Consider the following 56,430-nt stretch of genomic DNA (forward strand, 5'->3'; position numbering starts at 1 on the left):
TTCTCGATCCGGTTGCCGACAAGCTGATGGTGGCAGTTGCCCTGGCGCTGCTGATCGAGCGTTACGACAGCATGTGGCTGACGCTTCCCGCCCTGGTGATCATCGGCCGCGAGATCGTGATTTCCGCTCTGCGCGAATGGATGGCTGAAATGGGCAAGCGGGGCAGCGTGGCAGTATCCTGGCTGGGCAAGGTCAAGACCACCCTGCAGATGCTTGCCCTGCTGCTGCTGCTTGCCTTCTTCCCGGGCACGCCGCTCGCCCAGGTCGGCGTTGTCACGCTCCACGTGGCGGCAATTCTGACGCTTTGGTCGATGGCCCTCTACCTGCGGGCCGCCTGGCCGCACCTCAGCCGTGCCATGTAGTTGCGCTCATCAAGTGATTGACACACACCCATTTATCCGTATACTTCGCTCTCGAGTCGAGCGGGAATAGCTCAGTGGTAGAGCATCGCCTTGCCAAGGCGAGGGTCGGGAGTTCGAATCTCCTTTCCCGCTCCATTTCATGATGAAGAGCGTGTTTTGCTCAAGCCATCATCGAAAACAGAACGAGACAGGCATCAGCCGAGCATCGGCGAAATGACTCTCGATTCTGATCAAGACTCCATGAGGCTGGATGGCAGAGTGGTTATGCAGCGGACTGCAACTCCGTGTACGCCGGTTCGATTCCGACTCCAGCCTCCATTCATTTTTTCCTTCAGCTGCCTGCTCGAAACCTTGCCGCCCGGATGGCGAAATTGGTAGACGCAAGAGACTTAAAATCTCTCGGTGGTAACACCGTGCCGGTTCGAGCCCGGCTCCGGGCACCAGACGCTCCGCTATCCTGCCCTGGCATTCTTTCCTGCAAATTCGCGGTTGAATAACGTGCTGCAGCGAGAACGCGCATGTCCCGTAGCGAACACGACGTACTGGTTATCGGCAGTGGTGTCGCGGGGCTGACGCTTGCCCTGCATGCAGCCACTACCCGCAGAGTCACCCTTGTCTTTCCCGCCGATGACAGCCAGGCAGCCAGCCGCTGGGCGCAGGGCGGCATTGCGGCCGTGCTCTCTCCCAAGGATCATTTCGACGCCCACGTGCAGGATACCCTGGTGGCGGGCGACGGCCTGTGCGATGAGCGCGCCGTGCGCTTCACCGTGGAGCAGGGGCCCGCCGCCATCGAATGGTTGCTCTCGCTTGGCGTGCCCTTTACCCGCGACAGCGACGCCGGCTCCGACTACCCCTATCACCTGACCCGCGAAGGGGGCCATGGCGCCAGGCGCATCATACATGCCGCCGATGCCACCGGGCGCGCCGTGATCAACACATTGATGCAGCATGTAGCGGCGCATCCGGCAATACAGCAGCTCACGGATCTGACCGCCGTCTCGCTGATCGCCGACAGCGCAGGACATTGCCGCGGCGCACGCTGCGTCAACTCGTCGGGCCATCCGGTAGAACTGCTGGCTGCGGACACAGTACTGGCCACAGGCGGCGCCAGCGGCCTCTATCGCCACACCACCAGCCCGAACCCGGCCGGCGGCGAGGGCATGATGATGGCCGCCGAGCTCGGCGCCGAACTGATGAACCTGGAATTCCAGCAGTTTCATCCCACGTGCCTCTACGACCCGGACGGCTCGCCGTTTCTGATCAGCGAGGCGGTACGAGGGGAAGGCGGCCAGCTGTTCAGCACCGATGGGGTGCGCTTCATGCTCGAACGCGACCCTCGCGGCGAACTTGCTCCCCGAGACATCGTCGCCCGCGCCATCGACGCGGAAATGCAGCGCACCGGAGCGCCCCATGTATGGCTGGACGTACGTCATCTAGGCGAAGCGGCCATTCGCCATCACTTTCCGACCATTCATGCGCACTGCCTCAGCAGAGGCCTGGACATTACCCGCCAGCCGATTCCGGTAGTGCCCGCGGCCCACTACAGCTGCGGCGGCGTGGCCGTCGATCTCGATGGCGCCTCAAGTGTGCCGCACCTGTTTGCCATCGGCGAGACCGCCTGCACCGGACTGCATGGCGCTAATCGCATGGCCAGCAATTCACTGCTGGAGTGCCTGGTGTTTGCGCGCAGCTGCGCAGCCCGGCTGGCCGAGCGCCAGGCCACGAGCACGCTCCCGATTCGCCCCTGGCAGCCGGGCGGCCAGCGGGTCGATGAAGCGCAAGTCCAGGCCTGGCGGCTGGCGATGCGCGACATCATGAGCCGCCGCGTGGCCATCGTGCGCAGCGACAGCGGCCTGAGCGCCGCGGCCGCTGAACTCGCACAACTGAGCGATGAAGTCAGCCAAGCCGTGGAGCCGGGCAGCCTGCAGGCTTCCGCCGCGGGGCTGTGGCATTCGCTGCGGCTGGCTCGACTCACCGTGCTGGCAGCACAGTCGCGCAGGGAGTCGCGTGGGCTGCACTACAACCCCGGCTGCCCCCACCACGCCGAGACCCCGGGAAACGATCCGGCACTGCCTAGCCGGCTCCACGCCAGCGCCCTGACCGAACACGGCTAAGCCTGGGCCCATCAGCGCTGCGCCAACAGGTACCTACGCAGGCGGCGCAGCGCATCGGGCGGAGCACTGTCGGGCCACAGCCACAGGGTGCGCCCGTCGATCTGCAGCGCCAGAAGATAGGCGCCGAGGTAGCGACAGCGAAGCGTGACATCGCGCCACGCTGGATCATCCCCAGGAGGCTCAAGCTCACGCCCAGGCCTTCTGCCCGCCCCACCCTCTCGCCAACGCCAGACCAAGGAATCGTTGTCGCCCGGTAGCGCCGCGAGCTCCCCTGCCCTTGCATTACGGTTAAGGTGCCAGCCCAACCACAGCAGCCACACCCCACCCAGCGCCACCAGCCAGGGGCTGGCGAAGCGCAGCAGGGCTGCCACCACGCTCAGCGCCAGCAGCACCTGACAACCCCAGGCCAGCCTAGACGGGACGACGACTATCGTTAGCGGCATTCTCGGCATGCGCCTGGATCAGCTGCACGATACGGTGGAAGTCCGGGTTCGGCGGCGTCTCGCGCCGCATCAGCCAGGCAAACAGATCCTGGTCTTCGCCTTCGATCAGGGCGCGATAGGCCGCCTGGTCCTGTTCATCCAGCTGATCGTAGCAGTGCTCGAGAAAGGGGATCAGCAGCAGGTCCAGCTCCCACATGCCGCGGCGAGAGTGCCAGTAGAGCCGCTTGCGCTGGGCTGCGGCATCGGTGTTAGTCGCTTCGCTCAACGTCGACCTCGATTCGATAGGAAATGAAGCCAGCAGTATACCGAAGCCACCCAGCCTGGGGCAGCGCCACGCGGCCCTTTGCATCCGTTTCCATGACCATGGTCGTAGTGCGTTGTTTTATCTCGATTTGCGCAGTATGCTGGAACAAGAACAAGAATGCCGCCCAGGTCCTTCCGGACCAGGAATCGTCTGGAGAAAGCCGATGACTAAATCTGAATTGATCGAACAGATCGCCATGCGACAGCCGGAGCTTTCGATCAAGGAAGTCGAATCTGCCGTGCGCCTGATCCTTGATGATATCACCGACACGCTTGCCGAGGGCGGACGCGTCGAGATCCGCGGCTTTGGCAGCTTCTCGCTGCACTATCGCGAGCCGCGGGTCGGCCGTAACCCCAAGACCGGCGAACCGGTCGCTCTGGAGGGCAAGTTCGTGCCACACTTCAAGCCCGGCAAGGAACTCCGCGAGCAGGTCAATGCCAGCCGCGCCCTCGGCTACTAACCTTTCCAATCACAAGGGATATCCACATGCGTTGGCTCAAAGGCCTGATCCTGGCCATCATCCTGCTGGCGGTGCTGCTGGTCGGCATTCTCTTCGCCGTCAACAACCAGCAGACGGTACCGCTCAACCTCATCTGGCTGGAACTCCCTGCGGTCTCGCTATCGGTGTGGCTGCTTGCCGCCCTGGTGTGCGGTGTGCTGCTAGGCATGCTGGCGATGACAGGCGTATGGCTGAGGTTGCGTACCCTGCTTTCCCGCGAACAGCGCCTGAACCGACAGCAGCGCAAGGAGCTCGATCGCCTGCGTGTCCAGGAGCTGAAGGAACTGCCTTAAATGCCCGATGCCCTGCTGCTGGCCCTATTGGTGGCTGCCGTCGCCATCGGCTGGTGGCTAGGCCGTCGCGAGCGACGGCGGCATGAGGATCCCGCGCCATCGGCCTCGCTGTCGCGGGATTACTTCGTCGGCTTGAACTATCTCCTCAACGAGCAGCCGGACCGGGCCATCGAAACCTTTGTCGGCGCGCTTGAAGTCAACAGCGAAACCATCGATACGCATATCACCCTGGGCAACCTGTTCCGCGCCCGGGGTGAGGCGGATCGGGCCGTGAAGATCCACCAGAACCTGCTCGCCCGCCCCACGCTGACCGCGGCGCAAAGCGACCAGGTCCAGCTCGAACTCTCCCGCGACTTCCTTCACCTCGGTCTGTTCGACCGGGCCGAACGGCTGCTGCAGCAGGTGGTGCGCGAAACCGGCAGCGACGATACCCGCCTGGCGGCCAAGCGCCTGTTGGCTGACCTTTACGACCGTGAAGGGGAGTGGCAGCACGCCTTCGAGGTGGCCAACCCCGCCCTGATCCGACAGCACGAGGACATTCGCCGCTCGGCGGCACACTGGCTTTGCGAGCTGGCCGACCAGGAGCGGCATTCGGCAAGCCCCGGCCTGGCGCGCAAGCACTTGCGCCAAGCGCTGTCGATCGACCCGCGCTGCGTGCGTGCCAATCTGCTGTTGGCCGCCCTGGCCCAGGACACCGGCCAGTATCGCGAAGCCATCCGCCTGCTGATGCGCATTCCCGACCAGGACCTCGACTTCATGCCGCTCGTGCTCGAGCCGCTGCAGCACGCCTTTCTGATGCTCGACGACGAAGCGGGGCTGGTGGATGCGCTGGAAGCGCTGCTGGAGCGCGCCCATATCACCAGCCTGATCATCAGGCTGGCAGAAATCCGCCGTAAGCGAGAAAGCGTGCAGGCAGCCATGACGCTGGTCAGCGCCCAGCTCAATCGGGCGCCGAGCCTCGGCGCCCTGGACTATCTACTCGACCTTTACCAACACCAGCAGCAGGAGCACGGCACTACGGATGACCGCCTGCAGCTGCTCAAGCAGCACACCCATACACTGCTGGAGGCGCGCCCCCGCCACCGCTGCCAGCGCTGCGGCCATTCGGGGCAGCCGCTGCATTGGCAGTGCCCGCGCTGTCGCAGCTGGGGCACGACCCGTCCGATCACCGGCATCGAGGGGGAATAGCCTCAGCCCTGCTGAAGCTCCTGCTCGATCGCAGTTAACGCCGCCATTGGATCTTGCGCCTGGGTCACCGGGCGCCCCACGACGAGATGGGTGCTGCCGGCGGCCATGGCGGCGCTCGGCGTCATGACCCGGCGCTGGTCGCTCTGCTCGGCATCGCGGGGCCGAATTCCCGGCGTCACCTTGAGAAAGCTTTCGCCGCACAGCTCGGCCAGCCGGGCCGCCTCCTGCGCCGAGCAGACGACTCCGTGCATACCGCTGTCGCGCGCCAGCAGCGCAAGCCGCTCGACGTGGCTCGCCGGGGAAGCCGCAATACCGACCTCGGCCAGGTCCTCAGCTTCCATGCTGGTGAGCACCGTTACCGCGATCAGCTGTGTGGCTAGCCCATGGCGTTCAAGCCGTTCGCGAGCCGCTTCCATCATCCGCCTACCACCGCCGGCATGCACATTGACCATCCACACGCCCTGCTCCGCCGCCGCCTGCACGGCACCGGCCACCGTATTAGGGATGTCGTGGAATTTCAGGTCGAGAAAGATCTCGAACCCACGGCCATGCAGCGCTTCGATGACGTCAGGCCCGCTACGGGTGAACAGCTCCTTGCCCACCTTCACGCGGCATCGACTGGGATCCAGCCTGTCGGCGAGACACAGGGCGGCATCGAGCGAGGGATGATCCAGGGCGATGATCAGCGGCGAATCAGTGGACACGTTGAGCTCCGAAGGCATTGGATTGGGGTGGTGGGAGTATATCAGCCGAACGCACCCCGCCGATGCTGGCCAGCGGCACAACGCGCTTGGCAAACGGCGACCGATCTGCTGGCATGGAGGCAATACCGGCGACAACACACGCCTTGAACCCGACGCCGGCGGGTGTCTTATCCCGTGAGGAAGTTCGTCATGACCCGACTGTCACGCCAGCCCTGCGAGGCCTGCCGCCGCGGCTCACCCACCGTCACGCCAGCCGAAATTCGGTTGTTCAAACCGGAAGTTCCCGAGTGGCAGATCGTGGAGCGCGATGGCATCATGCAGCTTGAGCGAGTGTTTGCCTTTCCCGACTTCAAGCAGGCCTTGGCGTTCACCAATCGCGTTGGCGAGGTGGCCGAGGCCGCCGGGCATCACCCCGCACTGCTGACGGAATGGGGAAAGGTCACCGTCAGGTGGTGGACGCACAAGATCAATGGCTTGCACCGAAACGATTTCATTCTTGCCGCTAGAACCGACGACGAGGTAGCGAAATAAATGTTCGAACATATTGAGCGGGTGCCCGGGGATGCCATCCTCGGCCTGATCGAGGCCTTCAAGAAGGACACCAACCCCCAGAAGGTCGATCTCGGCGTCGGTGTCTACAAGGATGCCCAGGGCAACACGCCGGTGATGCGCGCCGTGAAGGAAGCCGAGGCCCTGCTGCTCAAGAATGAAACCACCAAGACCTACATCGGCTCACATGGCGACCCGCGCTATGCCGAGGTCGTGCTGCCAATGGTGCTGGGCCAGCAGGGTTCTGCCGTGCTCGAGGCGAAGCGTGCCAGCGCCACTCAGGCGCCGGGCGGCACCGGTGCCCTGCGCCTGGCCGCAGACTTCATCAGCGCGCAGCTGCCCGGCAAGGGAATCTGGGTCAGCGACCCCACCTGGCCGAACCACCACGGCATCTTCACCGCGGCCGGTATCAAGCTGAACAAGTACCCCTATGTCGACGCCGAGAACCGCCTCGACTTCAGCGGCATGCTGGCCGCAGTGCAGCAGATCCCGGCCGGCGACGTGATCGTGCTGCACGCCTGCTGCCACAATCCCACCGGCTTCGATCTGGATCGCGATCAGTGGCAGCAGATCCTCGAGGTGGTGCGCGAGCGCAACCTGCTCCCGCTGATCGACTTCGCCTACCAGGGCTTTGGCGAAGGCCTCGAAGAGGACGCCTACGGCGTGCGCCTGATGGCCGAGAATCTCGATGAAGTCATCATCACCAGCTCCTGCTCCAAGAACTTCGGCATCTACTGCGAGCGCACCGGCTGCCTCATTATGGTGGCGAAGAATCAGGAGCAGATGGAAAATGTGCGCTCCCAGGTGGCCATCGTGGCACGTGAGAACTACTCCAACCCGCCGGCCCACGGTGGCGCCATCGTCAGCGAGATCCTGCACTCGGCCGAGCTTGCCGCAATCTGGCGCGAGGAGCTCACCGAGATGCGCGACCGCATCAATACCCTGCGCCGGGACTTCGTCGCCGCACTGAAGCCCTACGGGCTGGATGCGAAGTACGCCTGCGTGGCCGAGCAGCGTGGCATGTTCTCCTACACCGGGCTCGAGCCGCAGCAGGTCGACCGGCTGCGTGACGAATTCGGCATCTACATGGTTCGCTCGGGGCGTGCCAACGTAGCCGGTTTCTCACATGAGAATCTGCCCTACCTGGCCAAGGCCATCGCCGCGGTCAACTGAGTCTTTTCGCGTACCCTCAACGACACCCGGGGCAGCCCGGGTGTCGTTTTATTCTTTCAGCGCACTTGCTACCTCAGCGCGATTCATCCAGCAGCCGTGCGCTTTCGCACTGGCCATTCTGGTGGCGCGGGTCATAGCCCTGAAGCAGGGGTCGCATGCTGCCGATCAGGTAACGATCATCGAAGTCCGCTTCCTCCTTGAGCGCTTTGGCGTCGGGAATCGTGACCTGATGACGGTCACGGTAGAGCAGGCCCTCCTCGCTCAGGGCGGAAAAGGTACGGCTCACATGCACCGGACTCAGCCCGAGCAGGTCGGCAAGCAGTTCCTGGGACAGCGGAAGGTGAAAGCACTGCTCTCCCGTGGCCTCCGTCTGCTGTAGCCGCTGGCAGACCTCGAGCAGGAAATGCGCCAGCTTCTGGCGCGCACTGCGCCGCGCCAGGTTCACCAGGCGCTCGGTGAGCAGCACCTGCTGGCGGCTGGCGATGGCGAACAGGATCGAGGTTAGAGTGAAGGAGTTTTCGAAGATCGACAGTAGGTTCTGATGGGGAAAGAAGCAGGCGACCCCATCCTCAGCCATCCGGACCCCTGCCAGGCGCTGCGAGAAGGCAAATTCCCTCAGCCCGATGATATCACCGGGGAGGTAGACCTCGATGACCTGGCGCGCTCCGTTCTCAAGATGACGGAAGGCGTAGGCCCAGCCCCGCTGGAGGGTACAGAAATCGCTGGCTTCATCGCGATCCTCCCACAGCACGGTGCCTGCCTTCACCGATACCGGCTGGCTCTCCAGCTCTCTCAGCAGCGCCTTTTCCCTGTCCGCCAGCGTCGCATAATAGCCGAAATGGCGGACGATGCAGCTTTCATCGTGTTCCATGGGTGGCACTCCTTTGCGTGGCTCTCATGCATAGCATGCGCCAAGACGGGTTCGAGTCCCAGCCCAAATGGAACAGCGTAGATGGCCTAGCTAAACGGAATAGCCCAAGCGGAATGGCAGCGGTCGCCGCCTAGCGGAACGAATCTGTGGTAGCCTCGCCAGGCGAAGACGCGACAGCTGAGCGTTCCAGCAGCGTGACCAAAAATGATACTGTCTTGTATACAACCCAACAATACACGAGGCTAACCATGGCGGCTTCCCCTGTGCACTATCCCTGGTACAAGAAGGAGGACACTGACGCCTTTTTTGCGCTGTTCCAGAACAACATTGCCAACTTCGTCATCATTGCCATCACCATGCTCGGCATGGGCTTCTCCCCCGCCATCGTCTTTGGCCAGGTGCTCCCCGGCGCGGCGATCGCCGTCATGGTCGGTAACTTTTATTACGCCTGGAGCGCGGCCCGCCTCGCGCACAAGGAGAACCGAGCTGATGTCACGGCACTGTCGTACGGCATTTCCACGCCGGTCATGTTCGTCTTCCTGTTTGGCGTGCTGCTGCCGGCCAAGCAGCTGACCGGTGACGCCGAGCTGGCCTGGAAGATCGCTGTTGCCGCCTGCTTCATCAGCGGCGCGATCGAAGCCGCCATCAGCCTGATCGGGCGCTGGGTGCAGTATCACCTGCCGCGGGCCGCCATGCTGGGCGCCGTCGCCGGCGTGGCACTGACCTTCATCGCCGGCGAGATGCTGTTCAAGACGCTCGAGATGCCGGTGATCGGCCTGCTGGTCCTGGCCATCATCATCGTCGGTCTCGTCGCCCGCGTAGCGATGCCGTTCCGCCTGCCCACTTCACTGTTTGCCATCGTCATCGGTACCGCCATGGCCTACCTGATCGGCGACGCAGGGAGCGAGCGCTTCAGCGACGCCTTCCGCCACCTGGGCTTCTACCCACTGCTGCCCAATATGGCCTGGTTCGAGGGACTGGGACTGCTGTTCACCGGCATGCTCGCCATCCTGACCGTGGTGCTGCCGATCACGCTCTACAACGCCATCGAGACCATGAACAACGTGGAGGCCATGGAAGCCGCCGGCGACAAGTACGACGTGCGAGAATGCCAGGCCGTAGATGGCGCAGGTACCATGATCGGCGCCCTGTTCGGCGGCGTCTTCCCCACCACGGTATACATCGCCACGGTCGGCGCCAAGTGGATGGGCGCCGGGCGCGGCTACAGCCTGCTCAATGGTGCGGTATATGCCCTGGCCACCATGTTCGGCCTGATCGCTGCGCTGGCGGCCATCATCCCCGTCTCGGTCGTGGCGCCGATCCTGGTATTCGTAGGCATGTCGATGGTAGCGACCGCCTTCCAGAGCAACGACACCCGCTACTATCCCGCCGTAGCGCTGGCCATGCTGCCCTACTTCGCCAATTACGTGATGACGCGTTTCAACAACGCGGCAGGCGAGACGGTGCAGGGCATCTCGGCCGGTATCGTTCCGCTCGGCCAAGGCGCCATGTTCATGGCGATCCTGCTTGGCGCCATGACAGTCTCGGTGATCGACCACCAGTTCCGCCGGGCCGCCGCCTTCGCCGGCATAGCCGCCCTGTTTTCCTTCATCGGCCTGATGCACGCGCCCAGACTGTCGTTCAATGCCGCCTGGGACTTCACCCTTGGCTACCTGGTGATGGGTGCGCTGTTCCTCTACTTTGCCTGGCAGCAGCAGAAGCTGGGCGCGCCGCAGAAAGCGTACAGCCCCCCCCCGGGCGACTGAACGCAGCCGTCGGAAAACAAGTGGCCCTGCCAATAGGCAGGGCCACTTGTTTTTGGCCTTGGCCCTGAGGCACCAAAACCATCGGCCAGCGCATCGACTGGCCAGCGGGGGAGCTTACTGGATCGGCTGGCCGCCGCCCTGCTGCTGCTGCATCTGGTCTTGCATCTGCTGCATCTGGCGCTGCTGCTCGGCGATCTGCGCGTCGAGCTGCTGGCGCTGCTCTTCAGTGAAGACCGCTTCCACCTTGGCCTGCAGCAGCACCGTTTCGGCCGTGATCTCGCCGGTCAAGGCACCCAGGCGAGAGGCATCATCGCGAATGGCCGCCTCGTCATAGTTGGGCTCCACATGGCTGCCGAGCCGGACCTGCAGAGCCTGGGCCTCCTGCTCGAGCGGTGCGATGCGAGCCTCGGCATCCCCCATGAGCTCGCGGATCTCCTGCTGCTGATTCTCATCCAGGTCGAGCAGCTCGGCCAGTTGCCCGACCTGATCACCCTGAGGTGGAGCCTGCATCTGCTGAGCTACGGCACCCGTGACGATGCCCAGGGAAGCCAGTGCCGCTATCAAGAACTTCATTACCGTCATTACGTTCTCCATTCGTTTCGACGTACATGTATGGCGCCAATAGGCGCCATCACGTTCCTACCCTGACAGCAGAATACGCCAGGGGTTCGCAATCGCTGCCGGGTTCAGCCTGCCCGCGTGCGCTGGGCCGGCGCCACACCGCCCTGCCGGGCGTCATACTCCCTCTTTATCCTGCCCCGCAGCATGCACCAGGCCACCACACCGGCCAGCCCATTGCCCAGTGCGGCACCCAGCGCCAACCCGAGGAGTCCGCCCCACTGGGTGCCGAGCCAGAGTGCAGGCAGATAGAAGACGAACAGCCTGGCGGCGGAAAGCAGCATGGAGCGCAGCGGCCAGCCCAGCGCGTTGCCAGCGGACACTGTGAGCATGCAGACCCCGAGCCAGGCATAGCTGGGCAGCATGAAGCGAATCAGCGTGGCCAGCTCATGGCGCACTTCCGGATTGCCCGAGAGCAGCAGCGCCACCCAAGGTGCCAGCGCCGCCAGGACCAGGCCAAGCCCCAGCTGCCAGACCAGCACTACCCTCAGTGCCAGGCGCAGCAGCCTGTCGATCTGCTGCCAGTCGCCGGCGCCGTAGCAGCGGCCGAGCCACGGCGGCAGGGACATTGTCATCGCCAGTACCACCATTAGCGATAGCGTTTCCAGCCGGCTTGCCAGGCCCCAGGCCGCCACTGAACTCTCACCCAGGCCGGCGACGATCGATACCGCCAGCATGGCCGCCAGCGGCGGCATGAGCTGGCCCATCATGGCTGGGGCGGCAATGGCCAGGAAGGGGCGCGCCGACTGACGCACCTCTGAGGCAAGCCCCTGGCGGGCCAGCCAGCGCGTGCCCGCCAGACGCCGCCCCACCAGCAGCAGTCCGCCGAAGAAGGCGATAGCCGTGGCCCAGGCAGCGCCTGGCAACCCCAGCCCCGGCAAGGGGCCGAAGCCAAAGATCAGCAGCGGATCGAGCAGCAGGTTCAGCAGGCTGGTGATGACCATCATCTTGCCTGGCAGGCGCGTATCGCCATGCGCACGAAACAGGCTGTAGATGAAATAAAGCACCGCGCCCAGCCATGCCGACAGCAGCTGGGGCGCCCAGTAACCACGGATCAGCTCACGGGCCGAGTCATCCGCGCCAAGTCGCTGGAAGATCGGCATCTGCCAGAACCAGAGCCCCAGCGCCAGCAGCGCGATTCCCAGCGTTCCCGCCATCAGCACCAGCGTGCCGAGCCGGCGGGCACGCTCGGTCTCGCCGGCGCCCAGGGCCCGCGAGATAAGCGCAGCAATGGCGATACCGAGCCCGACCTGAACGCCAATGATCAGAAAGGTCAGCGGAAAGGTGAAAGTCAGTGCTGCCAGCGGCGCCGTACCCAGACGGGCGATGAACGCGCTGTCGACCAGCTGGAAGCCCAGCAGCGCCAATACGCCGATGGCCATCGGCCAGGTCTGGCGCCACAGCGTTACGCCGAGGGAGGGTGAAGAGCCTGTCGATGTCACTCGCAAGACCTGAAAGGAAAAGGAACGATAATGGTATTCGTATAACGCACAACGCCACCGCCGGCAGAACCGGCGGTGGCGCAGGCAGCGTCAGCGATTATTACTGACGAACGCCTTCGAAAGTCACATAGAGCTCCAGCTCATGCATCACTTCAGGGAAATCGCTCATGTCGATGCCGAAATCGGCCAGTGTCAGCATGGTCGAGCCCTCGAAGCCGGCACGGTAGTTGCCCCAGGGATCTTCGCCCTCGCCCATCAGGCGCACGGGCATCTCGATTTCACGGGTCTCGCCCTTCAGGGTTAGGTCGCCGGTGAGCACGCCTTCGTTGTCGCCGGTCGGCTCGAAGCCAGTGGAGACGAAGGTGGCAGTCGGGTACTGGCCGGCGCTGAGGAAATCGTCGCTCAGGAAGTGGCGGTCACGCTCGGCATGGTTGGAGTTGAGGCTGTTGACCTGCACCTCCATCTCGACGCTGGCTGACTCAAGATCATCGGCGTCATAGTGGAAACGACCCTGGAACTCCTCGAAGTTGCCGAGAATGTAGGAATACCCCAAGTGATTGATCTTGAATTGGATGAAGGCATGCTGCCCTTCGGTATCCACAATGTACTCTTCGGCGAGGGCCTGGCCGGCCGTGGCCAGCGCAGCAGCGCTCAGCGCGGTGACGAGTGCGGCTTTCTTGAACATGAGGTCTCTCCTTGGTTACCACCCGCCGGGCGGGCGTTCAATGTCGACGTGCACGTGCCGGAGTCAGCATGCGCGCCAGGGTATCATCACGATTGACGAAATGGTGCTTCAAGGCAGCCAGAACATGACCGGCGGCCAGCAGCATCAGGGCAAGGGCGCTGTACCAGTGAATCTCACCGGCAATGGCGGCCTGGTTAGGCAGATGGCTGATCAAGGCCGGCACCTCGAACCAGTCGAAGACGCTGATGCCACGCCCCCGCGCGGTAGAGATCAGGTAACCGCTCAGCATGACCACCAGCAGCAGGACGTAGAGCAGCACATGGCCCAGGTGGGCCGCCAGCCGCTCAAACCGGCTCCCCCGCGCCTGCGGCGTGGGCTGCCACAGGCGCCAGGCGAGGCGCAGCAGGGTGGCAAACAGCAGCAGAATCCCGATGGAGCGATGCCACCAAGGTGCGCGGTTGTACCAGGGGTCGAAATAGCCGAGCCCGGTCATCCACCAGCCCAATAGGAAAAGACCGACGATGACGAGCGCGCTGAGCCAATGCAGGCTCATGCTGATCAAACCCCACCCCGTTCGGGTATTGCGCCACATTGCCTGGCTCCAGCGATTCGATTGATAGGCAAAGCGTACCGCAGCGCATCATTTGCTTCTGCTGAAAAAAGCCGAACACAGCGTTCGTAAAAATCGCTCGTCGCTGTGACAGCGTAGGCGGTCTGGCGCACGACAGACAGCGGGGCGACACCTGTAGGTGTCGCCCCGCAATTAAGAAAGGCTGCTGGCAAGCGCGAAGATGCCTCAGCCGAGCCGATCGAGCCCGCGTGCAAGGTCGGCGCGAATGTCGTCGAACGCCTCGAGCCCCACCGCGATCCGCACCAGCCCCTCGCGGATACCCGCCGCCTCCTTCTGCGGTTCGGAGAGGCGCCCGTGCGTCGTGGTAGCCGGATGGGTGATGGTGGACTTCACGTCGCCCAGGTTGCCGGTGATGGAGAGCAGACGCGTGGCATCGATCACCGACCAGGCCGCCTCGCGCCCCCCCTTGACCTCAAAGCCTAGCACCGCACCGAACGCCCCCTGCTGCCGCTTGGCCAAGGCATGCTGCGGATGGTCGACCAGGCCACTGTAGTGCACCTTGGCCACCGCCGGATGCGCCTGAAGCCATTCGGCCAGCGCCAGGGCGCTAGCACAGTGGGCGCGCATGCGCAAGCTGAGCGTCTCCAGGCCCTTGGTGAAGATCCAGGCGTTGAAGGGGCTCAGGCAGGGGCCGCAGGTGCGCACCACGCCAAAGACCTCCTCGAGTTCCTTGTGACGGCCCACCACCGCCCCCCCCACAGCGCGACCCTGCCCGTCCAGGTACTTGGTGGCCGAATGGATGACCAGGTCGGCCCCGAGCGCCAGCGGAGTCTGCAGCGCGGGCGTAAGGAAGCAGTTGTCGATGGCCAGCAGCGCGCCGTGGCGCTGGGCGATCTCAGCCAGCGCGGCGATATCGACCAGCTCGGAGAGCGGATTGGAGGGCGTCTCGGCGAACAGCAGCCGCGTCTGCGGCGTGATCGCCGACTCCCAGGCGGCCAGGTCGGCCAGCTCGACATAGCGGGTGGTAATGCCAAGCTTGCCGAAGTACTTGTCGAACAGGCTGATCGTGGAGCCGAACAGCGAGCGTGACGCCACGATCTCGTCGCCGCTCTTCAGCAGGGCGAGCACCGTGGAGAGGATCGCCGCCATGCCGGAGCTGGTCGCCACGCAGCGCTCGCCGCCCTCCAGCGCTGCCAGGCGTCGCTCGAAGGTGTGCACCGTTGGATTGGTGAAGCGAGAGTAGATGTTGCCCGGCTCTTCGCCACCAAACTTGCGCGCCGCTTCCGCGGCGCTGCCATAGACGAAGCTCGAGGTCGGAAAGATCGGCTCGCCGTGCTCCTGCTCATGGGTGCGCTGGTGGCCGGCGCGAATGGCCAGGGTTTCCAGCGCCCACTGCGTGTCATCGGGGGTTTCGTCGTACATCCTGACCACCTCAATCGTCGATGTCGTCATCCTGATTGTGCATGCCCACGAGCGCATGCGCACCGACGCTCTGCTCTTGCTTGGCGGAGTCGTTGCGGGAGGCTTCCAGGGCCGAGAGGTAGCCGGCGTCGATGTCGCCGGTAATGTAGCGGCCATCAAACACGGAGCAGTCGAAGATCTCTAGGTGCGGGTTCACTTCTCGACAGGCTGCCTTGAGGTCCTCCAGGTCCTGGTAGAAGATGCGGTCGGCGCCGATCAGCTCACCCACCTCGGCCTCGCTGCGACCATGGGCAATCAGCTCCGAGGCTGCCGGCATGTCGATGCCGTAGACATTGGGGTAGCGCACCGGGGGAGCCGCCGAGGCGAAGTAGACCTTGTTGGCACCGGCATCGCGCGCCATCTGGATGATCTGCTTGCAGGTGGTGCCGCGCACGATGGAGTCATCCACCAGCAGAACGTTCTTGCCCTTGAACTCGACGCCGATGGCGTTGAGCTTCTGGCGTACCGATTTCTTGCGCTGGGTCTGCCCCGGCATGATGAAGGTACGACCGATGTAGCGGTTCTTCATGAAGCCTTCGCGGTAGGTCACGCCCAGGTGCTGGGCCAGCTCCAGCGCCGAGGTCCGCGAGGTGTCCGGAATGGGGATCACCACGTCGATGTCGTGTTCCGGCCACTCGCTGCGAATGCGGTCGCCCAGCTTGCGCCCCATCTGCATACGGGTACCGTAGACGTAGGCGCCATCGAGAATCGTGTCGGGGCGCGCCAGGTAGACGTGCTCGAAAATACAGGGAGCCAGCAGCGGAGCATCGGCACACTGCTGGGTGTGGAACTCACCCTGCATGTCGACGAAGATCGCTTCACCCGGCGCCAGGTCGCGATGCAGCTCGAAGCCGCCGACGTCCAGGGCCACCGACTCGGAGGCGATCATCACCTCCTGGCCATTGCCTTCGTCGCGGGTGCCGAACACCACCGGGCGGATGCCGTTGGGGTCGCGGAACGCAACCAGGCCGACGCCATTAATGATCGCTACGGCAGCATAGCCACCGCGGCAGCGTCGATGCACGCGGCGTACCGCATCGAAGATGTCGCCGGGCGACAGGTGAAAGCCCTGCTTGCCAAGCTCATGAGCGAAGACGTTGAGCAGCACCTCGGAGTCGGAGCTGGTGTTGATATGGCGCAGGTCCGAGGAGAACAGCTCCTGCTTGAGCTGTTCGGAGTTGGTCAAGTTGCCGTTGTGCGCCAGCGCAATGCCGTAGGGCGAGTTGACGTAGAACGGCTGGGATTCCGCCTCGCTGGACGAACCGGCGGTGGGGTAGCGCACATGGCCAATCCCCAGGTTGCCCTGCAGGCGCGCCATATGGCGGGTGTGGAACACGTCGCGTACCAGACCGTTGCTTTTGCGCAGCAAGAAGCGGCCATCGCTCCAGGTCATCATGCCGGCGGCATCCTGGCCGCGGTGCTGCAGCACCGTCAGCGCATCATAGATCGCCTGATTCACGGTCTGCTTGGCCAGAAGGCCTACGATACCGCACATTCCACCTTACCTCGCTTGCAGGATGCCGGCCGCGGCCGGCGTAAGAAATGCATGGGTCAATTCTGGGGTTCGCCAGGCGCGGCGCCGTTGCCGCGCTCCGGCCAGGACAGGTTGCGCCAGTCCTGTGGGCTGTTGGGCACACGCCCCTCCCAGGCCTCGAGCTGGCTGACCGACCAGTCGCGCAGCTGTTCGAAGGTCGGTCGCAGCTGCGCCTGCTGCCAGGCCTGCAGCTGTCCAAGCGGCGTCAGGCTGATGAGGATGGTGGCCAGCACCAGCACCGCGCCGCCGCGAGCCATCCCGAAGCAGGCCCCGGCCACCCGGTTGAGCAGGCCCATGCCCACCCACTCCACCGCTGCGTGCACCATACGGATCACGATACCGCACAGCAGCACGACGCCAAGAATCACCAGCACGAAGGCCAGCACCAGCCGTCCATCGGGGCTTTCGATCAGCCCGGACAGCATGTCCGCCACCGGCTCGGCGAGCAGGCGGGCAGCCAGCAGCGCGATGATCCAGGCCGCCAGCCCCAGCCCTTCGCGAACGAGTCCACGCATGAACCCCGCCAGGGTCGACACCGCCAGCACGGCGAGGAAGAGCCAGTCGAGCCAGGTCAACATCATCTCGTTCACTCTCTCACCCGCACCAGCAGCCCCTGGAGATTGGCACGCTCCTTGAGCTCGGTCATGGCCCGCTCACCGGCCTCCGACGAAGCATAGGGACCCACATAGACCGTGGTCATGTTGTTGTCCCGCCTGCGGCTGTAGGCCGAGAACCCCTCTTCGCGCAGGCGCGCCTGCAGCCGCTCGGCATTTCCCGCCTCGCCAAAGCTGCCGACCTGCACCGCCCACTCGCCCGACGCTGCCGTGGGCGAAGGCGCGGTGCTAGGCGCCTGGGCGGTTTCGACGCGCTGCGATGCCTGCCGCGCCAGGTCGGCAATGGGGTCGGCCTGGGCCGGCGGCGTCGAGGGCTGGGGCGCCGGCGGTGTGACCACGGCCGGCGCTTGCGCGGCTTGGGCCGGTGCCGACGCGGGCGGTTCCACCACGGGGGGGACCTGCACTTGAGGCTCAGGCTCTGCTACGGGCTCACCAGGCTCGACCGGCGCTTCGACCAAGGTGCTGCCCGGCGTGCGAATCTGACCGAGGCTGGCAGGCGGCTGTGGATCGGGCACGTCGCGACGCTCGACCGGCACCGGCTGCTCGATAGTGAAAACGGGCTGAGGACGTTCGTCGCGCGGCGCCGGTTCGTCAAACAGCATAGGTACAAAGATGATGGCCAGCGCGACCAGTATGACGGCCCCGCTGATCCTCTCGCGCATTCCGTACTTCATCATGCCCTCCTGCCCCTGGCTATGCTGTCTGCTGTTGCCGCCATGTCAGAACGGCCGCAACGGTAAAGAAGGAGCCGCAGACCAGTACACGATCCTCTGCCGCCAGGCGCTCCGACAGCCAAGCGGCGCCCGCCTCGGGCGAATCCGCCTGCCAGGCCACCTGTTCGCCCCTGGCCTGCAGGCGATGCGCCAGGTCTTCGGCGCTGCGGCCGCGCTCGCCGGCCAGGCCTACCGCTACCCAAGCGTCGACAGCCGGCGCCAGCGCCGCTATCACGCCATCGGCATCCTTGTCGGCCAGCATGCCCAGCAGCACCCAGGTACGCCCCGCGCTGGGCAGTGCTGCCAGCCGCTGGGCCAGGTAGGTCGCCGCATGAGGATTGTGGCCCACGTCCAGACACCACTGGCCCAGCCACTGCATGCGGCCCGGCAGCGTGACGCCGCGCAAGGCTCGGCGGCAGCACGCTGGGTCCAGAGCCACGTCGGCGGCGGCCAGCGCCTGCAGCGTGGTGGCGGCATTGTCCAGCGGCAGCCCCGGATCGGGCAAGTCGTCCAGGCTCAGACCACCGCCCGACGCGCTAGTGCCCTGCCAGCGCCAGGTTTCGCTGTCGCCTTGCCAGGTAAAGGCTTCGCCGAGCGCCGAGACGGGTGCCCCCAGCCCTTCGGCCACGCCACGAACGCTTTCAGGCAAGGCTCGGCTGCCAAGGATTGCAGGACGCGAGGAGCGCAATATACCGGCCTTTTCGCGGCCGATACCCTCAAGATCGCTACCAAGGAAGTCGGCGTGATCGAGTGCAATGGTGGTGATGACGGCCACATCGGCATCGATCACGTTGACCGCGTCGAGCCGCCCACCGAGGCCGACCTCGAGCACGGCAAGATCGGGCGACCGTTGCGCAATGGCCCAGAACGCCGCCAGCGTGCCTGCCTCGAAGTAGGTCAGACTGACCACGGGCGCCTGTTGCCTTGCCGTTTCCACGGCCTCGAAGCCGGCCACCAGCGTGGCATCGTCGGCGTCATCGCCGTCCAAGCGCAGGCGTTCGTTGTAGCGCAACAGATGCGGGGAGGTGTAGGCAGCCGTCGAGAGCCCATGCGCCCTGCCCAAGGCCTCGAGCATGGCGACGGTAGAACCCTTACCGTTGGTACCGGCCACGGTGATGATGCGGGACGCCAGGCGCTTTTGCAGCAGGCCCATGCGGCGAGCGACCTCGGCTACTCTGTCGAGGCCGAGGTCGATGCCCACCGGGTGGACCTGTTCCAGATAGCCGAGCCAGGCGTCCAGCGTGCGCGATGACGGGGAAGGCATCACGTAGGATCAGCGCGCCGTGTCGTTGCGATCGGGAGCGTTGGACGGCTGGTGCGCCTCATCGGCATCCGGTGCATCGGGCTCGGCGGCGAGATAGTCGCCCTCCTCGATCCGCTCGGCGCCAGCCTCCTCCATCCGCTCCGCCTCCGGCATTTCCGCTTCCTCCAGCCCCAGAGGCGGCTGGTGGGTCAGCTTGCGCAGCACCGCCCCCAGGCGGTCACGCATCTCGCCGCGCGGTACGATCATGTCCACCGTGCCGTGCTCAAGCAGGAATTCACTGCGCTGGAAGCCCTCTGGCAGCTTCTCGCGCACGGTCTGCTCGATGACGCGCGGACCGGCGAATCCGATCAGTGCATTGGGCTCGGCCACGTTGAGATCGCCGAGCATGGCCAGCGACGCCGAGACGCCGCCGAATACCGGGTCGGTGAGCACCGAGATATAGGGCACGCCGGCCTGGCGCAGGCGCTCCAGCGCCGCCGAGGTCTTGGCCATCTGCATCAGCGAGAACAGCGCTTCCTGCATGCGCGCGCCGCCCGAGGCCGAGAAACAGATGAACGGAATCCGCTCCTCAAGCGCCAGGGTAGCGGCACGAACGAATTTCTCGCCCACCACGGCCCCCATGGAACCGCCCATGAACGAGAACTCGAAGGCCACCACCACCACCGGCAGGCCGTTCAGGCTCCCGCGCATGGCCACCAGGGCATCCTTCTCGCCGGTTTCTTTCTGGGCCGCATTGAGGCGGTCCTTGTACTTCTTGGAATCGCGGAACTTGAGGCGGTCCACCGGCTCGAGGTCGGCCGAGATCTCCTCGCGCCCTTCCTTGTCCAGGAACCAGTCGAGCCGCTTGCGCGCCGTCAGGCGCAGGTGGTGGTCGCACTTGGGGCAGACGTTGTGGTGCTTTTCCAATTCAGGCAGGTAGAGCACCGCCTCACACTTGGGGCACTTGCGCCACAGGCCATCGGGCACGCTCGCCCGTCGGTCCTTGCGCTGAATCCGTCCCATGGAGGGAACGATCTTATCGAGCCAGCTCATGTCAGAAAGACTTCCGTATGCTGTAGCGCCCGGCTGTACCGGGCGTTTGAGTCAGAACCGTGGGCGAAGCTTAACGTGGTGGCAGCGCGTCCAGGGCCTGGCGCATCTCGCCCAGCACCGCCTTGAGCTCGTCGGCAATCACCTCGGGCCGCTCGGCGTTTTCGGCGATACGGCTGACCAGGGCACTGCCGACGATGACGCCATCGGCCACTTTGCCGACCTCGGCCGCCGAGGCCCCGTCGCGGATGCCGAAGCCGACGCACAGCGGCAAGGTGGTCAGCTCACGCAGGGGCGCAAGGTGCTCGGCCACATCTTCGGCATTGAGCGTCGCGGCGCCGGTCACGCCCTTGAGCGCCACGTAGTAGAGATAGCCTTCGCCGTGGGCGCATATTGTAGCGGCCCGCTCCTGCGAAGTGGTAGGGGCGACGAGAAAGATCGAGGCCAGGCCATGGCGTCTGAGCAGCGGGCCGAACTCGTCGGCTTCTTCCGGCGGCATGTCCACGGTCAGCACGCCGTCGACGCCCGCCGAGGCCGCCTGCTCGGCAAAAGCCTCGAAGCCGATGCGCTCGACGGGATTGAGATAGCCCATCAGCACGATGGGCGTCTCGCTGTCTTGGCGGCGGAACTCACGCACCATCTCGAACAGATGGGTCAGGCGTACGTCATGCTTGAGCGCACGCTCGCAGGCCTTCTGGATCACCGGGCCATCGGCCATGGGATCGGAGAACGGCACCCCCAGCTCGAGCACGTCGGCGCCCGCTTCCACCAACGCATGCAGGAAGCCGACGGTGTACTGCGGGGCCGGGTCGCCGGCGGTGAGATAGGGGATCAGCGCGCGTCGGCCCTGGGCCTTGAGCTCGGCGAAACGTTGGTCGATACGATTCATCTTGTCCCCTTAGATCTCGATGCCGTCGAGCTTGGCGACGGTGAGAATATCCTTGTCGCCGCGGCCGGAAAGGTTGACCACGATGTTCTGGTCGGGCCGCAGTGTCGGCGCCAGCTGCTTGGCATAGGCCAGGGCATGGGCGGACTCGAGCGCCGGCATGATGCCCTCGACCCGGGTCAGCTCACGAAACGCCTCGAGCACGGCATCGTCGTTGGCGGCCACGTACTGCACGCGTCCGACATCCTTCCACAGCGCGTGCTCCGGACCCACGCCCGGATAGTCCAGGCCCGCCGAGATGGAGTGGGTATGCGAGACCTGGCCGCCCTCGTCCGACATCAAATAGGTACGGTTGCCGTGCAGCACGCCACGCGGCGCGTTGGAGGTCAGCGGTGCTGCGTGACGGCCGGTATCGACGCCGTCGCCACCGGCCTCGACGCCGTACATGACGACATCGTCGTCTTCGACGAAGGGGTAGAACAGGCCCATGGCATTGGAGCCGCCGCCCACGCAGGCGATCAGCGCATCGGGCAGCTTGCCGAACTCCTCCAGCGACTGGCGGCGCGCCTCGCGGCCAACCACTGCGTTGAAGTCGCGCACCAGCATCGGGTACGGATGCGGGCCGGCCACGGTGCCAATGATATAGAAGGTATCGTCGACGTTGGTGACCCAGTCGCGCAGCGCCTCATTCATGGCGTCCTTGAGCGTGCGGGTGCCCGACTCCACCGGGATCACGTTGGCTCCGAGCAAGCGCATGCGATAGACGTTGAGCTTCTGGCGCTGCACGTCCTCGGCACCCATGTAGACATCGCACTTGAGCCCCAGCCGGGCCGCCACGGTGGCCGTGGCCACACCGTGCTGGCCCGCGCCAGTCTCGGCGATGACGCGCGGCTTGCCGCTCATCTTGGCCAGCAGCGCCTGGCCGATGGTGTTGTTCACCTTGTGCGCGCCAGTGTGGTTGAGGTCCTCGCGCTTGAGCCAGATCCGCGCCCCGCCGAGCTGCTTCGACCATCGCTCCGCATGATAGAGCGGAGAGGGACGGCCTACGTAATGGGCCAGGTCGTAGTCGAATTCGGCCTGAAAGTCCGGATCGTCGCGAAGACGCAGGTAGGTCTTCTCCAGATCGTCCAGGGCGAAGCTCAGGGTCTCCGAGACGAACCGGCCGCCGTAGGGGCCGAAATGGCCGCGGGCATCCGGCAGTCGGGTCAGGTCGCTGAACTTGCTCACTAAAGACACCTCACAGGGTCGCCATAAGGGACAGGGATTGGGTCGGGCTTGAGCAACGTGGCATTCAGCCCAGGCGCTTGCGATCGGCCTGGGTCACTGCCGCAGCGAAGGCCGCCAGGTGGCGGGGGTCCTTGCGGCCCGGTTCGGCTTCGACGCCGCCGGAAACATCCACCGCGAAGGGTGACACGCGCTCGACGGCATCGGCCACGTTGTCCGGGGTCAGCCCACCGGCGAGAATAACAGGTTTTTTCAGGCTTGCGGGGATTCGCGACCAGTCGAAGGTTTCCCCGGTTCCACCCGGCACGCCGGGCCGGTAAGCGTCCAGCAACAGCGCCTGAGCACCCGCGTAGGCTTCGGCGGCAGCGGCCAGGTCGAGGTCGTCGCGCATGCGCAGCGCCTTGATCCAGGGGCGGTCGAAACCGGCACAGAAGTCCGGGGACTCGTCACCGTGGAACTGCAGCAGGTCGAGATGGTGGCAGACGCTGCGGATTTGCTCGGCAGGCTGATCGACGAACAGGCCCACCCGGGTGACGAAGGCGGGCACGTTAGCGACCAGGTCCGCCAGACGCGACACATCGACGTGGCGGCGACTGCCGGGCCAGAGCACGAAGCCCAGCGCGTCGGCACCGACGGATACCGCTTCGATTACATCCTGGGTGTTGGTCAGTCCGCAGAACTTGATGCGCGTACGCGCCTGAGCATGGGGCGTTACATGGCGATCAAACAGGCTCATCGACTACCTCAAAGCGCTCTCCCGCGCCGGGCACGCACGGAAACGTCGTCCTGATTACGCCGTCTGTCGGTCGCTGGCCTCGGTTGCGGCCAGATCGGCCGCAATGGCCCGGTGCACGGCAGGCAGATATTCGTAGCCGCTAGGGTACCATAAGCGCCTGACCGCCACAGAACGCGTGATGCGTGCCACGAGATGAAAACGGCTGGCCTTGAGGTCGTTCTCGACACCCTTCGGCGTCGGCCCAAGCAGGGCACAGTCGGCGTGGGAGCCGAGCGTATTGGCCAGAAAGGCATGACGGATCAGCTGGATCATGGCTTCGCCTGCCGGCACCGGTTCGATTCTCACTCGTGTGCCCTCCCCCGCCTCCGAGCCTGGTAGATAGCGCTGCAACAGGTAGATGCAGGCGACCGGCAGGGAGGTCGAGACAACCCGGCCCACCCTATCGGCCGGCACGCTGAGCTTGGCAAAGGAAGGGTGCACCAGCGGAAAGTTTTCAGCTTCGGCCTTGGCCACGAAACGCGCGATCTGTTCGGGGGTCAGCTTCATCTGAGGAAATCCATGGCGACACATAACCTTGCCGTCCTGCCAGGCCAAGGCTGAGATATCGTCGGCCAGCAGCGGAAACCCCGCCTTCACCAGCGACGTCACCATGGTGCTCTTGCCTCCGGTGCGATCCGCGGCGAACAGCACCGCCTTGTCGCCCTGCCTTACCGCCCCGGCATGCAGCGCCGCCATGCCACAAAGCTCGAGGTAATAAGCCATCACATGCCCAAGCAGGCAGATCTCGACCATGAATTCCAGCTCGGGGTCGTGCAGCTCGCAGCGGATTACGCCGGTGCTCAGCCAGAAATCCGCGATACGCGGGAAGCGCATGACCACACCCGTCGCGGTGGCATACCCTTGCACGCTGCTCTCTCCATGGTGGTTCACCGCCGCGCTCTGGAACAGGCACGCAGCGGCATCGAATTCCTGCACCTGCGGCGACACAACCAGTTGAAAGCGCAAATCGACATCGCTGCCGAGCGGGGCCACCGTCATGGGGGTACGGAAGCGGTATGTCGTTCCAGGCAGAAACCGAAAAGAACATAGCGATAGGGAGGCATGGACGCCACGCTCCTTGCTGAGCAACAGAAGTGGGTAGTTTAACGGTATGACAACAGGCCGCCCTTCTCGAGCTCTGCCACGAAGGCGGCAAGGTCATGGCGCAAGGTAGACGCATCGACATCATAGCGGGCCAGCAGCGCTGACTGGGCACTCTCCAGCGTGCCGTGCGCCAGCACGCAGCGCCACATCTCGGCCGCCGAGCCCTCCAACCGCAGGCAGGCAGCGGAGGCATCCGGCTCGACGGGGAAGCGAGCCAGCGCAATGGCATCGTCGACCTCGCGCCACAGCACCCGCGGCGCTTCCCGAATCGGCCCCAGCCCCTGCTCCATGAGGGTTGTAAGCCCAACCGCCCCACCCTTCGGCTGCTCGCTCAGCCGCTCGGCTTCCTGCCTGCGATTCAAGGAGAGCGATGGCGGTAGCAGATTCCAGCTGGCCCGATAGCAGCCCGCCTCCTTGTCCCAGAACTATGACTGCGGCTCGCACCAGGCGAAGGCGACATACTCCGTGATGCCCAGCCATGCGCCTGCCTCGCCGATGCGCGCCCTGCGCCGCTCGAGCCACTGCGGATAGGACTGGCCAAAGCGCTCCGGCGCCACATCGCGCAGATCCACCGCATTGAGGCAGGCCTCCACCCCGGGTTCGGCACGGGCAATCGCCTCGCACAGCCCGGGCGGGGCAAACAGGGGACAGAAGATCACGGAGTCAAGCCCACGGCTTCTCAGGAACTGGCGAAAACGCACGCCGGACAACGCGCAATCATCGACCACCACCCAGGTTCGCCTTTCGCCGTCATCGAAAAGATCGCCGGGCAGGCCGATCTGCTCGTGTCGCAGTCCAAGGCAATAGGAGAGCATGCCCAGCACGATCCAGCCGCCGCGCGGAATGGCCGTGAAGCGAAACTCGGCAAGCGCATCACGTCCGTAACGCGCCAACAGCTTGGCGGCGAGCCTCTCGGCCGCCTTTTCTGCTTCGGCGTAGTTTACGTAACGGTGATTCTGGATGACATCGGTGAGTTCTGCGGAGAGGTTGCCCAGCAGCATTCTTTGGCGCGGGCTGAAGCGGCCGAATGCCGCCAGCATAGGTGCCGGGTCGGCACGCGCCACAAGGCGCACTTCATCGAATTCGCTCCACAGCGAATTGGCCTCGAGTCCGTGGCAAAGGGTCTCGAGCGCAGCTTTGGCATCAGGTTGACGCGTAAAGGACAATAACGACTCGGTACTCTTGCGGGAACAGACCTGCTTCTCGGCGCCATTGTCGGCATCGAGAAGCAGGAAGGCATCAACCTGAAGTTGCCAGGTCATGACCTTGCTTCAGCGGCTTAGCGATTCAGACCCGGAGGGTTGATGCTGCCACTGTCATTGCCTTCAGCATCGCCGGGCAGCACATCACCACCGGGGCGTGTCTGGCCCACCAGGGTAATGTCTTCCACCGCCCCCCAACGGGTGACCTGCGGTGCGCGATACTCACGACGCTTGCTAGACTGGGTATTAATGTCCATATATCTACCCCCGTCTGTTCAGCTGATCCACTGAACACATGACTTTGAATACGGCCATGAATAACCGTACCGAGCTCTGGCATTTAACCATGCACGCATATGCAGGGTCGCTGCCATTGCTCGCAAACTATCTTTATTACCAGAGGCAGACAATATGGATTAAGTACGAATCGGTGGCATGAAATCCGGCAGGACTTTTGTGCACACTAGTAATGAGACAGACTCATCCCCAGTACCGACGAAGCCAAATTTCAAGCGACAAGGTAGGCCACAGATCGAAGATCGTTTCTTCGCCACGCACGTAGCGTTCGAAGCGCGCGCGCAGGGCCGGTTCGTCGATATAGCCGAGCTCTCCGCAACGGCTGTTGGTAAGCAGATCGAGCACCTTGGCGTGCGCCTTGCGCCGCAGCGCATCGACATAAAGGCCTTCGGGTGACACCTTGCGGATCGATCGAATCGCCTCATCGGACATCACGCCTTTCATCGCACGACGCGCAATGCGTTTCGCCTCCAATACGTTGCCCACAAGGTGCTGCGGGCAGGCTAGGATGAAGTCGACGAGCCGACGGTCGCTCCAGGGATCGGCCAGGCCGACGCCGTGCCGCGAGGTAATCCGCTCGGCATATCCCACGCCGCGAGTCACCAGCGGTGATGTGATATGGATGTAGCGGTCGCGCGCTGCATAGCGTGGCCATGCCTGGGAAGCCGCAAAGCGCGGCTCCACCGCCGGCAGTCCCACCCGATCCAGGAAGCGGGATGACACATGACGTTCGGCATGCCGTGAGGGTGCCGTTGTTGATACCGGGCCACCCGCCGCGCCATACAGGGGGGCATGCGTTCAGCCTGGTAACGGCCCTTCAGCAGGTCGTAGGTCAAGGGACGCAGCAAGAAGCGGCCCACGGCCTGGCGCCGATCCAGCCCTTGGATCCTGGCCAGCCGCGCCAGCACCCGACGCGCCTCGCGCAGATTTCCCCCAAACAGCAGCCCGGGTACGTCCTCGACGCTGCCACCGCAGATCACATCGCCACGGAAGCCGTAGAACATGCTGCTCACCCCATCTTTCAACGCCGCCGACAGCGACATCTCCATGAAGGGCTGGAACATAGAGAAGAAGGGGTCGTCTTCATGCGGCCTGTTGAGCGCATCGTCCACCAGGGGGTAGGTCTGCTCCGCCGGAATCTCCGAGACCGGGATACGGTAGTGGTCGGCCACCTTATAGATGGTCTCGCTCTCGTCGCATTCCGCCAGCGCTTCGGGAAACACCCAGCTGTAGGCACGCATGGAGGGCAGCGACTCGTTTTGCTGGCGTAGCCAGCCCGCCACTGAAGCTACGCTGGTGGAGTCGACGCCACCGCTCAGGCTGACGCCGACGGGATCGCGTGCCCGAAGGCGTGCCCTGACCGAGGTCTTCAGCAGCTCCTGCAGATGGGCGGCGTAGTCTCGCTCGTCACGGTAGCGTAGGCGATGGTGCGGATCGGGCTGCCAGAACAGGCGGCGGCTTACGGCAGCCGAGGCCTCGATCACAACCTCCTCGCCGGGGCGAACCTCCTCGAGGCCGTCGTAGAAGACCTCTCCCTGCGGGGTCTGCATGCAGCACAGGTGCCAGGCTACGGCCCGCTCGTTAAGGCGGCGCGGCACGCCGGAGACGGCGAGGATCTGCTGAATTTCGCTGGCGAAGAGGATGCGCCGCGCTTCCACACGATAATAGAGCGGACGCAATCCCATGGCGTCTCTGGCAAGGCGCAGCTGCCGATGCTTGGCATCCCAAAGGGCATAGGCGAAGTCGCCCAGCAGGCGACCCGGGCCTTGCTCCCGAGCGCCGACCAGCGCCGACAGCATCAGTTCGGAATCGGTGGATCCCTCGGACCGGCCAGAGAGGGCCTCGCATTCGGCCCGATTGTCGAGGCGAGCATCCGCCATGAACAACAGGCCATGCCGCTCGTCGCGAACCAGGTGGCAGGCACCGCTACCGTCAGGCGTGACATCGAGGGAAAGGCAGGCCAACCCAAGCGGGCCGTCGAGGTATCTTTCGATACCATCCGGGCCTCGGTACGCCGCTCGCTCCACCATCCGGTCGAGCTCTTCGCGCTCGACCGGCTTACCATCCAACTGAATGATGCCGCAAATTCCGCTCATGGTAGGCCATCCCTCCTGCCTGACACTGTGCACACGAGAGCGATGGCATCGCCAAGCAGGTTCCCTCCCCGCTTCTTTACGGCGCGATGCCATCTCGTTATCCATGACAAATAAACCACGTCACCGAGACGCACACAAACTAGCAGAAAGAATCGCAATGCCACGTAGGGCTACATAGTGTGGCTTTCAGCGGTTAACGGTAGGTGCAGCCGATTCGGCAGTCGGCCTGCCGCGGCGGAACTCCACCATCGGGCAGTCGGGAAGGGGGCGCTCGCCTGTCCATTCGCCGCGAAAAGCCAGCAGGTTCGGTCCCAAGGGCTCCTGCGGAAGCCCCCAGGCCTCTTCGTAGAGCGAGTCGACGAAATGCAGCCCGCAAGCAGGCGCCGTGACATCGGAAAGTGTCCGGTCCTTCAAGGCCAGCAGGTCGGCCAGGTAGCCATCACCCTGCTCGCCTCGCCCCACCGTGACCAGGGCGCCGACGATATTGCGCACCATGTGATGCAGGAAGGCGTTGCCCTGCACGTCAACCACCACCAGTGGCCCGTGCCGCTGCACCTCGATGAAGTGCAGATGCCGCCAAGGGGTTTTCGACTGGCAGCCGGCCGCACGGAAACTGGAAAAGTCGTGCTCGCCCACCAGCGCCTGAGCGGCGCGATGCATGGCGTCCGCATCCAACGGATCGCGACACCAGGTCACGTTGGCTCGCTCCAGCACCGGCCGGCTCGGCTGATTGAGGATGAGGTAGCGGTAGCGGCGTGCCAGCGCCTTGAACCGTGCATGGAAATCGTCGGGCACCTCGCGTACCCAGCGTACTGCCACGTCACGCGCCAGATTGGCGTTGACGCCGAACACCCAGGCCTTCTGAGAGCGCGGCACGGGCGCATCGAAGTGGACCACCTGGCGAGTGGCATGGACGCCGGAGTCGGTTCGACCGCTGGCGTGTACCGTGATCGGCTGGCTGGCCACCTTGGCAAGGGCGCGCTCCAGTTCTGCCTGGACCGAGGCGGTGTGCTTAAGACGCTGCCAGCCGCAGTAGGCGCTGCCGTCGTATTCCACCCCCATGGCCAGGCGGCCAAGCAAGGGGCGGCGATCATCAAGAAGTCGAAACAGGGTCATGCCATCATCAAAGCCGATAGAGTGTGATCAGCGCCTGAGCTTCGTCACGCAGGCGTGCGTCCTTGGCCCCGGCAAGCAAGCGCTGCAACAGCGTTCGAGCGCGCGCCATTTCGCCACTCTCCAGCAGGCGCCGTGCGTCGGCGAGGTCGGCCCAGGGAGAGGGCTCGGCAGGGGCCGCGCCATTATCCCGGTCAAGCGGCGGGAAGGCCACCTCCTCGACTTCCCACACTGCCTCCTCGGCTGGCGCACCGACTGGTGCCCGGAACGCGTTGTTTCGGGGGCTCTCATCACGGGGAAATTCGATGCTCGGCTGCATCGGGGTTTCCACCCGTGGCGCTGGCTCAGGCCCCAAGGTGGGAGGCCTGTAGTCGATCACATCCCAGGCGATCGGCTCGCTCTGCGAGGGCGGTTCGACGACGTTCTCGCCATCGGCCAGCGTCTCGCGCTGCTCGATACCAGCTTCCTTTGGCGCTTCCGCGGGAGCAGTCGCGTCGTCCATGGGCTTCTCCGCGACGGCCGGGCAGGTCGCAGCCTCCTCCTTCGTTGCCCCCACTGGGGCTGTCGCGTCGTCTATGGGCTTCTCCGCGACGGCTGGGCAGGTCGCCCCCCCCTCCTTCGGCGCTTCCACGGGGGCTGTCGGGTCGTCCAAGGACCGCGTCGAGGCAGCACCCGCGCTAGCACCGGCCTCCTTGGCAGCGCCGCGCTTGGCCAGCAAGCGCGCTGCCTCGGCCATAAGGGCGGGGTCACCCGTCTCGCCGAGCCGCTGCATTTGCTGCTCGGCCGTTTGCCAATCTCCCTGCTCCAGCACGAGGGTCAGTAGCTTCAGCCGAAGGTCGTGGCGACCGGGCTCGGTCGCCAGGTTGGCTTCCAGCAGCGCCTTGGCTTCATCATGGCGCCCATAGGCCATGAAGATGTCGACTTCGCTGATCGCCTCCGCCTGCGGCACGGCGGCCTGGGCTGGCACCTCGCTGTCAGCCGCTGTCACGCTCATGCCCGGGGGCGTGTAGGGAGGGCGGTTCGTCACGGCGACCGTACCGCCCGGCATGGCTGTCGCCAGCGAATCGCCCATCACCGGGGGCAAGGTGGTATAGGCGGCCAGGGGACCTGCCTGGGCCGTGCGGCGCCGGCGCACCCAGAGCCAAAGACCGAGCAGCGCGGCAAGGCCCGCTCCGCCCAGCACCAGGCTTCGCTCCTCGGCCGCCTGATAGGCACTGCCCCACCAGGGGGTATCCGCCGGTGGGGTCGGCGACAAGCCACCCGGCCCGGCGGCATCCGCGCCTGCTCCCCCGGCCAACAGCAGGGCAAGCTGCTCGCGCATCGCCTCCATCTGCTCACGCAAACCACCCAGCTCCTGCTGCAGCGCATCGCGCTCGACACGCACCTCTGCCAGAGCATCCTGGCTGGCCTGCCAGCGGCGCTCCAGCTCGGCGAGGCGCTGCTCTTCCGCCGACAGCGCCTGCTCTTCCACCGGCAGGGTTGGCTCTTGCTCCACAGCGGCTTGCTCAGCCAGGTCGGTGGCGGGTGCCGGCGCGGCTTCGCCCTCGGCGGCCAGCTCGGCATCGCTGAGCAGGGTCAGGCGCGGTTCCGGCTCAGGCTGCACAAGCTGAGGGGCATCGCCAGGCGCTGCTTGCGAGGCTGCCGTTCCAGTATCCGGCGCGGGCGGCACCGCCTCCACGGTTCCTGGCGCCGCGCTGGCCATCGCCACGGCCGACGTGGCCCCGCCAAGGGGAACGCTCACAGGCGCCCCTCGGCCACGCTGTGCCCAAGCCTGGTTCATGGCCAGCACGATCTCGCGGGACTCCTGGGCAGTGCGCGCCGCGATGGCTTCACGAGAGGGAACGTTCAGCGCAAAGCCCGCCCGCATGGCGTTGATGTTGCCCGAGGGAAAGACCTCAGGATTAGCCTCGACCAAGGCGATCATCATCTGGTCCATGCTGATGCCGCTATCGGGGCGCAGTCGTGTGGCCACGTTCCAGAGCGTATCGCCGCTTGCCACCCAGGCAGTCCCCGTTGGTGTCCTTGCAGCGGCGCCCACCGGTCGAGACGACGGGCTGGAGGCCACCGTCGTAGGCCTTGGCGGGACCGAGACCGAGACAGGTGCCTGTACCAGCACCGGAAGTTGATCGTAGCCTGGCGGGTCGAGCAGCAGCGTCACTTCACGAAGCTGCTGTCCGCCAGGCCAGTCGAAGCGCAGCAGCAGATCCAGCCAGGGCTCGGTGATGGCGCCTTCACTGGCCAGTTCTACTCGCCACTGCCCCTGGGCCTGGTTGACCGCAGTGCGAATACCTGTCACCAGCGGGGTGCGCACCAGGCCTGCCGCCTCGAAGTCCCGTGCGCTGGCCATGGAAACACGCAGCAGGCCCGGTTCCAGGCCCACGGTATCGGTAAGAGGGATGACGGCGTGCAGCGGCATCTGCAGCGTTGAACGCACCTCGACCTCCCCCACCCCAAGCGCCTGCGCCGCAGGGCTTAGCGACGCCGTGGCATACAGCATGGCGATCGTCAGCTTGCGTCTCATTGGGTTCCCTTGCTCCGCCACCCGAGGGGTAGCCGTTCAGTAATTCTTGTCATCCATGCCGGGCCTGGACAACCCAGCCATATGTCTTAGCGGTATACCATACCTCGCCTGAGTTCAAGCATAAGAAAACGGGGCATCCTAAAAGGATGCCCCGGACTTCACGTATTTTCTTGCTAGCCGCGATTACTGTTCGCGCAGGATCTTCAGCATACGCTTGAGGGGTTCCGCTGCACCCCACAGCAGCTGGTCGCCTGAGGTGAACGCGGAGAGATATTCATTACCCATGTTCAGCTTGCGCAGGCGGCCCACCGGAATGCTCAGGGTGCCCGTGACGACCGAAGGTGTCAGGCCGGCAATGGTGGCTTCCTTGTCATTGGGAATCACCTTGACCCACTCGTTGTGCTTGGCGATGCGCTCTTCGATCTCATCCAGCGGAACGTCTTTCTTGAGCTTGATGGTGAAGGCCTGGCTGTGCGAACGCATGGCGCCGATACGCACGCAGAGGCCGTCGATCGGAATCGGATTGCCCTGGATGCCGAGGATCTTGTTGGTCTCGACGCTGCCCTTCCACTCCTCGCGGCTCTGGCCGTTGTCGAGCTTGGTATCGATCCAGGGCAGCAGGCTGCCGGCGAGCGGCGCAGTGAAGTTGTCGACCGGGAAGTCGCCGCTGCGCATGGCCTGGGTGACCCTGCGGTCGATATCCAGAATGGCGCTGGCCGGGTCGTTAAGCTCATCGGCCACGCTGTCACGCAGCGCGCCCATCTGCAGCAGCAGCTCGCGCATGTGCTTGGCGCCAGAGCCGGAGGCGGCCTGATAGGTCATGGAGGTCATCCATTCGATCAGGTCGGCTTCGAACAGGCCGCCGAGCCCCATCAGCATCAGGCTGACGGTGCAGTTTCCGCCGACGAAGGTCTTGGCACCACGCGCCAGCTGCTCGTCGATGACGCGACGGTTGACCGGGTCGAGAATGATGGTCGCCTCGTCCTCCATGCGCAGGGTGCTGGCGGCATCGATCCAGTAGCCCTTCCAGCCGCTCTGGCGCAGGTCACCATATACCTGCTTGGTGTAGTCACCGCCCTGGCAGGTGATCACGATATCCAAGGCCTTGAGCGCGTCAAGGTCAGTGGCATCCTTGAGTGGAGGCACGTCCACGCCGATGTCGGGGCCGGCCTGGCCGACCTGGGAGGTGGTGAAGAAGATCGGCTCGATGCCGTCGAAATCCCCGTCCTCCTGCATGCGCTGCATGAGTACCGAGCCCACCATGCCGCGCCAACCGACGAAACCGACTTTCAACATGTGAAGTCCTCCTGAAAAGAATGAGGCCAATAGTATACATGACCCGGGCCCACCTCGCAGGCGGGCCCGGGCCGGGGGTTGTGACAACGGGTCAAGGAGCAGGCATCAACGCGACTCGAAGGCCGCCAGCACGGCATCGCCCATTTCCCGCGTGGACACGGTACGCGTGCCTTCGGAGGCAATATCCGCGGTGCGCAGGCCGTCGTCCAGCACTTTCCCCACGGCGTCTTCGATACGCTGGGCAAGCTCGGGCTCGGAGAGCGAATAGCGCAGCATCATCGCCACCGAGAGGATGGTCGCCAGCGGGTTGGCGATGCCTTTGCCGGCGATGTCCGGTGCGCTGCCGTGGCACGGCTCGTACATGCCCTGGCCGCTCTCGTTGAGCGAGGCCGAGGGCAGCATGCCGATGGAGCCGGTGAGCATGGCCGCGGCGTCGGAGAGGATGTCGCCGAACATGTTGCCGGTGACCATCACGTCGAACTGCTTGGGCGCGCGCACCAGCTGCATGGCGGCGTTGTCGACGTACATGTGCGAGAGCTCGACGTCGGGGTACTCCGGCGCCAGCCGCTCCATCACCTCGCGCCACAGGATGGTGACCTCGAGCACGTTGGCCTTGTCGACGCTGCACAGGCGCTTGCCGCGCTTCTGCGCCAGCTCGAAGGCGACCCGGCCGATGCGCTCGATCTCGCTCTCTGAGTAGACGTAGGTGTTGAAACCGACGCGCTGGCCGTCGCGCACCTCGATGCCGCGGGGCTGGCCGAAGTAGATGCCGCCGGTGAGCTCGCGCACGATCATGATGTCGAGGCCCGCCACCAGCTCGGGCTTGAGGCTGGAGGCGCTGGCCAGCTGTGGGTAGGTGATGGCCGGGCGCAGGTTGGCGAACAGGCCGAGGTTCTTGCGCAGGCCGAGCAGGCCCTTCTCGGGACGCTTGGCGAGGTCCTCGAGCTTGTCCCACTTGGGTCCGCCCACGGCGCCGAGCAGGATGGCATCGGCGGCCTTGGCCTTGTCCAGGGTCACGGCGGGCAGCGGCTCGCCGTGTTCGTCATAGGCGGCTCCGCCGACCAGCCCTTCCTCGATCTCAACGTCGAGGCCGTGGGCCTGGCAGGCAGCGAGGATGCGGCTGGCCTCGGCGGTGATCTCGGGGCCGATGCCGTCACCCGGCAGTACCAGAATCTTGCGTGTCATCGTTGCTTCCTTGTTCAAGCGGTATCGCGAAACAGCCACGGCCGGGCCTGGCGATGCTTCACCTCGAAGGCGCGAATGGCGTCCTCGTCCTGCAGCGTGATGCCGATGTCATCGAGCCCCTCGAGCAGACAGTGCTTGCGGAAGGCGTCGACCTCGAACTCGAGGATCTCACCCGCGGGGGTGATCACCCGCTGGTTCTCCAGGTCCACGTCCAGGCGGTAGCCTTCGCTGGCTTCCACCTCGCGGAACAGCCGGTCGATGACATCCTCGGGCAGGGTGATCAGCAACAGGCCGTTCTTGAAGGCGTTGTTGTAGAAGATGTCGGCAAAGCTCGGTGCGATCACCACGCGGAAGCCGAAGTCCTCCAATGCCCAGGGAGCGTGCTCGCGGGAGCTGCCGCAGCCGAAGTTGCGCCGTGCGAGCAGCACGCTGGCGCCCTGGTAGCGCGGCTGGTTGAGCACGAAATCCGGGTTGAGCGGACGCTGCGAGCAGTCCTGTCCGGGCTGCCCCTCGTCGAGGTAGCGCAGCTCGTCGAACAGGTTGACGCCGAAGCCGGTGCGCTTGATCGACTTGAGGAATTGCTTGGGAATGATCAGGTCGGTGTCGACGTTGGCCCGGTCGAGCGGCGCGACGAGCCCTTCGGTGCGTTCGAACTTTCTCATGGCTCAGGCCTCCTCTGCGACGGGCTGGGCGTCGAAGCTGCGTACATCGACGAAATGACCGGCGATGGCGGCGGCGGCGGCCATCGCCGGGCTGACCAGATGGGTGCGCCCGCCGTAGCCCTGGCGCCCCTCGAAGTTGCGGTTCGAGGTAGAGGCGCAGTGCTCGCCGGCACCGAGCTTGTCGGCGTTCATCGCCAGGCACATGGAGCAGCCCGGCTCGCGCCACTCGAAGCCCGCCTCGATGAAGATCTTGTCGAGCCCCTCGGCCTCGGCCTGGCGCTTCACCAGGCCGGAACCCGGCACCACCATGGCCAGCTTGATGGAGTCGGCGACCTTCTTGCCACGGGCGACCTTGGCCGCCTCGCGCAGGTCCTCGATGCGCGAGTTGGTGCAGGAGCCGATGAAGACCTTGTCCAGCCTGATGTCGCTGATCTTCTGCTTGGGCGCGAGGCCCATGTACTCCAGCGCACGGGTGTAGCCGCGCTTGACGGTCTCGTCGTCCTGCTCGGCCGGGTCGGGTACCTCGCCGGAGATGCCGGTGACCATCTCGGGGCTGGTGCCCCAGCTCACCTGGGGTTCGATCGCGGCGGCATCCAAAGTGACCACCTTGTCGAACTCGGCGTCCGCATCGGACACCAGGTTGCGCCAGTCCGCCACGGCGGCCTGCCACTGCTCGCCCTTCGGCGCGAAGGGGCGCTCGGCAAGGTACTCGATGGTGGTGTCGTCCACCGCGATCAGGCCGACCCGGGCGCCCGCTTCGATGGCCATGTTGCACACGGTCATGCGGCCTTCCATGGAGAGGTCGCGGATGGCGCTGCCGGCGAACTCGATGGCGTAGCCGGTGCCGCCGGCGGTGCCGATCTTGCCGATGATGGCCAGTACCACGTCCTTGGCGGTGACGCCGGTACCGAGCTTGCCCTCGACGCGCACCTGCATGTTCTTCATCTTCTGCGCCAGCAGGCACTGCGTGGCGAGCACGTGTTCCACCTCGGAGGTGCCGATGCCGTGGGCCAGCGCGCCGAAGGCGCCATGAGTGGCGGTATGGGAGTCGCCGCAGACCACGGTCATGCCCGGCAGGGTGGCGCCCTGCTCCGGCCCCACCACGTGGACGATGCCCTGGCGCGGGTCGTTGATCTTGAACTCTTCGATGCCGAACTCGACGCAGTTGTCGTCAAGCGTCTGCACCTGGATCAGCGACACCGGATCCTTGATGCCGGCGTTACCCTCGGCACGTTCCTTCACCGTGGTCGGCACGTTGTGGTCCGGCGTGGCCAGGTTGGCATCGAGACGCCACGGCTTGCGCCCGGCCAGACGCAGCCCCTCGAAGGCCTGCGGCGAGGTCACTTCGTGCAGCAACTGGCGGTCGATGTAGATCAGTGCGGTGCCGTCGTCGCGCTCCTTCACCAGGTGCTGCGACCACAGCTTGTCGTAAAGCGTCTGGCCTGCCATATCGTTCTCCCGGGCTCTGTGGCCCTTTTGCCTGTCCGGTCTAGGGAAAGATTCCCCAAGGTTCGCCGATCTCGTACGTTTTGCCTCAAATGGCCATTGCAGCAGGACTCGCCGAAGGGCGCCGGGGACAGGTCGGAGAGGAGGTCATTTGCCATGGATGGCAAATGTAGCGTCCAGGGATGGATTCACAGCGCCTCCTCGAAGACCTTGTCGCCGGCAAAGCCCCGACATGCCAAGGCTACTTCTTTCCTGCATCGCCATGGCCGAGTGATTGCAGTCTTGCGCGGCTCGCCCATAAAATCAATTCATGTTATTTATTTATTGGATTCCATAAAGGAATACAAACGAGAGATGGATACCCAAAGCCTGCAAGCCTTCCTCGCCGTGGCCGACAGCGGCAGCTTCTCCCGCGCCGCGGAGCAGCTGCACCTGACCCAGCCGGCGGTTTCCAAGCGCATCGCCACCCTGGAAGACCAGATCGGCGCGCGGCTGTTCGACCGCATCGGCCGCCGCGTCACCCTTACCGAAGCCGGTCGGGTGCTGCTGCCCCGCGCCCGGCAAATCCTCGTCATGGTGGACGACAGCCGGCGTGCGCTGACCAATCTCGAAGGCCAGGTGGCCGGCAGCCTGACGCTTGCCACCAGTCACCATATCGGCCTGCACCGCCTGCCGCCGCTGCTCAAGGCCTACACCCAGGCCCACCCCGAGGTACGCATGGACCTGCGCTTCCTCGACTCGGAGCTGGCCTATCAAGGGGTGCTGGACGGTGAGCTGGAGCTGGCCGTGGTAACCCTGGCGCCACATCCCGACCCGCAGCTCGACGTGGTGCCGGTGTGGCTGGATCGCATGTGTTTCGTCTGCGCCCACGACCATCCGCTGGCCGGGCATGGGCGGCTTACGCTGCATGAGCTGTGCACCTTCGATGCCGTGCTCCCCGGACCGCTGACCTTCACCCGTACGCTGATCGAGTCGCGCTTCGCCGCTGCCGGCCTGACCCTGCCCGTGGCGCTGGCCACCAACTATCTCGAAACGCTCAAGATGATGACCGCCATCGGCCTGGGCTGGAGCCTGCTGCCGGAGCGAATGGTGGCGGGAGAGCTGCACGAGCTGGACGTGGAGCACCCGCCCATCCATCGCTCGCTGGGCTACCTGGTGCACCGAAGCCGCACGCTCTCCAACGCCGCACGAGCGATGCTCTCCCTGCTGGAGGAGGCGCGTGACGCGGCGAGTCGCGGGGGATAGGAAGATATTGTTAGACTGCTCACAAAGCAGGCACACCGTCCCGACTCGCCGGAGCCCAGAGCCATCGTGTCCCCACCCGACTCGTCACCGATGCCCTTGCGCCATGCCCTGGCAGGCGTACTGATCCTGGTCGGGCTGGTACAGCAGATACTCGCCTTCGGCGGGATCGTGCTGCTGCCGCATGGGGTCGGCTATGCCCTGTGGCTGGCCACGCTGCTGCTGTGGCGCGACATTCCCCGGCGTACCCGCTGGCAGGCCGGGGCGCTGGCCGTCATCGGGCTGGGCTTGCTGATCGTCTCACGCTGGCACTACGGCGCGCCGGTCGCCTGGCCGACGATCACCAGCGGCAATACCTATGTGGTGGCAATGTTGGTTGGGGTCAGCTTCATCGGCCTGATCGGCAACCGCAGCGGCTCGTCGCGCCCCCTGGGCCGGCCGGTCACCGGCCGCCGAGGCACTGCCGGCACCTGGCTCGGCGTGCACCTGCTCGGCACCATCCTCAATCTGTCGACGGTGTTCATGATCGGTGACCGCCTGGCCCGCCGCGCCCCGCTGAGCACGCCCCAACTGCTGGCGCTCAATCGCGGCCTCTCCAGCGCCGCGCTGTGGTCGCCCTTCTTCGCCTCCATGGGCGTGGTGATGACGCTGGCGCCGGGCATGGAGTATTCACGCATCCTCGCCATCGGCCTGCCCCTGGCGCTTGTCAGCGGGGCACTCACCACGTTCGAGCTGTCGCGCCGCTTCGACCTGGCCGAGGTGGCGGGCTTCTCGCTCTCCCCACGCAGCCTGCTGATGCCGGTGGCCATGGCCGGCCTGGTGATGCTGTTCCATTTCCAGCTGACGCCTGAGCTCGGCATCGTCAGCATCATCACCTTCCTGCTGCCGGCGGTGGCGCTGGCCAGCAACCTGCCCGCCGGGCCGCGCTGGACCTGGCACCGGGTGCACCAGCACAGCCTGACACGGCTGCCGGCGATGCGCGGCGAGATCGCCCTGTTTCTCTCGGCGGGTTTGCTGACGCTGGGCCTCTCCACCCTGGTGGCCGCCGCTACCGGCAGCGAGTGGCGGCTGTTCGCCCATTTTGGCGCGCTCCAGGCCGTGATCAGCTTTCTAGCCATCGTCCTCAGCGCCGTGGCCGGCCTGCACCCGATCATCGGCGTCTCGGTGCTGGCCTCGATGCTGGATCTGCGCGGCAGCGAACCGACCCTGTTCGCCTTTACGGCGCTGGCCTCCTGGGCCGTGGGCACCTCGGTGGGGCCGCTGTCGGGCATCAACCTGTCGCTGCAGGGGCGTTACGGCATCAGCGGCTATCGCATGATGCGTCTCAACCTGGGCTATGCCCTGGTGCTCAGCGCGCTGGTGGTGGGGGCCATCATGCTGCTCGACGCCTGGCTGTGACAGGCCTGGCCGAACGGCAGCGAGGAAGCGCGGACCGGCAGCTGCCGGCCCGCAGCGTCGGACGGACTATATCGGACGGACTATGTCGCACAAGACATGTCAGACGGGGCTATTGCGACACACGGTAGAAGTAGCGATGGCCGCACTGGTGACAGGGCTCGATACGGGTCACGCCTTCGAGGTCGACCACCGCGTCGCAGTGCACGCAGGCCATGCGCCCGGGAGCAGCCACCTCGCCCTCGCAGTAGTCGGCCCGGGCGGCCTCCAGATCCTCCTTGAGCCGCTCGTTGTCGACGATGCTGCGGTCGGCAATGGAGAACAGCGAGTCCACCACCTTGCGCGAGAGCTGGTCGAGATCGATGCCCAGCCAGGCGGCCACGCCACGCCCGCCAGCCCGCAGGTAGCGGCGCATGTCGATCAGGTCGCGCTCGACCCAGGCACGCAGCAGAGCCAGTTCGTCCTTGGTGAACTCCTCGAGTTCGGCCTCGAACTCGACGGCCTCGTCCAGCTCTTGCTGCAGGTTCTCCCAGGTCAGGTCGTCGGCGCCCTCACGCAGCCGTGCCAGCATACGCTCGTAGCCTTCGCGCAGCCGATGTTCGCGATGGGAGTCGGGACGTTCGCTCATGGTCATCTCCTCGAACCGGTTTCGGCATGGGCCGGGCATGGCCGGGCATGCCCTACTGGGGTATCCTTGGTTACCATTTAGACGCCATCCCGCCGTCAGTTCAACGTTTTATCGTACGGCTGCCGATCGGGAATGACGCCGGACAATTTCTGCGCACCCGCACGGCACGGCCGTGCCCGTACACTCTAAGGTCATTGCGAAAGCCGATGGACGCACAGTACAAGCCCTTCGAAATCGAACGCGACGCCCAGCAGTTCTGGGACCGGAACCAGTGCTTCAAGGCGGTGGAAGACGCCAACCGCGAGAAGTTCTATTGCCTGTCGATGTTCCCCTACCCCAGCGGCAAGCTGCACATGGGGCACGTGCGCAACTACACCATCGGCGACGTGGTCTCGCGCTTCCAGCGCATGCAGGGCAAGAACGTGATGCAGCCCATGGGCTGGGACGCCTTCGGCATGCCGGCCGAGAACGCGGCGATCCAGAACCGGGTGCCGCCGGCCAAGTGGACCTACGACAACATCGATTACATGCGCAACCAGCTCAAGGCGCTGGGTTTCGCCTACGACTGGAGCCGCGAGTTCGCCACCTGCGACACCAGCTACTACCGCTGGGAGCAGTGGTTCTTCGCCAAGCTGGTGGAGAAGGGGCTGGTCTACAAGAAGATGTCCACCGTCAACTGGGATCCGGTGGACCAGACCGTGCTGGCCAACGAGCAGGTCATCGAGGGGCGCGGCTGGCGCTCGGGTGCGCTGGTGGAGCGCAAGGAGATCCCGCTGTGGTTCCTGCGCATCACCGACTACGCCGATGAGCTGCTCGCGGATCTCGACAAGATCGAGTGGCCGGAGCAGGTCAAGACCATGCAGCGCAACTGGATCGGCAAGTCGCGCGGCGTGGAGCTCACGTTCGACATCAAGACGGTGGACGGTGGCGCGGCCGAGCCGCTGTCGGTCTACACCACCCGCCCCGACACGCTGCTGGGGGTGACCTACGTGGCGGTGGCGGCCGGTCATCCGCTGGCCAAGGCCGCGGCCGAGAGCAACCCCGAGCTGGCCGCCTTCTGCGAGGAGTGCGCCCAGGGCGGCACCTCGGAGGCGGAGATGGCCACCAAGGAGAAGCGCGGCATGGCCACCGGCCATGTGGCCGTGCACCCGCTGACCGGCCGCGAGGTGCCCGTCTACGTGGCCAACTTCGTGCTGATGGAGTTCGGTACCGGCGCGGTGATGGCCGTTCCCGGCCATGACCAGCGCGACTGGGAGTTCGCCACCAAGTACGGCCTGCCCATCGAGGCGGTCATTGCCGACGAGTGCGGCCAGGCGCCGGATCTCTCGCAAGGTGCCTACGTGGAGTATGGCCGGCTGATCAACTCCGGCGAGTTCGACGGCCTCGACTTCGATGCCGCCTTCGAGACCATCGCCGGCAGGCTCGCCGAACTGGGTCGCGGCGAGGTGAAGACCAACTACCGCCTGCGCGACTGGGGCGTGGCCCGTCAGCGCTACTGGGGCGCGCCAATTCCGGTCAAGTACGGCCCCGAAGGCCAGACCGTGCCGCTCTCCGACGAGGAGCTGCCCGTCGCCCTGCCCATGGAGGTCACCGTCGACGCTTCCGGCTCGCCGCTCAAGCGCATGCCCGAGTTCTACGAGCTGGGCGACGGCTGGGTGCGCGAGACCGACACCTTCGATACCTTCATGGAGTCGTCCTGGTACTTCGCCCGCTTCTGCTGTGCCGACAACCAGGATGCGATGCTCGACGAGCGTGCCGACTACTGGCTGCCGGTGGATCTCTACATCGGCGGTATCGAGCACGCCATCCTGCACCTGCTCTACGCGCGCTTCTTCACCAAGCTGATGCGCGACCTGGGCCTGGTCAAGGTCGACGAGCCGTTCCAGCGCCTGCTCACCCAGGGCATGGTGATCGCCGAGACCTTCTACCGCACGACACCGAACGGCGGCAAGGCGTGGTTCAACCCCGCCGACGTGGAGGTCAAGCGCGACGACAAGGGCCGCCCGGTCAGCGCCGTGCTCATCAGTGACGGCCAGCCGGTGGAGATGGGCGGCATCGAGAAGATGTCGAAGTCGAAGAACAATGGCGTCGACCCGCAGTCGATGATCGACCGCTTCGGCGCCGACACCGTGCGCCTGTTCATGATGTTCGCCGCTCCGCCCGAGCAGTCGCTGGAGTGGTCCGACTCCGGGGTCGAGGGCGCCAGCCGCTTCCTCAAGCGCCTGTGGCGCATTGTTTTTGAACACATCGAGGCCGAGCACCTCGAGGCCGGCCAGCCGGGGGCGCTGGACACCGCTGCGCTAAACGACGCCCAGCGTGAACTGCGCCGCAAGACTCACGAGACGATCAAGAAGGCCAGCGACGACATCGGCCGGCGCACCACCTTCAACACCGCCATCGCGGCGGTGATGGAGCTCTCCAACGCGCTCGGCAAGTTCGACGATACCTCACCCCTGGGGCTGGCCGTGGCCCGCGAGGCCGTGGAAGCCTGTGTGCTGCTGCTCGCCCCGATCACGCCCCACGCCTGCCATGCGCTGTGGCGCGAGCTGGGCCATGCCGAGCCCGCCATCGACGCGACCTGGCCCAAGGTCGACGAATCGGCGCTGGCCCGCGACACCCTCGAGCTCGTCGTGCAGGTCAACGGTAAGCTGCGCGCCCGTATCGAAGTGGCCGCCGACGCGCCCAAGGAGGCCATCGAGGCCGACGCCTTCGCCGCCGAGAACGTGCAGCGCCATATCGAGGGCAAGACGGTGCGCAAGGTGATCGTGGTGCCAGGCAAGCTGGTCAATATCGTCGTCGGGTAAGCAAGGAGCGGCACATGCAGCGACGCACTTTCCTCGGCCTGTTCCTGGCCACCGCAGGCAGCCTCAGCCTTGCCGGCTGCGGCTTTCGCCTGCGCGGCTGGGAGACGCAGGAGGCCATCATCGATGAGCTTGGCGTGGCCGGGAGCGACAGCGAACTGGCACGCCAACTGGTCGCAAGGCTGGCCTCGGCCGGCACCCGGGTACATGACCAGGCCCCCCTGGTGGTCAACCTGGGGCCCGAGGAGTACCAGGAGCGTCAACTGGGCGTTCTCGATCGCGGCCCCCGGGAAATGGAAGCTGTGCTGCGTGTCCCCTTCTCGGTTCAGCGCCGCCGCGATGGCGCTTATGCCCTAGCGCAGCAGCAAGCGCAGGCCGAAGTGCGCTTCGTGCTCAACGATGACAACCTGCTCGGCCACGACGAGCTGCGCGAGGAGGTGCGTCAGGAACTACGACGCGACCTGGTGCGCCAGTTGGTCGAGCGCTTGCGAGCCTTGGACAATGGCTGAGCCAGTCGAATCGCGGCGGTCACCGCGGTGAAGGTGTTTGCCGACAAGCTGCCCGAGGCGCTGGCCAAGAAGCTGCCGCCGGTGGTGATCGTGGCCGGCGAGGAACCGCTGCAGCACATGGAGGCGTGCGACAGCGTACGCGCCGCCGCCCGCGAGCGGGGCATCGAGGAGCGCGAGATCCTGCATGTGGAAGGCAACTTCGCCTGGGGCCGGCTGCATGAGTCGGCGGCCAGCCTGTCGCTGTTCGCCTCGAGCAAGCTGATCGAACTGCGGCTAGGCAGCCAAAGCCTTGGCCAGGAGGGCGCCAAGGCGTTGAAAGAGTACGCCGACACACCTGGCAACCGCGACAACGTACTGCTGGTGAGCATGGGCAAGCTCGATTATCGCCAGCAGAAGAGCGCCTGGTTCCAGGCGCTCGACAAGCTCGGGCTGTTCGTGCCGGTATGGCCGGTGGACGTTTCGCGGCTGGGCTTCTGGCTGCGCGACCGTGCCGAACGACACGGGCTGACTCTCGACCTCGACGCCGCCCGCCTGCTGGGCGAGCGCACCGAGGGCAACCTGCTGGCGGCCGACCAGGAGCTACAGAAACTTGCCCTGCTGCTGCCCCAGGGAGCCCGCGTCGGCCCCGCACAGATTACCGGGGGGGTCGAAGACAGCGCCCGCTATGACGTCTTCACGCTGGCGGACGCGTGCCTGAAGGGCGAACGCAGCCGCGTGTCGCGCATCCTGCAGGGGCTGCGCGGCGAAGGCGTCGAGGTACCCATCATCCTGTGGGCGCTGACCCGGGAGCTGCGCACCTTGCTCTCGCTGCACCAGCACCTCGAACAGGGACAGAGCTTCGAGCACGCCTGCAAGGCTCAGAAGCCGGCCATCTTCGACAAGCGGCGCCCCGCCTACCAGCAGGCCGTGGCGCGTCTGCCCACCCGGCGGCTGCACAAGCTGCTGCTGTTTGCCCAGCGCCTGGACCTGGCCATCAAGGGGGCCGGCAGCGTCCCCCCCTGGGAAGGCGTACACGATTTGGCGCTGACTCTCGCCGGGGGACGCGGCCTTCTCGCCGAAATGTCGCTCTCCTACCGCGTGGGCTGAGCGGTCCACGCAACGAAGCGAATTTCAGCAATCCGCGGCGTGGAATGCAACGGCATGAAACCTCGCACCAAATTTGCTTATACTAATAAGGCATCGCTGAGCAAGGTCACTGCCGTCTCACTCATCACGAGCGGGCATGCGTCACCGCCGGAAGCTCGAGTCCCAAAAAAGAAGGAATTTAGCCATGACTTCACTGCGCCGCATTCTTACGCCTTTTCTTATCCTTGCCTTGGTGCTGGGCAGCCTCACGGCAGTAGCCGCCCCCTCCCCAGGCACTTCGCTGATCAGCACCCAGGCGGCGCTTAGCGCCGAGCGCCAGAACGCCGACCGTGAGCGCATCCAGGAGATCCTGTCACGCACCGAGGTGCAGGAACAGCTTATCGCCCAAGGCGTCGACCTGGCCGAAGTGGACGCACGCGTAGCGGCCCTGACCGACGAAGAAGCTCGCCTGATGGCGGAACAGCTCGAACAGCTTCCCGCTGGGGCCAGCGTCGTCGGCGCTCTGTTGGTCGTCTTCATCGTGCTGCTGGTGACCGACATCCTCGGGCTGACCAACGTATTCCCCTTCACGCGCTGACCATGTTCCCATGACGCAACAACCCACCTGGCTACACACCAACGCCCGCCTTGCGGGCGTTGTTCTGTTGACGCTGCTGATGCTGGCGGGATGCGCCATGTCGCCGCGCCTGGCCGAAACGACAACGCAGGCGATCCCCCCGCAGCGACTGATTCAGGACGTACCGTTTCATGCGCAACGTGACTTCCAGTGCGGCCCCGCCTCCCTGGCAATGGTGCTGAATCATGCGGACATCGACGTCGCCGTTGAAACCTTGATCCCTCAGGTGTTCATACCGGGTCGCGAGGGTAGCGTTCAGCCCGAGATGCTAGCCGCCACCCGGCGCCATGGGCGCATACCCTTTGTGCTGGACAATACCTTCGATGCCCTGCTGACCGAACTTGCCACCGGGCACCCGGTGGTGGTGATGCAGAATCTCTCGCTGCCGGCCTGGCCGATGTGGCACTACGCCGTTGCCATCGGCTATGACCTGCCGACCAGTACGATGACGCTGCACAGCGGCGAGGAAGCCCAGCGCCAAGAGTCATTCCGACGCTTCGATGCCACCTGGGCGCGCAGCGATCGTTGGGCCTTCGTCGCACTGCCTCCTGGCACGCTGCCTCAAGGCATCCGTGAATACCGCGCCATGGAAGCGATTGCCGCCTACGAACAGGTTCAGGGCCCGCAGGCCACTCTGCCAGCCTGGCAGGCGCTGGTGAAGCGCTTCCCGGCCTCGGCCATGGGTCATTTTGCGCTTGGCAACGCCTTGCACCAGGCCGGTAACAGCGAGCGCGCCATCGTTGCCTTTCGCGATGCCACGCGCCAGCGCGACGACCTCGCAGTGGCCTGGCTGAACCTTGGGCTGCTGTTGAAGGAACAAGGCGAACGCGGTGAGGCACGCCAGGCGCTGGCCAAGGCCGCCGCCTTGCCAGGGGCGTGGCAGACGCAGGCGCAGCACGCCCTGGATGAGCTGCTGGTCCCTGGCCTCCCACCTGCGCCACCTTGACCTGACGTTATCCGTTCAAGCCAACCCGGAACGCCCCGGCGCAAGGGCGCCTGAAACTGCTGGCGGGCGGGGCTCCACGCCCTGCCCGCCCCCAGCAACACCTTCGAAACAAGATCGCTTAACGGGCGTTCTCGTGTTTGTACTTGGCGGCCGCCATCAGCGTGGCCAGGATCAACAACACATTTAGCGTTACATTCACCAGGCTGAACAGCGCGACGGCAGCCAGGGCGCTCTCAAAGACGAAAAACCCGATCGCCAGCGAGGCCACACGGAGGGCGACGCTGAAAACTTCGTAGATCAGAAAGAGACCCTGAAGCTGGAGCACGGGTATCGCCCCAACGCTAGGACGGTTGATGAAGCCGAAATAGGACCACAGCGCCAGCCACTGGGCATACTCACCTGCCGTATGCCACTGAGCACCGAATACCAGACTGAACAGCCAGGGACCGAGGGCCACCACCAGCCCGAAGGGAATCAGGCCGATCACGGCCAGGTAGCCGGTGGCCTTGATCAGCAGCTTGTGGGGATCCTCTCGGTTGTGAATCGCCTCATTGATGCGGGGATAGAACACGGAGGCCACGGAATGGCCGATCAGCGTGGTGGGTATGCCGAGTACCAGCTTGCCCAGCGAGTAGAAACCGGCGGCGGCAGGCCCGAAGAAAGCAGCCAGCATCAGCACCGGCATGCTCTGCGACGCAGCGTTGAGCATGGTCTGGGGAGTGCGATAGTAGGCAAAATCACGATGCCTCCAGGCCAACTCCCGGCTGCTTGCGCCGGGCTCGTCGGAGACCGTACGCGCCCATGCCATCCTGCCCTCCGGGTGATGACGAATGCCGGACCACAGCATGAAGGCATGCAGCATGCTGCCCAAGGCTGCCAGCACGATCAGCACGGCGGCAATGGGTGCAAAGATACCGATGCCCGCCTTGGCGGTATTGAGCCAAAGCACCTGCAGCACTGCCACCTTGGCCTTGATTTTGAATAGCTTCTTGCGAATAACCCATTGACTCATCACCGCCTTGCAGGCCATGAAGAACATCGCCATGGGCAGCAGTAGGATAAACGGCTCGATGGCCTGTAGATTGAACGTTGCGACAAACGCATCGTTGAACACCATCAGGGCCAATGCAGTCAGCAAGGAAGTTACCAGTGCGATGCCAAGCGACAGCCGGGCCAGGCCGATGGCATCGGCATCCTGCTTAGGCAGGACGATCGCGACGGGGTAGCTGAATGCCGCCAGGGGCGTCAACACGGCCAGGATGGCGGTAAAGGTGCCCAGCACGCCGAAGGCTTCCGGACCGTAAAGGCGAGTGATGATTGGGGAGAAGGCCATGGTAATGGCCTGTGCGCCTGCGGCGCCCGTCGCAACGATGGCGACATTGCGCACGAATTTGCTCTGGGTAAGGCGTCGGGTATGAGCTATCACGAATCTGTCATCCGCATGTAATGAAGACAAGGCGCACTGGCGCCGTTTTGATCCGCCTAAGGAATGACACGCCGGCCGGGCAAGGCCCGGCGGAACATGTCGAACGCTTTCTATGTGAAGTTACCCTCATATAGAAACTTTCAGCGAGATGAAGGCCCTCAAGCCTCCACCTCGCGATAGTGGTACGCCTGCTGGCTGAAAAGGTCGTGGTACATCCCCTGCTGGCGAATCAGCTCGTCGTGGGTGCCCTGCTCGCGGATTACCCCCTGGTCGAGCACATAGATGTAGTCGGCCATGCGCACCGTCGACAGGCGGTGACTGATGATCAATGCCGCCCGGTGATCGATTCGCTCGCGGAAATCCTGGAACAGTTCAAACTCCGCACCGGGGTCGAGCGCGCTGGTCGGCTCATCAAGGATGATGACCTGGGACTGATGCATGAAAGCGCGGGCCAAGGCTACCTTTTGCCACTGACCGATGCTCAGCTCGCAGCCACCGTCGAACATGCGCGTCAGCGGTGTGTCATAGCCCTTGTCGAGCTTTTGGATAAAGGGGTCGGCGCCGGATTTCACCCCCGCCTTCTGGATCAGCGGCGTATCTTCGGGCTGCGTGATATCGCCATAGCGAATGTTGTCGCGAACGCTGTCGGCGTAGCGGCCGTAGTCCTGGAAGATCACACTGTAAACACGCCGATACTCCTCGAGGCTGTACTCCTTGGCATCGATGCCATCGAGCGTGATGCGACCTGAGGTAGGATCGTACAAGCGGCACAGCAGCTTGATGAGGGAGGTCTTGCCGGACCCATTGGCGCCGACAAGCGCCACGATCTGACCGGGCCGGATCGAGATATTGATGTTCTTCAGCACATCCCGCTCGGTGCCGGGGTAGCGGAAGCTGACGTTTTCCATGCATACGCCCTTGGCCATGCTCACGGGCGTGTCGGCCGGTTGCTCGGGGCTTTCGATGACCGGACGGACATCAAGGAATTCGAACAACAGGCCTACGTAGAGATGATCTTCATACAGCTTCGAGAGCTGCTGAACCAGTTCCTGGCCCATCGCCTGCGCACGCTGGAAGATCAGCAGGAAAAGCACGAGATCACCGACGCTGTTCCTTCCCACGGAAGTCTGCCAGGCCAAAAAGGCCAAGGCCGAAAAGAAAGCGGCCGTGGCAGCCGCCGCGACAAGAATCTCGACGCTGGTGCGACGCTTGGTGATGTGCATGCGCTCGCGGCGGATGGTCGCACGCAGATCGGTATACCTGTCACGCAGGTAATTCCCCAACTGGTTAAGCCGCAGCTCCTTGGCATTGATATCGGAAGTGAGCAACCAGTCGATGTAGCCGGAACGGCGCTCCATCTGCGTGCGACGGCGCTGCCAGTCATAGAGATGCCGGGTGAAGTGGATACGCACCAGCAGCGCCGGCACGATGGCAAGGAACAGCAAGGGCAACAGCATCCAGTTAATCGTGGTGATCAGCACGACGATACCCGCCAGCATCAGGCTGTTCTTGATAAGCATCATCAAGTTGCTGACGACCTGGACCGGCCGCTGGTTGCCTGATTGCCGTGCGCGTTGCAGCGTATCGAAGTAGCGTGGGCTCTCGTAGAAGGCGAGGTCGGCCTGAATCGCCCGCAGATGGATCTCACGATCGATGGTATCGGCCACCATCAGCCCTTGGGCCTCCCGGGCCAGGGCGGAAAGGCCCCGGGCAACCAGGTAGCCCAGCGAACAGAACCCCGTCAGCGCAACCGTCAACAGCACCGGGCCGATCCCATCGACAGGCGCCTCGGCGCCCAGCATCACGGTGACGACATCGACGAGTCGCTTCAGCAGGAACAGCACGGCCAGCCCGAAGAAGATCTCGACCGCCATCAACAGCGAACTTAACAGTGTCCATTTGGGGCTGCTTTGCCAAAGCAGCGGAAAAATCCTGCGCAGCGTGCGCAGCGGGGCAAAAATACGTTCCAGACGAATCATGGCAGCGCCCTGGGGTCGTGGTGACTAGGAGTTGCGAAACAGTGTGTTACGCCGGAAAAATTCGCGCATGGGCCGAATGGGGCGATACAGCCACTGCCAGTGGGAAGGCAATGGCCAGTCGTGGTAATCCACGTAGCTGGGGCGGAAGACGCGCAACCAGCCGAGCAGCTTCCAGCGCAGCAGATGGGCAGGGGTGGTCTGCCAGGCAAAGGCGAAATCCGGTGTGGCCATCTTCTTCTGCATCGCGTGCTCGACCTCGAGCCCCCCGGCCATGGCCGCAAGGCTGGACGTCAGAAGCTCACGCCCTTGAGCGGAAATCGGCTCGTATTCCCAGGGACAAGGTTGCGACATGGCCCGGTAGAGCTCGAGCGACGCTTCCACAGTCGCCACCAGGTCGTGCCGCTCGGCACAGCGTCTGACAGACTCGAGGCAGAAATCAGGATGGCGCTGGATAGCATCCAGATCCACCAGCCAGTGCAAGTGCGACCAGAAATGCTTGGTATGGTGAAGACAAATGTAGACAAACAGCTCATCCGTAGGCATCACCGGATAGCTCAAGGGGTCTAGCTGCAGCGCATCGCGCCTGGTGAGCAGGTCTTCCGTGTCGTAGACCGAAGCATAGCGAACGATGCGCTGGTGAAACTCGATCCCTACCCCAAGCGGAGAGATCAAGGTAATCACCTTCTGGGTACGGGCGAGGAAAGCCAGGCTCGAGGGGTCGGCCTGCAATGGCTGAGGATCATATGGGACATACCCAAGCTGAAGCGCGGTTTCCAGCAACCTGACCATGGCGTTATGGGGCACCAGGACGTCAATATCGCGTGAGATCCGGATGGCAGGCTCATCGTAGTAACGCATCGCCAACGATGGACCCTTGAAAAACATTGCCGGAATGCCGAGCGGCTCGATCAGATCCTTGAGCACGGCTTGCTGGGCAGACATGACCAGCATGCTGCGCTGCTGTATCGTCATGACCGCAATCCGCATCTGCTCAAGTTCGCGTGCCTCTAGACCGGCTGGCTGTAGCTGGCGCAGATGACGATAGACAAGGGGCAGGATCAGATTCTGCCGGGCCCGCAAGGCAACACCAGCCCAATCCGTAACATCCCGACACAGGGAGAGAGCCTGCTCCTTTTGCTCATCCGAGAGTTCAATCCTTGAAAGCATGATCAAGAGCTGCAGGACTCTATCATTCGCTATGGGCGAGGCATTGGTAGTCATAGAAACGTCCTTGCTTCTCAGCTGACTGAGAACTGTATAAATGAGTCATGTACAGCGCAACCAATCTTCACGAAAGGTAACACAAGGCTAGTACGACAACACCAAAGCTTGCACTGCCTTTTCGTTTCAAACAAGTCTTACGGAAATAACGTCATACTACTTTCTCTAGTTTGGACGGCTCTTACTCCCAGCCCCCCGCACTCACCACAAAAAAAACCTTTTTAAATTCATAAACATGCCGGGGTGCGAAAAAAACCTCATCCAAAATCTATATACCCACCGCCCTGCCAACGAGAAATTTGGAACCAGAAATATGAAAAAAAACCTTCCTGCAGCAGATCGACATCGTAAGAAGAAACAGCCAAATAACCAATCCAGAAAAACTGAAGAGGTGCAAATTCTTAGCCGTGCCAGGATTAGTTTCTTAATACTTTTTAAAACCTAAGCGAACCGTCTATACGGCAAGGCACGATAACACTGAAATGGATACCAACCAAGTAGTTACTGGAGAAGAAACCGCTTCGACCTAAGCAGTGATGACTAAACCTCCTTCTTTAATATTAACAAAATCACACTTAAAAAAATTGTAACTGTTATTGAACCAGATGCAGGGCATGCTAAATTGTCCATGCGGTACGCAAGCAAGCAACTTCATAAATTTGTTAGGAGAGGTGAACATCATGGATAGAGCGAACCTGCCCGCCAAGAAACTGCCCTTTGCTCAGCCTGAAATTATGCGCATGGGGTCTGTGGGCGACATTACTCTTGCCACTTCAGCCAGTGCGCAGACCGACGTGCCGATCGGCACGCCGACTCCTCCTGGCACCACGCTGGATGATGTCACATCATCTTGATGAGCGCTAAAGAAAGTCTTGCTAAATAGAATTTCAAACAAATAGCCGCAACTTGTTAATGCTAATTGAGCCAAGCTCAATTAGCATTTTTATTAAACCTAATAAACAAGAAAGACGAAAAAAACATTATCAATATTTTCGCAAATAGGTAGATAACGCCTTGTACCGCCCCCCATGGCCACCAACGACGATAAGCTCACCGGCCCTCAGCCAAGCATGCGCCTTCATGACCATTGCACCGCTAGGATCTTTTTCCATCAAGGTTCCCAGCACCAGCGTGCTCGATATTTTGCGGCGATTCAACATCCACTGCACGGTCATGGCCAGCATCAGGCAGGTATAGTTTCCACGGAACAAACGGTTCACTTTGCGGACGGCCCAACCAAACTCCTTCAGTGCTTGCGTATCCAGTGTCTCGTCTGCCAATATCTCTTCACCAGGCTTTACCTCACCTAAATGATGCGACCACCACTTGAAGGGCAAGACCCTCACCACGAACCATGCAGCAGGCAACAATACAAACGCTTCAGACAAGAGAAGTTTCTTTTTCAACGGCATTTGCAAAACACGAACATACTTGTTCACAGCACACCTCTTGAATAAGAATAAAGAGGAAAATACAATAATAAAAGAAAGCCTTCAATCCTTGTTAATATCTTATTTCTGGTACTCTAGAGACTAGCGAAGTCATGCCAAGCGCTTACTGGTTACCTTCTTGACTGAATGATACGCTATGCTACGATTGACGTGCGGTAAAACCCAAATCAACACAATGGAGATATTTGACATGGAAAAGAAAGCTGAGTTCACCCAACCGAGTGTAACGCGTCTTGGTAGCGTGGGTGAAATCACCTTGGCAAGTGCTTCTACCCGCGCGACCGATGTCCCGCAGGGTTCACCCGTCAGCGGCGTGGATTCCGTGACCGGTTCTTAATGTCCCGGCAGTAAGAAAGCGACTTGCTTTCAAAGCACTGGCGTTTCGCCAGTGCTTTTTCATTAGCAAATATAGGTTTCCTTGAGAATCAGCCAGCGCCTGAAGCACCAGATTGACCAGATTTTCGCCTGGATTTCCTGGGCAAGTAGTGGGTCATTCTCCAAGGCATCATGACGCTCGATCATACTAACGACGCTGGCGGGCTTGAAGTATTGCCAGATCTCCTCGTCTGCATCCAGAGCCGCACCCTTGAGATCAGCAAAGCACTGCCCTGTCACTGCATTGCCGATGCTGGCAGCAAGATTCGACTTGCCGCGGCGCGTACGTATCTTTTCCGGATAGATACCCTTCATGGAGGAGCGAAGAATCAATCGTGTCCACCCATTATCCAGCTTGTGGTTGGCAGGCAACCCCAGACAAAAATCCATCAATTCGACATCCATGAATGGATACCGGGTTTCCACACCATATTTTTCCGAAATGGAGTGGGTATATTCAAAATATGCTTCGAGCACCCCATTTCCCAAGGCAAACATTTGTGCCTCGCGCTCAGTACGAATGCTTTTAATAGAATTATAATGTGCCTTTGAGAAATTGACGTGGTCCGACTCAGCAATAAAGCTTTGCGTTAGCTCATCCTCGCTATATCGCCCCTGCCAGGCAGGGGCTTGCGTGGTTTTTTTGTTGGGCGTTTTCAATAGTCCCCATCGTCTCAGCGTTGGCTTGACAAGGTATTGCTTGACCATCGACTTTCGGTTCAGCCCGAAATGCTTGGAAAGCAGAAACACCGCTTTTATGGATTCGATTGAGAGCGCCCTGTCAGTCTTTTCTTTTAATATAGCCTTTCCAAACTTGTTATAAAGTCCAACTTCAGGCTCATCATCAAACGCCTCGTAAATATCGGCCACGGCCTTAACTTCCCTGATGAAGGTTTCCCAATCACCCTGGGTGGCTAGCTCGGCCAGACGATACAGACCGTGCGAGGCAACATTGTCACCATCGACACCATTAAGAATTACCGAACAGCTATCGGCAGAGGCCAGCTCTTGAATTCGCATGACGATACGAATATTGGCGGCATGATGGCAGTCACCGTGAGCGAGGATACTTTGGTCATAAAAATCGGTCACGCTGAGTGTATCCGTATTGACCGAAACGTTATGAACCCCCGCCTCTTCAACCACGCTATCGATAAACTCAGATTCATCGCACTCAGCATTACTCGGGAAGACCGCCGAATAAGTTTTCAGACGGGTCTTATCGAAGCGCACCGCTGACGCACAGATTGCCGACGAATCATGACCTCCACTCAGCTCAATGGCAACCGGACCGGAAGATGGCAGGCGTTTCCTTACGCTACCGATGAAAAGTTCTCGGAAACGCTCGACATTCTCATCGAGATTATCGCCGACAGCCGGTATATCCTGGCCAAGGTGCCAATAGCGCTTAACCGCAGGCTCTCCAGAAGTGGAATACCGCAGGCTATGCGAAGCCGGCAACCGGAAAACACCCTCAAAAAAAGTAAGAGAGCTTTCTGATTCAATGCCTTGCAGGAACTGCATCGCTCTCTTCTTGTTGACTTCCGGTAGGTAACCCACCGAGGAGAGCAGCACGCGAAGATTGTTGGAAAACCACAAGCCTTCGCTATTCCTATGGTAATATAAGGGGCGAATCCCTAGCCGGTCTCTGGCACAGAATAGCTCACCCTTGCTGTCGTCCCATAGGCCGAACGCATAGTCACCCTGCAGGTGATCGACGCACATATCGTTCCAGCGTTGATAGGCGGATTGGATAACGGAATCCAACGAGGTGAGCGCGTTGGCATCATCTTCCATTTGAGCCTTCAACTCATCCGCATTATCTAACCTAACACTCCCAACAGTGTACAGCGGACCATTGGCGCCCTCTTGGCCAAGGGCGCTCCCATGAACATCGGAAGTATGTAACAACAAGAATCGGTCGCCAGCCTGGCGAATCAAAGACGCATCAGTAAAGATCGAAAAAGCATGCTTCATTCTTTCTTCAGTAGCGTCGCCCGCCCCCCCCGGGGCTCCCACCCAACCTGAAAAAAGACTCATTTATTCACACCGAATAGTAATCAGCTGATATTCCTTCAGCGACAGCAGCAGCTGCTCGACAGAAGCCTGGCAAGTTTCGTCATCCACCTCATACTCAGACTTGACGTGCTCGATAATCTGGCTCATGGTTTTCGGTGTATCGAGATATTTCCAAATATAGCTACCTACCGAGTTCAAGGAATAATAGATACCCGCCTGTGTATCCAGCACGGCCTCTTCATCATCGATGGAAGAAGAAATCTGAGCCTTGCTTTTCTCGATCAAGGCATTATGAGAAATCGTATTATTCATTTCACGTCCCTTTTAATATAGTCAAGTAAAGTTTCAACACTTGAATCCATGTCTTCCAGTGACCATGGTCGGCGATAGCGATACACCTCGATTCTGTCGGTCAGTTGGGCAATACGCGCCATCAGAGCCGCGGGGCTGTTGAACTCCTGACCAACGTCGGGGCGATAAAGCGCCCCCATCACCGTGCGAAAGGCCTCCACGCCTTTCAAAGGCTCAAGCGAAGCGGTTTCACCCTCTTCCGCACGCTCCAGGATGACCAGCGCCTTCAAGGGTTCGGGTCGCTTATGGAAGGCTTCATCCACCATCAGGTGGTATTTGTCATGCCGAGTCAGATCGCGAATCAACCCCTTGGTGTCGATGCCCAGGGCCTGAAGCGCATCCTTCCATAGCTTGACGCGAGGGGGGCCGGGATATAGATAGGCCTGGCTATCTTCAGGCTTGATCACCGCCACGTCATCGCTGATCATCGGCCAGCCTTGCGTATAGTGAAGCCAAGCACCAAGCGTCGACTTGCCCGCGCCAGAATGGCCGGTGAACGCCCACACGCCAGTCGGGGTATGCAGCGCACTGACATGCATGGGAAGCCAGTCGCGCTGGTAGAGCAGCACACCTAACGACATGCCTAAAAGGTACTGACGCACATCCCTGGCGGGGACGCCATCCCGCTCATCCTCAAGCACACGACGATCGACCAGGATGCGCCGTCCCTCCTCGATGCGGTAGCGCGCAATACCCTGCACATTCAGCTGACACTGACTCGGTGACAATTGGACCCACTTCCCGCTGAAAGTGGCATCAGCAAGTGATTCGGTAATACCCGCCGTAATAATGGAAATGTCCGCACTGGCAGACGCTGGCACCGGCATCAGTTCGGGAAGTTCAATATCGGATTCAACCGTCATGCCATAGGTGTAATAGAAGAAGCGCTGGGTCTGCGGCCCTGCCTGGCTGCGCCGCTCATTAAGCCCCTCCGGTTTTTCAGCCAAGACCTCTTGCTGCTCCTGCATCTCATTCTCCCTTTGCTTTGACCTTTCCATCGTCTTTTGGCCGAAACCATTTTTTATTCTTCAGCATTACAGGCGAATATCGACTTCCTGCTTGGGGAAGGCATATTTGAGATCATAAAGAACGTGGCTTGTCTTTCCCCAGCGCCTCACGGCTGCAGACCCCAAGTCACGGAATTCCTGATGAGCCACCGCCAGAATGATGGCATCGTAGGTGTCACACTCAGGCTCACTGATCAACTGGAGGCCATACTCTGCCTCGGCTTCGGCAGCGTCCACTCTGGGATCGTAGACATCGACCTCAACGTTATAATCCTTGAGCTCCTGCAAAATATCCACGACACGCGTATTACGTAAATCGGGGCAGTTTTCCTTGAACGTCAGTCCCATAACCAGCACGCGCGCGCCTTCAACCTGCAGGCGGCGCTTGATCATCTGCTTGATGAGCTGGCTTGCCACGTAGGCCCCCATGCCATCATTGATACGGCGCCCCGACAAAATCACTTCCGGATGATAGCCCACGCGCTGCGCCTTGTGGGTAAGGTAATAAGGGTCTACACCAATACAGTGCCCCCCCACCAGTCCTGGCCGGAAAGGCAGAAAGTTCCACTTGGTTCCGGCGGCTTCCAGCACCTCTTCGGTATCGATACCGAGGCGATTGAAAATGACAGCAAGCTCATTGATCAGCGCGATATTGACATCACGCTGCGTGTTTTCAATGACCTTGGCGGCTTCTGCCACGGCAATTGAACTTGCCTTGTGAGTACCCGCGGTGATGATGCGCTGATACAGGGCGTCGACAAAATCTGCCACTTCAGGCGTAGAGCCGGAGGTCACTTTCTTGATGGTGGTTACCCTATGCTCCTTATCGCCCGGATTGATACGTTCTGGGCTATAGCCGGCGTAAAAATCTTGGTTATAGGTGAGTCCGGAGACGCGCTCGACGACAGGAATGCAGTCTTCTTCCGTTGCGCCCGGGTAGACAGTGGATTCGTAGATGACAATGTCGCCGCGCTTGATAACCTTGCCAAGCGTTTCACTTGCCTTGACGAGAGGCGTCAGGTCGGGGCAGCGACTGGAATCGATAGGCGTCGGAACCGTGACGATATAGACATTACAAGCCTCTAGCGCACTAAGTTCACTGGTGAACGTAAGATGGTGCGCTGAGGCTAGCAGTTCGGGCTCGACCTCTAGCGTATGATCGACCCCGTCGCGTAGCTCGCTGATGCGACGGACATTGATATCAAACCCTACGGTAGGCAAGACCTTCCCAAACTCGACTGCCAAGGGAAGGCCCACGTAGCCCAGACCGATGATGCCGAGGCGTACCGTATCCATATTCATGACCATTGATCTCCATTCATTCGGCAATCGGCTAGATTAGCCGCGATATCCTTTGGGGTTCTTGGACTGCCA

55 protein-coding genes and 3 tRNA genes (2 of these 58 cut by a window edge) are annotated in these 56,430 nt (G+C 63.0%); 19 read left to right on the top strand and 39 right to left on the bottom strand.

Annotated elements, in window-relative coordinates:
• The 5 genes from pgsA to nadB form a co-directional block, all read left to right on the top strand.
• Positions 1-362: the 3' portion of a CDP-diacylglycerol--glycerol-3-phosphate 3-phosphatidyltransferase gene (gene pgsA / locus ACT7B3_RS10485; RefSeq protein ID WP_445157903.1), read on the top strand. 187 nt of this gene lie to the left of the window's left edge; only the last 362 of its 549 coding nucleotides appear in the window; its start codon lies beyond the left edge, outside the window; its stop codon occupies positions 360-362.
• A gap of 60 nt (positions 363-422) precedes the next feature.
• Positions 423-497: transfer RNA gene (locus ACT7B3_RS10490), tRNA-Gly, on the top strand.
• Between the two features lie 109 nt (positions 498-606).
• Positions 607-680, top strand: a tRNA-Cys gene (locus tag ACT7B3_RS10495).
• A 38-nt stretch (positions 681-718) separates the two neighbouring features.
• Positions 719-805: transfer RNA gene (locus tag ACT7B3_RS10500), tRNA-Leu, on the top strand.
• A gap of 75 nt (positions 806-880) precedes the next feature.
• On the top strand, positions 881-2,476 hold the full coding sequence (gene nadB / locus ACT7B3_RS10505) for an L-aspartate oxidase (RefSeq protein ID WP_445157904.1): 1,596 nt from the start codon (positions 881-883) through the stop codon (positions 2,474-2,476).
• A gap of 11 nt (positions 2,477-2,487) precedes the next feature.
• Here the strand turns inward: nadB and ACT7B3_RS10510 are convergent, their stop codons facing one another.
• Both ACT7B3_RS10510 and ACT7B3_RS10515 read right to left on the bottom strand, forming a co-directional pair.
• Complete coding sequence (locus ACT7B3_RS10510) at positions 2,488-2,868, bottom strand: hypothetical protein (protein WP_444677429.1); 381 nt, start codon at positions 2,866-2,868, stop codon at positions 2,488-2,490.
• 19 nt (positions 2,869-2,887) lie between these two features.
• Positions 2,888-3,184: an FAD assembly factor SdhE gene (locus tag ACT7B3_RS10515; protein ID WP_444677428.1), complete on the bottom strand. Its 297-nt coding sequence runs from the start codon at positions 3,182-3,184 to the stop codon at positions 2,888-2,890.
• 136 nt (positions 3,185-3,320) lie between these two features.
• Here ACT7B3_RS10515 and ACT7B3_RS10520 point away from each other — a divergent pair, with 136 nt between their 5' ends.
• The 3 genes from ACT7B3_RS10520 to lapB are packed head-to-tail and all read left to right on the top strand — an operon-like array spanning position 3,321 to position 5,203.
• Positions 3,321-3,683 (top strand): integration host factor subunit beta, encoded by a 363-nt coding sequence (locus tag ACT7B3_RS10520; protein ID WP_445157905.1) that lies wholly within the window; start codon positions 3,321-3,323, stop codon positions 3,681-3,683.
• A gap of 26 nt (positions 3,684-3,709) precedes the next feature.
• On the top strand, positions 3,710-4,015 hold the full coding sequence (locus tag ACT7B3_RS10525; protein ID WP_444677426.1) for a LapA family protein: 306 nt from the start codon (positions 3,710-3,712) through the stop codon (positions 4,013-4,015).
• Positions 4,016-5,203 (top strand): lipopolysaccharide assembly protein LapB, encoded by a 1,188-nt coding sequence (gene lapB / locus ACT7B3_RS10530; RefSeq protein ID WP_444677425.1) that lies wholly within the window; start codon positions 4,016-4,018, stop codon positions 5,201-5,203. It abuts the gene before it with no gap.
• A gap of 2 nt (positions 5,204-5,205) precedes the next feature.
• On the opposite strand, the gene pyrF is transcribed toward lapB, so the two are convergent.
• Positions 5,206-5,907, bottom strand: coding sequence for an orotidine-5'-phosphate decarboxylase (gene pyrF, locus ACT7B3_RS10535; RefSeq protein ID WP_445157906.1), 702 nt, complete (start codon positions 5,905-5,907; stop codon positions 5,206-5,208).
• 189 nt (positions 5,908-6,096) lie between these two features.
• Between pyrF and ACT7B3_RS10540 the strand changes: the two genes are divergently transcribed.
• Both ACT7B3_RS10540 and ACT7B3_RS10545 read left to right on the top strand, forming a co-directional pair.
• Positions 6,097-6,438, top strand: a complete 342-nt coding sequence (locus ACT7B3_RS10540; protein ID WP_444677423.1) for a 4a-hydroxytetrahydrobiopterin dehydratase — start codon at positions 6,097-6,099, stop codon at positions 6,436-6,438.
• Positions 6,439-7,629, top strand: coding sequence for an amino acid aminotransferase (locus ACT7B3_RS10545; protein WP_445157907.1), 1,191 nt, complete (start codon positions 6,439-6,441; stop codon positions 7,627-7,629).
• Positions 7,630-7,702: 73 nt separating this feature from the next.
• Here the strand turns inward: ACT7B3_RS10545 and ACT7B3_RS10550 are convergent, their stop codons facing one another.
• On the bottom strand, positions 7,703-8,500 hold the full coding sequence (locus tag ACT7B3_RS10550; protein ID WP_445157908.1) for a Crp/Fnr family transcriptional regulator: 798 nt from the start codon (positions 8,498-8,500) through the stop codon (positions 7,703-7,705).
• Positions 8,501-8,748: 248 nt separating this feature from the next.
• Between ACT7B3_RS10550 and ACT7B3_RS10555 the strand changes: the two genes are divergently transcribed.
• Positions 8,749-10,266, top strand: a complete 1,518-nt coding sequence (locus tag ACT7B3_RS10555; RefSeq protein WP_445157909.1) for an NCS2 family permease — start codon at positions 8,749-8,751, stop codon at positions 10,264-10,266.
• Between the two features lie 114 nt (positions 10,267-10,380).
• On the opposite strand, the gene ACT7B3_RS10560 is transcribed toward ACT7B3_RS10555, so the two are convergent.
• The 25 genes from ACT7B3_RS10560 to leuC all read right to left on the bottom strand — a co-directional run bounded on the left by ACT7B3_RS10560 (position 10,381) and on the right by leuC (position 36,007).
• Positions 10,381-10,848 carry a Spy/CpxP family protein refolding chaperone gene (locus tag ACT7B3_RS10560; protein ID WP_445157910.1) on the bottom strand — a complete coding sequence of 156 codons (468 nt, stop codon included), beginning with the start codon at positions 10,846-10,848 and terminating at the stop codon, positions 10,381-10,383.
• A gap of 104 nt (positions 10,849-10,952) precedes the next feature.
• Positions 10,953-12,326 (bottom strand): MATE family efflux transporter, encoded by a 1,374-nt coding sequence (locus ACT7B3_RS10565; RefSeq protein WP_445157911.1) that lies wholly within the window; start codon positions 12,324-12,326, stop codon positions 10,953-10,955.
• Between the two features lie 100 nt (positions 12,327-12,426).
• Entirely contained in the window at positions 12,427-13,011 is a 585-nt protein-coding gene (locus ACT7B3_RS10570) for a YceI family protein (RefSeq protein WP_445157912.1), read from the bottom strand.
• Between the two features lie 37 nt (positions 13,012-13,048).
• On the bottom strand, positions 13,049-13,603 hold the full coding sequence (locus ACT7B3_RS10575; RefSeq protein WP_445157913.1) for a cytochrome b: 555 nt from the start codon (positions 13,601-13,603) through the stop codon (positions 13,049-13,051).
• 204 nt (positions 13,604-13,807) lie between these two features.
• A complete protein-coding gene (locus tag ACT7B3_RS10580; protein ID WP_445157914.1) occupies positions 13,808-15,004 on the bottom strand; it encodes an O-succinylhomoserine sulfhydrylase in 1,197 nt (398 codons plus the stop codon).
• Between the two features lie 10 nt (positions 15,005-15,014).
• Positions 15,015-16,538, bottom strand: coding sequence for an amidophosphoribosyltransferase (purF, locus tag ACT7B3_RS10585; RefSeq protein ID WP_444677417.1), 1,524 nt, complete (start codon positions 16,536-16,538; stop codon positions 15,015-15,017).
• 56 nt (positions 16,539-16,594) lie between these two features.
• Positions 16,595-17,158, bottom strand: a complete 564-nt coding sequence (locus ACT7B3_RS10590; protein WP_444679317.1) for a CvpA family protein — start codon at positions 17,156-17,158, stop codon at positions 16,595-16,597.
• A 5-nt stretch (positions 17,159-17,163) separates the two neighbouring features.
• A complete protein-coding gene (locus tag ACT7B3_RS10595) occupies positions 17,164-17,865 on the bottom strand; it encodes an SPOR domain-containing protein (RefSeq protein ID WP_445157915.1) in 702 nt (233 codons plus the stop codon).
• Positions 17,866-17,884: 19 nt separating this feature from the next.
• Positions 17,885-19,168 (bottom strand): bifunctional tetrahydrofolate synthase/dihydrofolate synthase, encoded by a 1,284-nt coding sequence (gene folC, locus ACT7B3_RS10600; protein WP_445157916.1) that lies wholly within the window; start codon positions 19,166-19,168, stop codon positions 17,885-17,887.
• A gap of 9 nt (positions 19,169-19,177) precedes the next feature.
• Positions 19,178-20,200, bottom strand: coding sequence for an acetyl-CoA carboxylase, carboxyltransferase subunit beta (gene accD, locus ACT7B3_RS10605; RefSeq protein WP_445157917.1), 1,023 nt, complete (start codon positions 20,198-20,200; stop codon positions 19,178-19,180).
• 70 nt (positions 20,201-20,270) lie between these two features.
• Complete coding sequence (gene trpA, locus ACT7B3_RS10610; protein WP_445157918.1) at positions 20,271-21,086, bottom strand: tryptophan synthase subunit alpha; 816 nt, start codon at positions 21,084-21,086, stop codon at positions 20,271-20,273.
• Between the two features lie 9 nt (positions 21,087-21,095).
• Complete coding sequence (gene trpB / locus ACT7B3_RS10615) at positions 21,096-22,310, bottom strand: tryptophan synthase subunit beta (protein ID WP_444677412.1); 1,215 nt, start codon at positions 22,308-22,310, stop codon at positions 21,096-21,098.
• A gap of 64 nt (positions 22,311-22,374) precedes the next feature.
• Positions 22,375-23,043 (bottom strand): phosphoribosylanthranilate isomerase, encoded by a 669-nt coding sequence (locus tag ACT7B3_RS10620; RefSeq protein WP_445157919.1) that lies wholly within the window; start codon positions 23,041-23,043, stop codon positions 22,375-22,377.
• Between the two features lie 54 nt (positions 23,044-23,097).
• On the bottom strand, positions 23,098-24,075 hold the full coding sequence (locus ACT7B3_RS10625) for a hypothetical protein (protein WP_445157920.1): 978 nt from the start codon (positions 24,073-24,075) through the stop codon (positions 23,098-23,100).
• A gap of 110 nt (positions 24,076-24,185) precedes the next feature.
• Positions 24,186-24,548, bottom strand: coding sequence for a PqqD family protein (locus ACT7B3_RS10630; RefSeq protein WP_444677409.1), 363 nt, complete (start codon positions 24,546-24,548; stop codon positions 24,186-24,188).
• 63 nt (positions 24,549-24,611) lie between these two features.
• Positions 24,612-25,448: a phosphoribosyltransferase gene (locus tag ACT7B3_RS10635; RefSeq protein ID WP_445157921.1), complete on the bottom strand. Its 837-nt coding sequence runs from the start codon at positions 25,446-25,448 to the stop codon at positions 24,612-24,614.
• A 17-nt stretch (positions 25,449-25,465) separates the two neighbouring features.
• Positions 25,466-25,645 carry a hypothetical protein gene (locus tag ACT7B3_RS10640; RefSeq protein WP_445157922.1) on the bottom strand — a complete coding sequence of 60 codons (180 nt, stop codon included), beginning with the start codon at positions 25,643-25,645 and terminating at the stop codon, positions 25,466-25,468.
• 223 nt (positions 25,646-25,868) lie between these two features.
• Positions 25,869-26,276, bottom strand: coding sequence for an asparagine synthase-related protein (locus ACT7B3_RS10645; RefSeq protein WP_445157923.1), 408 nt, complete (start codon positions 26,274-26,276; stop codon positions 25,869-25,871).
• Between the two features lie 8 nt (positions 26,277-26,284).
• Positions 26,285-27,781 (bottom strand): asparagine synthetase B family protein, encoded by a 1,497-nt coding sequence (locus tag ACT7B3_RS10650; RefSeq protein ID WP_445157924.1) that lies wholly within the window; start codon positions 27,779-27,781, stop codon positions 26,285-26,287.
• Positions 27,782-27,967: 186 nt separating this feature from the next.
• A complete protein-coding gene (gene truA, locus ACT7B3_RS10655) occupies positions 27,968-28,897 on the bottom strand; it encodes a tRNA pseudouridine(38-40) synthase TruA (RefSeq protein WP_445157925.1) in 930 nt (309 codons plus the stop codon).
• 7 nt (positions 28,898-28,904) lie between these two features.
• Positions 28,905-31,415: a FimV/HubP family polar landmark protein gene (locus ACT7B3_RS10660; protein ID WP_445157926.1), complete on the bottom strand. Its 2,511-nt coding sequence runs from the start codon at positions 31,413-31,415 to the stop codon at positions 28,905-28,907.
• A gap of 183 nt (positions 31,416-31,598) precedes the next feature.
• Entirely contained in the window at positions 31,599-32,711 is a 1,113-nt protein-coding gene (gene asd, locus ACT7B3_RS10665; protein WP_445157927.1) for an aspartate-semialdehyde dehydrogenase, read from the bottom strand.
• A 105-nt stretch (positions 32,712-32,816) separates the two neighbouring features.
• Positions 32,817-33,896 carry a 3-isopropylmalate dehydrogenase gene (gene leuB / locus ACT7B3_RS10670; protein ID WP_445157928.1) on the bottom strand — a complete coding sequence of 360 codons (1,080 nt, stop codon included), beginning with the start codon at positions 33,894-33,896 and terminating at the stop codon, positions 32,817-32,819.
• A 14-nt stretch (positions 33,897-33,910) separates the two neighbouring features.
• The gene (leuD, locus tag ACT7B3_RS10675; RefSeq protein WP_445157929.1) at positions 33,911-34,558 is read right to left on the bottom strand and encodes a 3-isopropylmalate dehydratase small subunit; all 648 of its coding nucleotides are present in this window, start codon (positions 34,556-34,558) and stop codon (positions 33,911-33,913) included.
• Positions 34,559-34,561: 3 nt separating this feature from the next.
• Complete coding sequence (gene leuC, locus ACT7B3_RS10680) at positions 34,562-36,007, bottom strand: 3-isopropylmalate dehydratase large subunit (protein ID WP_445157930.1); 1,446 nt, start codon at positions 36,005-36,007, stop codon at positions 34,562-34,564.
• Positions 36,008-36,358: 351 nt separating this feature from the next.
• Here leuC and ACT7B3_RS10685 point away from each other — a divergent pair, with 351 nt between their 5' ends.
• Positions 36,359-37,249: a LysR family transcriptional regulator gene (locus ACT7B3_RS10685; RefSeq protein WP_445157931.1), complete on the top strand. Its 891-nt coding sequence runs from the start codon at positions 36,359-36,361 to the stop codon at positions 37,247-37,249.
• 90 nt (positions 37,250-37,339) lie between these two features.
• A complete protein-coding gene (locus ACT7B3_RS10690) occupies positions 37,340-38,644 on the top strand; it encodes a hypothetical protein (protein ID WP_445158870.1) in 1,305 nt (434 codons plus the stop codon).
• A gap of 109 nt (positions 38,645-38,753) precedes the next feature.
• Here ACT7B3_RS10690 and ACT7B3_RS10695 read toward each other — a convergent pair whose 3' ends face one another.
• Positions 38,754-39,269: a zinc ribbon-containing protein gene (locus ACT7B3_RS10695; RefSeq protein WP_086508751.1), complete on the bottom strand. Its 516-nt coding sequence runs from the start codon at positions 39,267-39,269 to the stop codon at positions 38,754-38,756.
• A gap of 206 nt (positions 39,270-39,475) precedes the next feature.
• On the opposite strand from ACT7B3_RS10695, the gene leuS reads away from it, so the two are divergent.
• From leuS to ACT7B3_RS10720, 5 genes are all read left to right on the top strand, one after another.
• Entirely contained in the window at positions 39,476-42,073 is a 2,598-nt protein-coding gene (gene leuS, locus ACT7B3_RS10700; protein ID WP_445157932.1) for a leucine--tRNA ligase, read from the top strand.
• Between the two features lie 14 nt (positions 42,074-42,087).
• Positions 42,088-42,579 carry an LPS-assembly lipoprotein LptE gene (locus ACT7B3_RS10705; RefSeq protein WP_445157933.1) on the top strand — a complete coding sequence of 164 codons (492 nt, stop codon included), beginning with the start codon at positions 42,088-42,090 and terminating at the stop codon, positions 42,577-42,579.
• Between the two features lie 27 nt (positions 42,580-42,606).
• Positions 42,607-43,665: a DNA polymerase III subunit delta gene (gene holA / locus ACT7B3_RS10710; RefSeq protein ID WP_445157934.1), complete on the top strand. Its 1,059-nt coding sequence runs from the start codon at positions 42,607-42,609 to the stop codon at positions 43,663-43,665.
• A gap of 184 nt (positions 43,666-43,849) precedes the next feature.
• Positions 43,850-44,242 (top strand): PA2779 family protein, encoded by a 393-nt coding sequence (locus ACT7B3_RS10715; RefSeq protein WP_444677397.1) that lies wholly within the window; start codon positions 43,850-43,852, stop codon positions 44,240-44,242.
• A 10-nt stretch (positions 44,243-44,252) separates the two neighbouring features.
• Positions 44,253-45,227 (top strand): PA2778 family cysteine peptidase, encoded by a 975-nt coding sequence (locus ACT7B3_RS10720; RefSeq protein ID WP_445157935.1) that lies wholly within the window; start codon positions 44,253-44,255, stop codon positions 45,225-45,227.
• Between the two features lie 118 nt (positions 45,228-45,345).
• Here ACT7B3_RS10720 and ACT7B3_RS10725 read toward each other — a convergent pair whose 3' ends face one another.
• From ACT7B3_RS10725 to ACT7B3_RS10735, 3 genes are all read right to left on the bottom strand, one after another.
• Entirely contained in the window at positions 45,346-46,560 is a 1,215-nt protein-coding gene (locus ACT7B3_RS10725; protein ID WP_445157936.1) for a lipopolysaccharide biosynthesis protein, read from the bottom strand.
• A gap of 251 nt (positions 46,561-46,811) precedes the next feature.
• Positions 46,812-48,632 (bottom strand): ABC transporter ATP-binding protein, encoded by a 1,821-nt coding sequence (locus tag ACT7B3_RS10730; protein WP_445157937.1) that lies wholly within the window; start codon positions 48,630-48,632, stop codon positions 46,812-46,814.
• A 24-nt stretch (positions 48,633-48,656) separates the two neighbouring features.
• Positions 48,657-49,853, bottom strand: a complete 1,197-nt coding sequence (locus ACT7B3_RS10735; protein WP_445157938.1) for a nucleotidyltransferase family protein — start codon at positions 49,851-49,853, stop codon at positions 48,657-48,659.
• A 680-nt stretch (positions 49,854-50,533) separates the two neighbouring features.
• Here ACT7B3_RS10735 and ACT7B3_RS10740 point away from each other — a divergent pair.
• Positions 50,534-50,707 (top strand): hypothetical protein, encoded by a 174-nt coding sequence (locus ACT7B3_RS10740; protein WP_444677388.1) that lies wholly within the window; start codon positions 50,534-50,536, stop codon positions 50,705-50,707.
• A 129-nt stretch (positions 50,708-50,836) separates the two neighbouring features.
• Here ACT7B3_RS10740 and ACT7B3_RS10745 read toward each other — a convergent pair whose 3' ends face one another.
• The 6 genes from ACT7B3_RS10745 to galE form a co-directional block, all read right to left on the bottom strand.
• Entirely contained in the window at positions 50,837-51,292 is a 456-nt protein-coding gene (locus ACT7B3_RS10745; RefSeq protein ID WP_445157939.1) for a lasso peptide biosynthesis B2 protein, read from the bottom strand.
• 411 nt (positions 51,293-51,703) lie between these two features.
• Positions 51,704-53,719, bottom strand: coding sequence for an asparagine synthase-related protein (locus tag ACT7B3_RS10750; protein ID WP_445157940.1), 2,016 nt, complete (start codon positions 53,717-53,719; stop codon positions 51,704-51,706).
• Positions 53,720-54,010, bottom strand: coding sequence for a PqqD family protein (locus ACT7B3_RS10755; RefSeq protein ID WP_445157941.1), 291 nt, complete (start codon positions 54,008-54,010; stop codon positions 53,720-53,722). It abuts the gene before it with no gap.
• On the bottom strand, positions 54,007-55,017 hold the full coding sequence (locus ACT7B3_RS10760) for a hypothetical protein (RefSeq protein WP_445157942.1): 1,011 nt from the start codon (positions 55,015-55,017) through the stop codon (positions 54,007-54,009). Before ACT7B3_RS10760 ends, ACT7B3_RS10755 begins: the two co-directional genes overlap by 4 nt.
• A gap of 66 nt (positions 55,018-55,083) precedes the next feature.
• Positions 55,084-56,358, bottom strand: a complete 1,275-nt coding sequence (gene tviB, locus ACT7B3_RS10765; protein WP_445157943.1) for a Vi polysaccharide biosynthesis UDP-N-acetylglucosamine C-6 dehydrogenase TviB — start codon at positions 56,356-56,358, stop codon at positions 55,084-55,086.
• A 36-nt stretch (positions 56,359-56,394) separates the two neighbouring features.
• A protein-coding gene (gene galE, locus ACT7B3_RS10770; protein ID WP_445157944.1) for a UDP-glucose 4-epimerase GalE crosses the window boundary here: on the bottom strand, positions 56,395-56,430 show its 3' portion. The gene runs 999 nt beyond the window's last position; only the last 36 of its 1,035 coding nucleotides appear in the window; the start codon falls outside the window, past its right edge; the stop codon is at positions 56,395-56,397.

Source organism: Halomonas sp. E14 (assembly GCF_052568415.1).

Excerpts from the sequence above, each read along its gene's own strand:
- tviB (WP_445157943.1), bottom strand. The coding sequence starts at position 56,358 with ATGAATATGGATACGGTACGCCTCGGCATCATCGGTCTGGGCTACGTG.
- ACT7B3_RS10685 (WP_445157931.1), top strand. The coding sequence starts at position 36,359 with ATGGATACCCAAAGCCTGCAAGCCTTCCTCGCCGTGGCCGACAGCGGC.
- ACT7B3_RS10690 (WP_445158870.1), top strand. The coding sequence starts at position 37,340 with ATGCCCTTGCGCCATGCCCTGGCAGGCGTACTGATCCTGGTCGGGCTG.
- ACT7B3_RS10560 (WP_445157910.1), bottom strand. The coding sequence starts at position 10,848 with ATGACGGTAATGAAGTTCTTGATAGCGGCACTGGCTTCCCTGGGCATC.
- ACT7B3_RS10750 (WP_445157940.1), bottom strand. The coding sequence starts at position 53,719 with ATGAGTCTTTTTTCAGGTTGGGTGGGAGCCCCGGGGGGGGCGGGCGAC.
- ACT7B3_RS10740 (WP_444677388.1), top strand. The coding sequence starts at position 50,534 with ATGGATAGAGCGAACCTGCCCGCCAAGAAACTGCCCTTTGCTCAGCCT.
- ACT7B3_RS10715 (WP_444677397.1), top strand. The coding sequence starts at position 43,850 with ATGACTTCACTGCGCCGCATTCTTACGCCTTTTCTTATCCTTGCCTTG.
- ACT7B3_RS10650 (WP_445157924.1), bottom strand. The coding sequence starts at position 27,781 with ATGAGCGGAATTTGCGGCATCATTCAGTTGGATGGTAAGCCGGTCGAG.
- asd (WP_445157927.1), bottom strand. The coding sequence starts at position 32,711 with ATGTTGAAAGTCGGTTTCGTCGGTTGGCGCGGCATGGTGGGCTCGGTA.
- ACT7B3_RS10580 (WP_445157914.1), bottom strand. The coding sequence starts at position 15,004 with ATGTACGACGAAACCCCCGATGACACGCAGTGGGCGCTGGAAACCCTG.
- ACT7B3_RS10575 (WP_445157913.1), bottom strand. The coding sequence starts at position 13,603 with ATGTGGCGCAATACCCGAACGGGGTGGGGTTTGATCAGCATGAGCCTG.
- ACT7B3_RS10570 (WP_445157912.1), bottom strand. The coding sequence starts at position 13,011 with ATGTTCAAGAAAGCCGCACTCGTCACCGCGCTGAGCGCTGCTGCGCTG.
- accD (WP_445157917.1), bottom strand. The coding sequence starts at position 20,200 with ATGAGCTGGCTCGATAAGATCGTTCCCTCCATGGGACGGATTCAGCGC.
- ACT7B3_RS10555 (WP_445157909.1), top strand. The coding sequence starts at position 8,749 with ATGGCGGCTTCCCCTGTGCACTATCCCTGGTACAAGAAGGAGGACACT.
- leuB (WP_445157928.1), bottom strand. The coding sequence starts at position 33,896 with ATGACACGCAAGATTCTGGTACTGCCGGGTGACGGCATCGGCCCCGAG.
- ACT7B3_RS10545 (WP_445157907.1), top strand. The coding sequence starts at position 6,439 with ATGTTCGAACATATTGAGCGGGTGCCCGGGGATGCCATCCTCGGCCTG.
- trpA (WP_445157918.1), bottom strand. The coding sequence starts at position 21,086 with ATGAATCGTATCGACCAACGTTTCGCCGAGCTCAAGGCCCAGGGCCGA.
- ACT7B3_RS10525 (WP_444677426.1), top strand. The coding sequence starts at position 3,710 with ATGCGTTGGCTCAAAGGCCTGATCCTGGCCATCATCCTGCTGGCGGTG.
- ACT7B3_RS10705 (WP_445157933.1), top strand. The coding sequence starts at position 42,088 with ATGCAGCGACGCACTTTCCTCGGCCTGTTCCTGGCCACCGCAGGCAGC.
- purF (WP_444677417.1), bottom strand. The coding sequence starts at position 16,538 with ATGTGCGGTATCGTAGGCCTTCTGGCCAAGCAGACCGTGAATCAGGCG.
- leuC (WP_445157930.1), bottom strand. The coding sequence starts at position 36,007 with ATGGCAGGCCAGACGCTTTACGACAAGCTGTGGTCGCAGCACCTGGTG.
- nadB (WP_445157904.1), top strand. The coding sequence starts at position 881 with ATGTCCCGTAGCGAACACGACGTACTGGTTATCGGCAGTGGTGTCGCG.
- ACT7B3_RS10730 (WP_445157937.1), bottom strand. The coding sequence starts at position 48,632 with ATGATTCGTCTGGAACGTATTTTTGCCCCGCTGCGCACGCTGCGCAGG.
- ACT7B3_RS10760 (WP_445157942.1), bottom strand. The coding sequence starts at position 55,017 with ATGCAGGAGCAGCAAGAGGTCTTGGCTGAAAAACCGGAGGGGCTTAAT.
- ACT7B3_RS10735 (WP_445157938.1), bottom strand. The coding sequence starts at position 49,853 with ATGACTACCAATGCCTCGCCCATAGCGAATGATAGAGTCCTGCAGCTC.
- folC (WP_445157916.1), bottom strand. The coding sequence starts at position 19,168 with ATGCCTTCCCCGTCATCGCGCACGCTGGACGCCTGGCTCGGCTATCTG.
- ACT7B3_RS10520 (WP_445157905.1), top strand. The coding sequence starts at position 3,321 with ATGCTGGAACAAGAACAAGAATGCCGCCCAGGTCCTTCCGGACCAGGA.
- ACT7B3_RS10660 (WP_445157926.1), bottom strand. The coding sequence starts at position 31,415 with ATGAGACGCAAGCTGACGATCGCCATGCTGTATGCCACGGCGTCGCTA.
- ACT7B3_RS10540 (WP_444677423.1), top strand. The coding sequence starts at position 6,097 with ATGACCCGACTGTCACGCCAGCCCTGCGAGGCCTGCCGCCGCGGCTCA.
- ACT7B3_RS10635 (WP_445157921.1), bottom strand. The coding sequence starts at position 25,448 with ATGACCTGGCAACTTCAGGTTGATGCCTTCCTGCTTCTCGATGCCGAC.
- ACT7B3_RS10590 (WP_444679317.1), bottom strand. The coding sequence starts at position 17,158 with ATGATGTTGACCTGGCTCGACTGGCTCTTCCTCGCCGTGCTGGCGGTG.
- leuS (WP_445157932.1), top strand. The coding sequence starts at position 39,476 with ATGGACGCACAGTACAAGCCCTTCGAAATCGAACGCGACGCCCAGCAG.
- ACT7B3_RS10620 (WP_445157919.1), bottom strand. The coding sequence starts at position 23,043 with ATGAGCCTGTTTGATCGCCATGTAACGCCCCATGCTCAGGCGCGTACG.
- ACT7B3_RS10550 (WP_445157908.1), bottom strand. The coding sequence starts at position 8,500 with ATGGAACACGATGAAAGCTGCATCGTCCGCCATTTCGGCTATTATGCG.
- truA (WP_445157925.1), bottom strand. The coding sequence starts at position 28,897 with ATGACCCTGTTTCGACTTCTTGATGATCGCCGCCCCTTGCTTGGCCGC.
- ACT7B3_RS10695 (WP_086508751.1), bottom strand. The coding sequence starts at position 39,269 with ATGAGCGAACGTCCCGACTCCCATCGCGAACATCGGCTGCGCGAAGGC.
- leuD (WP_445157929.1), bottom strand. The coding sequence starts at position 34,558 with ATGAGAAAGTTCGAACGCACCGAAGGGCTCGTCGCGCCGCTCGACCGG.
- ACT7B3_RS10595 (WP_445157915.1), bottom strand. The coding sequence starts at position 17,865 with ATGAAGTACGGAATGCGCGAGAGGATCAGCGGGGCCGTCATACTGGTC.
- ACT7B3_RS10755 (WP_445157941.1), bottom strand. The coding sequence starts at position 54,010 with ATGAATAATACGATTTCTCATAATGCCTTGATCGAGAAAAGCAAGGCT.
- ACT7B3_RS10720 (WP_445157935.1), top strand. The coding sequence starts at position 44,253 with ATGACGCAACAACCCACCTGGCTACACACCAACGCCCGCCTTGCGGGC.
- ACT7B3_RS10640 (WP_445157922.1), bottom strand. The coding sequence starts at position 25,645 with ATGGACATTAATACCCAGTCTAGCAAGCGTCGTGAGTATCGCGCACCG.
- lapB (WP_444677425.1), top strand. The coding sequence starts at position 4,016 with ATGCCCGATGCCCTGCTGCTGGCCCTATTGGTGGCTGCCGTCGCCATC.
- ACT7B3_RS10725 (WP_445157936.1), bottom strand. The coding sequence starts at position 46,560 with ATGGCCTTCTCCCCAATCATCACTCGCCTTTACGGTCCGGAAGCCTTC.